The following is a 57,671-nucleotide window of genomic DNA, read 5'->3' on the forward strand; positions in this document are numbered from 1 at the left end:
CGTTTCTGATGTAACCAGCGAGGCCACCTACATAGTTTTGGCCTTTAATATCTACATATTCTAGATTAACATTCTGAAGTTGACTGTACTGTGCGTAGCCAAATAAACCGACATATTCTTCTTCAGGACGGTTTACCGTGAGACCTTTTATGGTATAGCCGTTGCCATCTAAGCTTCCTGTGAATGGTTTAACTGCTGTCCCTATAGGTTCCCAGTTTTCATAACCACTGAGATCAATATCTCCTGCTAAAACGTAGTTACCATTTAAACTATTTCTAATTTGATCTAAGTCCTCAGGACTTGATATTTGTTGTTCTTCTACGGTTAAGGCTTCTCGCTCTGGTACTGTTTGTAACTGAGGATATTGTCCTGGCTCCATGACCCATACGTTTTCAAAATCCCATTCTGTGAAGGTAGACTGGGTTTGCATTTCTTCGGTGGTTTTTGGGGTAGCGCCGGTGGTGCTCGTACTCCTTGATGTGTCTTTATCGTAGAAGTTGTTAGAGTAGCTAGAACCAGAACCGTAGTTGTAGCCTACAAGACCACCATTACCCACCCCCACTGAATATGAGTTTGCTATAGTGGCCTTATATACTCGACCTATAAATCCGCCATTACTTGCATTACCTCTTGTGTCTCCAGTCGCATAGCTGTTCCTTAGGATTGAATTCGCATATATATAACCAATGAAGCCACCCACTCTTTGATCACCGGTTACATTTCCCTTCGCATAACTTCTAGCTATGGTCCCGTTAGAGCTAGATCCTACAGCACCTCCAATATGATTACCTGTCGCATTGACATCTACCACAGCATAACTATCTGCTATATTTGATTGATAAATTCTACCTACGAGACCGCCGCTGTGCCCGACGCCTTCCACTTCTCCTACAGCACCACTACTCTTAATCTCGGCACCGTTTCTGATATAACCAACGAGGCCGCCTACGTAGTTTTGGCCCTTAACATCTACGTATTCTAGATTAATATTCTGAAGCTTACTGTACTGTACGTAGCCAAATAAACCGACATAATCTTCCAGAGGGCGGTTCACTGTGAGGCCTGTTATGGTATAGCCGTTCCCATCTAAGCTTCCTGTGAATGGTTTATCTGCCGTACCAATCGGCTGCCACCCTGCACCTTCCTGATAGTCACTCAAATCTATGTCAGCCACTTGAAAGTACTTGCCATTTAGTGAGTAGTCAGGGTCTTGTCCAATCTTCGCTAGTTCTTCGGCGGAATCAATACAGATCCATTCTTCGGTCGGACGATCACTACAGATAAGCCCACCTTCAAATGTTGATGATAGATGAATGATGATTTTCTCTCTATTCTCATCATTGAAAAGCTCGGCCCCTGATTCTAGACCGGCGACAACGTTATTAGGTTCAACGGCATGCCACTCTAGATCGTCGGCCCATTGGTTTAACACCTGTGTATCATTCGTTAGATCGAGAGGTTCTTCCGCCTCATTATGATAAGGCACAATACCGATACGATAGTTCACGCTGCCCATCTCTTCTACGAATTTACGTAGGAGGTCAATGCGTTTATGGGCGGCATCTTGCACACTCGTGTCAATGGACTGATCAATGACAAAGACGAAGTCAACGTCGTTCATCTCAAACATCATATTCTCATCTCCAAGGATATACATACTAAAGTGATCGGTAACCCCAGAGACGGTCTTGTTTTCTTTGTCTATTTGAATGTCATCTATTTCTTCTAATCTATTATCTTCCGTATTCACATAATAGATGGTCAGGTCGTTCTCATCGATGTCTCCTAGTTCCTCTTCTGTATAGGACATGGTGATCGTCGCTTGCTTGATCGGGTGATCGCCTGCGTGAATTTCAATGGCTTTTCCAACGATACCAGGTAAGCCGTTCACGACTTCGTTATCCGAGAATTTTAACTCATACGGAGCGAAAGCGAACTCTAAATCACCTTCGGTCACCACGCGCACTTTCGGTTTCCCTTGCTTACTTGGGCGATGCTCCCGCAATTCTTGTCCGGGAATAATGTCCGGTCCTAACCCTATTCCTTGATTACGATCATTGCGACCAGTGAGGTCATCCGTGTGTTCATTCCCTTGACGCTCTTGAAGCTTTTGGCGTCCGGGAGGTCCAGGAGTCTCTTCTTCACTTTCTCCATCCTCAAAAAGCTCAAGGCTACGTGTGATGAGACCCTCTTCACGGTCAAGGTAGTTGAGCCCCATGTCCTCTACATCTTGGTTCGTAATAGGAATGTCGATAGCGACAGTGTTAGAAAAGTCTGACGTACCGCTATCGTTATGGGCCCGAATCCGATACGCGTACGTGCTTCCCACTTCTACCTCTGTGTCTGTGAATTCGGATGCGGTCACATCCGTGGCTAGTGGACGATAGGCCTCTTCACTTCCTGTTTCTTTTCTATAAATGGTGTAGGTGTCGATATCGTCTAATGATTGCCATCGTAAATAAGCCACGTGTGCACTGTCTTGTGGCGTAACGTATCCCACCAAGTGTGGTTCTTCAGGTGGGGTTAAGTAGTCATGAACCTCTGACGTGGTTTCATCCCCTAACCGATTGACTGCCTTCACACGGTAGTAGTAGGTGGTACTGCCATTCAGAAATGACTCGTCTATATATTGTGTCTCCTCGATATAGTCTAATTGCACGAAGGAGTCGATGACAGTGCTTCGTTCAACGATGTAAGCGTCGGCTCCTTCAACCTCTTCCCACGATAGATGAGCTTGTCCTCCGAGGATAGCCATCTCGACGACAGGTGGATCAGTCAGTGGGACTAATACTTCCATTTCGATCGGGGGAAGTTGGATCTTGTGCGTCTCTTGATGACGATCTTGGTAGCTAAAGGTCGCTTGTGGAAAGCGCACGATCCCTTCCGCTTCGGTAAATACAAACGGCAGGCTCACCTCTAGCGGTTCGATGACGCCGTCCTCTACGTGTATATCTTCAAGGTCCACGATCACTTCGTTGTCCTCGACGACTCCAACGTCCGCATCGGCAGCAAGCGTGACACCGTCCGGTACGGGAATACTCAGTTGAAGTTGACTGAAGTCTAGATCTGTCAAGAGCTCTCCTATGATAGTGCCTGTGATGTCGTTGAAAAGGCTAGGGAGGGTCGCTATGTCCTGCACGTCATAATGATGACTTGCCTTATGATCAGGATCAGTATCATCCCCTTGTCCCTCTTCATCTCCAGGTGTATAGACATCGTCGCTAACAGATTCTTCTTGCTCACCGTAGACATCCTCATGTACAGACGTTTCTTCCTCACCGTACACATCATCGATGACGGTTTGTTCATCATGGAGGGTGATGGAGTATAGCTCAATCTCCTCGAGCGTGAAGACGTCCCTCGCTTCAGCCGATAGATGGACGATGTAAGTATGCGTATACGCTGACGACGCCATCAGCTGTTCGGCTAGATCAATGCCTGAAACCCCTTCATTATTTTCCTGGGGTAGGGATTGACCCCCATTCCCGTCCATATAGTCGGCGAATGTTTCTAATAGATGTGGATAGTCATGGGTTAGAGGGGTCACCCATGGTTGATTGTCGTTGAAGCTCACGAACCCGACTTCAACATCCTGACCCCTTGCTTCAATGTGCTCAATGACACCCATGGTGCTCTCTTTGATCGCTGCTTTTTTATCCGGATCCTGATTCAGATGTTGGATATCTAGTGTGCGGTCAAAGGTAAACACCACGGCCGCGTTCTGATCTTCCTCATCTTCATCGAGAGGGTCATCAGGTAAATGTGGCAACACTGATATTTGCATCTCGGCTGTATCACCGGCCACAACATAAGGCTGATTCCAGCTACGTTCAACGAAAAATGTCTCATCTTCCGCAGCGCTTTCCCTGCTGTTTATAGTATCTAGGATGCCGCCTTGGGCAAAGGCACTATGAGGAAAAAGCAAACTAATGATTAGCGTATAAATGAGTGTTAAGTGCCCGACTCTTTTTGCTACTTTTTGAATATTGCGTTTTTTTGACATGAAAAATAAAAACCCCTTTCTTCTCATTTTGTCACCCCTACAATCATCGTCTGATGAGCGTCGCGTCTAGTGTGGAGTCTCGACTGAAACGCGCATAGATCGGTAAGGCCCTGGGCCGTTAAGCTTCGACATATCGGTTATCGAGACGACACCCAGATGATCCTTTTGTACACATTCACCCTTCCTTTTACTTTTTTAGACAATATTAAGCATAACAAAATCATAGAGGAAATAAATGAGAGAGAATGCCTAATCTTGGCGTCACTTTTTCCCGTCACTGTAAGTCCATGTGCCCAAAAAAATGCAGGAAAATAGAACTAGTGTTCGTGTGTTGTTTGCTTTTCTAAACACTGATTGCAAATTAATATAAACTGTAAAACTTTTGATATATTTTATATGTTTTGGATTTTTTTAGGCCAGAAAAACAAATACAAGCTCAAAAAAAATTTAGACTCAGAAAACAAAAAAAGCCGCCGAATATAATTCGGACAGCTCGAAGTTAAAAATGTGCTAAATCTTTTTTAAAGCATCTTCAATCGGGTCGTCTCCACCAATGATTTCAAAGACCTTATTTCTTGCTTGGGCAAGGTCTAAACAGGAGACGATGATGTGGGCTACATCAGCCCGAGAAACCGGATGATCCCTCACATCCTGAAGCCCTTCCCCAATCGTGACGGTACCTGCAGGGTCATCGAAGCTTAAAGGGCCCGGACGGACAATCGTATAGGCTAGACCGCTCTCCTGTAAGTAGCGATCAGCGACTCCCTTCGCTTCAAGGTAGTTCGCGATAGGGCCTTGGGGGTTGTCGGCACCATAAGTGCTTAACATCACGAAGCGTTCGATGTTTTCCTGTTTCGCTGCATCCACCAGTCTTTTGGCGCCTTCTTGGTCTACGGCGATCGTTTTTTCTGGTCCTGTCTTAGAACCTGATCCAGCAGCAAAGATAACCGCATCCATCCCCTTCACGGCATGAGAGAGGTCCTGCTCAAGATCCGCAACGATCGTTTCCTTTGCTCCCAACGCCTTCGACTCATCCGCTTGTGACTCATCTCTTATCATGGCAAAGGCCTCATGGTTAGGGGCCTTTCCCAATAACTGCACAATGATTCGACCTGTATGGCCGTTAGCACCTGCTACGAGTACATTCATGGTCGCTAACTCACTCCTACTTCCTGATGATGTTTATTCTTTCATATGTAAAAAAATGGCCTATAGAGACCCTAGTACTGTGGTTGATATTATCAACCTAGTCAATCTAATTAATAACCTTCCCTTTTTATGCCCCTAGCAAACGTTATGCTCATTTAAAATGCAGTCTGGTTACCAGTTGATGCAGTCGGACGAGGCGAAAAAGCAAAACCGAGCAACGACTAGACGACTATATAAAGAAAGGAAACCCTCAATCGCATCGTTGGATCGGGCTTCCTTTTGTGAATCCATCATTTTTTAATCGATCATCTTCTTGCATCATCTTCTAGTGTTTAGTCAAACCAAGACAGAAACCAAGTCATCATCTGTTGGAACACACCTTGTGTCTGCTTCTCCATTGGCATTGGTACCGCTTCTTTTGGTAACTCAGCTTCAAGTCCTCCGCCGGCTGAAGCCTCAGCTACACCTTCCGCAGCATCAAAAGGCGTTAATGCGTGTCCCTCCACAACGTTAATCATCTCATCCCCGAACCTGTCATAAACCACTTGTGCCGTTTCTTCATTAAAAGGTCTGATCCCTATCTCAACGACATTATTGATCATATCAACGCCGGCGTGGTCCATTTTAATATCTTCTGTAATATACCCGTCATCGTTGATAAAAACCTTGTTAATCTCCTCCTGCTTAGCCATTAAATCTTGCTCGGTATAATCCACAATTCTTATTTGTAGACGAGCATTCTCGCTGAGCAGCGCTTCCATGTCTTGTTTCGTTTCCTCAGACACTTCTTCTGTAAAAGACAGTACGATGGTTCCTAGCAGCCTTTCATCTCGATCAATGTGCAAACCCGCAAAAGTGCCGGGGTCGATGTTAGCATCAATATACGCTCGAAGGTTTTCAATCGTTGCAGTGTGGTTAGCGTCGATGCCGGCTGCTTCCCATTCCATTAATTGTTCGGTGAAATCCGCCTCTTCTTCGGCCTGTACTGCACCGCCTAGACACGTCCCGAAGAGCAGGGCTGTCGTTAAGACGGTCTTACCAAGAATCTGGCGTGCTTGGTCCCCTATGAATCTCATCATTTTATTGCCTCCCTTTTATTTAAGTGGTTACCAACCTTCAGTGGTACCAATGGTGTGTTTCGGCGATTCGTGTTGCGCTCTTATACTCCTAAACGGAAGCGCATACCAAAATGTTGCAAATAAAAAAACTTATCACCCTTAAACGGCAATAAGTTTCTTCAAGCGTTCAAACTCTAATTCATCGAACAAGCCAAGCACTTTGTCTGTTTTCATCGTCCAGGTACAATCATCTAGGACACACGTCATCGGAACATCACATCGTATACGTGCCAGATCACGCGATAGGTGAAGCATGTCTATATCTTGTTCAATCTTTTTACGGATGCCAGGGGCTAAATGTTCTATATTTTCTAATATCCCCTCTATTGAGCCATACTGGTGTAGCAGTTTCAATGCTGTTTTCTCACCAATGCCTTTGACGCCTGGATAATTGTCACTACTATCCCCCATCAGCCCTTTGAGATCGATGAATTGGGCTGGTGTTAGTCCTTTTTCTTCTAACAGCGTTAGGGGTGTATGCACCGCGTAGTTGGATTGGCCACGCTTCATGAGGATAACATCAATACGTTCATCGACTAACTGGAGCTGATCGTGATCACCTGTTAGAATCTTTACTCTCATGTCCTGTGCATAGCGCTTGGCCAAGGTACCAATACAATCATCAGCCTCGTAGCCCGTTACCCCTACGTTAGGCACATCAAAGCTTTCGACCGCTTTTTTGACGAGATCAAATTGCGGGACAAGTGCCTCTGGTGGCTCCTGACGATTGGCCTTATACTCAGTATACTGTTCATTACGAAACGTATGACTGCCCATATCCCAGCAACACACAACATGGGTCGGTTGGAAAGTTTGAATCGCGTCCCAAAAATATTTAATAAAGCCGTAAACGGCATTTGTCGGCATGCCAGTGGATGTTTTCATAATATACCCAGAATAGGACGTGGCGTAGTAAGCGCGAAAAAGAAGCGCCATGCCATCGACTATCATGATGGATCGTTCGTTTGTCACATACATCTCCTCCATGGACGGCTTGCGTCTTTTACTCTCGTTTAAGTAGCTTATCCTATTCTGGTAAACACGTCAAATGTGAGCGGTGTCTGTCCAATTATAACGTACTTAACCTCACGATTGACAAAATAAAAGGGCTTAAACGATTAAGCCAGCAACGTTTAAACCCCTTTACGCTGTACCGTGTTGGTATTGTTGTAGCCATTGTTGCAGATTAAGAGGATAACTTAGAGCTACTTGTTCACCCTCTTGCCCTTCCGTCAGTATAGGATAGTGCCGTATTGTGTAGCCACTGTCCTCCAGTTCAGTGATCAGTTGGGGTGGTAAATCTTCTACAATGAGCCCGATGGCAGCCGTTGAGTCAATCTGTTGTCTCTTTGACTTCGTCAGTCCCTTCCCTGTCAATGCCTTCCCTGTTGGCCCCTTTCCCGCCGATCCCTTCTCAGCAGTGATGGTAGCTTCGCCTTCCTGATGTCCATTCCGTTCATCGGTTGCAGGATACGTTTCAAATTGAAGGAGATTAATCCCCTTCTGATCAAAGCGCTGTAATACATCAAAAGAGAGTGTGAGTGTGTCTTGCTGACCTTCTATTAACAGGAAGCTAACATAGTGCGTCCCTTCCTCTCTCAGCTGATCTGGCGACACACGCCATAGCGGCTGATCTGTATCGGGTTGTTGCAGGAGATAGGCCAAGTCTTCTATGATGGCACTGGCCGTTGGAAATCTTCCAGCCCCCTTACCTGTGAAGAGAAGTGGACCCGCTATATCTGTATCTAGTTGGACCCCATTCACCTCATTCTTCACTGCGTAGAGAGGATGGTCTTGATGGATGAGCACAGGCCCTACTTTCACATCAATACCCGTATGAGTCCGTTTCGATGTACTCACCAAGCGAATACCATACCCTAATTGACGCGCAAGTTGTAGCGCCTTGTCACTCACAGTGCTGATCCCTGTTCGCTCGATGGTGTGCAGAGAGGGGGCTTCACCATAACATAGCTGGGAAAGGATGAATGACTTATATAACGCATCATAGCCTTCCACATCTGAGGTGGGATCTGCCTCAGCAAAACCGAGGTCCTGTGCTTCGCGAAGGGCTGTCTCATAGGAGAGCTGCTTCTCTTCCATTTGGTGAAGGATATAATTGCACGTGCCGTTTAATATACCATGAAAGGACTGGACGTTGTTCACACGGTTCAATTGCCGGACATGCTGTAGGATAGGGATCGCCCCGGCTACACTCGCCTCATAATAAAACTGAACGCCCCTCTGGTTCGCGAGGTAAACGAGTTCCTCCCCTTTTTCTGCTAGCAAAGCTTTATTCGCCGTTACAACATGTATCCCTCTACTAAAGGCCTCTTTGATATACAGATAAGCCGTCTCTATACCACCGATGCACTCGATGAGAACATCTAGATTCTGGTCCCATACATCGGAGATCTCTGTTGTTAAAAGCGTAGCGGGGACGTCATGGCCACGATCCTTGTGCTGATCTCTTACCAGAATCTTGACGACGTCTACAGAGCGACCTATTTGTCTTGCGATGTTATCTTGGTGTGACTGTATGGTCTCATATACGCCTATACCGACCGTCCCTAACCCTAGCAAGCCCACACGGACTGGGGACTGATCTTGTCTGCTGTGCTGTTGGGTTGGGTGTGTGTGGTGCTGTTGCCATTCATCGCTTTGTGTCTGTGCTTGGGTTTCACGCTTAACCACATGAACCGACCTCCTTCATCTATTCACTCTCTTTTTTTTCTATCTGAAGCGCGGTGAGGTCTCCTGGGTCTTCATTTAACTCCCACGCTTTTAAAACGCGACGCATGATCTTTCCGCTGATTCGGGTCTTAGGCAGTTCTTTTATCACTTCGATTTCTCGAGGTGCTGCGTGTGCGGCTAACTTTGTTTTGACGAAGTGACGTATATCTGCTAATAACGATTCGGAGTGTGTGTAGCCCTCCCGTAGGACGATAAAGGCTTTAACGATTTCTCCTCTCGTCGGGTCCGGCTTACCGATCACCCCCGCCTCCGCGACAGCAGGGTGTTCAATGAGCTTGCTTTCCACTTCAAACGGGCCGATGCGTTCACCCGAAGCGTTAATCATGTCATCGCCTCTGCCTTGGAAAAAGACGTAGCCCTCATTATCCTTATAGGCGAGATCACCCGATACATACCATTCGTCATAAGGAAAGTACGACTGGTATTTCTCCTCGTTGTTCCAGATCGTTTTCATTAATCCGGGCCAGCCTTTTCGAACGGCGAGTTGCCCAACGTGTTTCGCTGGTAGAGCCCGACCCTCTTCATCTAATATGGCGACTTCAATGCCTGGAAACGCTCTGCCCATAGAGCCTGGTTTAATCTCCTCACTAGGCAGATTGACGATCAAGAGCCCACCCGTTTCGGTCATCCACCATGTGTCATGGACACGCTTCTGCCAAACACGTTGAGCCCATTCCACGACTTCTGGGTTCAGCGGTTCACCCACGCTTAAGATATGCCGTAAATGATGAAGATTGTACCTGTGAGCAACTTCATCACCGAGGGACATGATCATTCTGAAAGCCGTCGGCGCACTGTACCACACTGTGACTTTTAATTCTTCCAAGGTGCGATACCACTCATGGGCATCGAAACGACCCGTATTCACAACAATGGGAGCACGGTTTAACCACGGCGCAAAAATCCCGTAGGAGCTACCCGTGACCCATCCGGGATGAGACGTACACCAATAGATATCATCCTCTTTGAGATCCAGCACCCATTTTCCTGTAATATGATGATGGATCATGGCTCTGTGAGCATGCAGAACGCCTTTCGGTTTCCCCGTTGATCCGGACGTATAGTGAATAATCATACCGTCTTCTAGATCGAGCCATTCTATAGGCTCATCGTTCACTTCAACTTCAGCCAACGCTTGGTTTAAAGCATAGGTGTGAGGCAAACGAGCATCATCTGGCCCCAACACAAACACTTTTTCTAGGTGAGGAAGCTCAGCGTAAGGGACACGATGCTGCAAGTCTGTATCGGTAATCAGGAACCTTGCTTCACAATCTTGCATGCGGTCCTTAACAGCTGCCTCCATAAACGCTTCAAACAACGGACCGACAATGGCGCCCGCCTTAATCGCACCTAAAATTGCAAAGTAGCATTCAGGGGTTTTTGGTAAAAAGACAAAAACGCGATCCCCTTTCTGCATGCCATGCTTTTTGAGTACAGTTGCGTATCGATCCGTCTCTCTCTTAAGGTCTGCAAAAGTAAAGGACACTGTCTGCAGACGATCTTGTTCATCTTCGGTATGCTCTGGTAGATAAATCAGGGCCGTTTTGTCCCCGTAGCCTTCCTGTACATGGCGATCGATACACTCATAGGCCATGTTAACCTGCCCCGTTTGGGCCCATGTAAAATGAGACTCGGCGTCTTTCCAATTGAATGTACGTCTACGCTCTAGGTAATCCCCGATATTAGACTCTGCTCTACTGATAAGTGTCATGTTTCTCTCCGCTCCTATCCATACACTGTGTCTATCTCTCTCTCGTTTGGCTATCACTTGTCTCTCTTTTGTACTTTTTATAGTTGTGTGGTGTTAAACCAATGTTCGTTCTAAGTCCAACCAGCCTAATATTTGTTCTTTTTGCTGAGCTAAGGCCTGGTCTCCTCTCTGACGTGGGCGAGGGCCTGAGACTTGAACATCTCGGATGAGTGCGCCAGGTTGACCATTAAAAATCAGTAATCGATCACACAGATATAACGCTTCGTCAATATCATGCGTCACTAACAGCATCGTCGAGTTGACGGATTGCCAAATCTGGAGTAGCAAGTCTTGCAGCTGCATCTTTGTAAATGCATCTAACGCACTGAAGGGTTCATCGAGCAAAAGCAGGTCTGGTGTTGTCACCAACGCTCGTGCAATGGCCACTCTTTGGGCCATCCCTCCCGAAAGTTCTTTTGGATAGTGCTTTTCAAACCCTTTTAACCCTACCAACTGTAGTATTTCGGTTGCTTGACTGACTTGTGTTTGACTGTTGCCATGCAGCCCGAATGTCACGTTGTCTAGCACGTTTAACCATGGAAGCAAGCGTGGTTCTTGAAAGATGACCCCTACTTTTTCATGCACACCATCGATGTCTTCTTGATCGATCTGAATCGCACCTGATGATGCTGGATCTAGTCCCGCTATCACTCTGAGTAGACTGCTTTTTCCACAACCACTCGTTCCTAATATGCCAATAATCTCGCCTTCGCTAGCCTTAAACGTAATGTCTGAGAAGGCTTGTGTTCCACTCTCAAACGTCCTTGTCACCTTATCTACGCTTAGCACGCGTCGTCCCCCCTTTTACATTCGTTTCAATCCAGTTCATAATTTTGACAGACCGACCCTCATAGCAACATACGCTGATCTTGCCCTCAATCCAACTGACCGATCCACACCTCAACACCCTATCCCACGTCATGTCATATGACACATATCACTTTAAGGGGATTTTCCATTACGCATGCTGATTAGAAAGATTGTCTTGCCAGTGTAACGCCTTTTTCTCGACGCGTTTGATGATGGCGTCTGTACCTTTGCCTAGGGCTGCAAATAAAACGATGCTGGCAATAATGAGTTCTGGCTTAGACGAGTTCTGCCCTAAGACTAACAAGTACCCTAAACCTTGGCTCGCCCCGAGCAGTTCAGCTGCGACAACGAACATCCAGCCTAAACCGAGGCCGCTTCTTAAGCCGACGAGGAGCGACGGTAAACAAGCGGGCAATATAATTCTTCTCAGAAGTGCTGTGGCGTTTAAACCATACACTTGACCGACTTCGATCAGCTTCCGATCCACACTCAAAATGCCACTCAGCAGATTAAGGTAAACGGGGAAAAAGACACCGACGCCAATGAGGGCGATCTTAGAATTTTCTCCGATACCGATCCATAAGAGGAACAGTGGGACCCAAGCCAATGAAGGGACAGAACGAAAGGCTTGTATGAGAGGGTCAAAAAACCATAGGGCTGGACGATATAAGCCACATATAGCGCCTAGGATGACGGCCGCTAACGCACCGACAATAAACCCTACGGCTATCCTGTACACGGTGATACCGATATGGCCCCATAGACTACCGTCACTCACCATACCTAGGGTAGCTGTGGCCACGACACTCGGTGCAGGAAGTTGGTGAGGCGCCACCCACCCAAGCTGGCACACCGACTCCCATACGATGATGAGGAGGAGTGGAAGGATGCTACCGATCACAGCCACCTTCGCCTTGCTATCCTTTCGTTGCTTGACCTGTTTCGCACCCGCCTCGGCGTCTTGACCTGAGCGTTGATACCCACTTAGTGGATTAAAAACACTTGATTTCAGACTCATCTCCACTCCCTCCTAGTGCTCTTCATCTGCAGCTGTATCGGTTGTTTCGGCTGTTTCCTGTGATGCTTCATCGTCTTCATGATCTTCACCCTCTATGACGCGTTCAGCGTAAGCGGGTTGAATCAAATTTTCGATGCTCTGATCGATGTCTGCGTCTGCTCTGATCGTTTCATCTAACTGCAGGACTTCCGCAGCGGCCACCAACGCTTCACGATGAACGTCACCTGGAATCGGTTGGGAAAAATCATTTCGTGTTTGCAGTTGATGTGTGGCAACCTCAAGATCTAACGAAGCTTCTTGTGCTAATATTTCAGCCGCTTCATCTGGATTGTCGATGGTCCATTTTCTAGCACGCTCATATAGTGCAATGACCTTATCAACGTACGCCGGATACGCTTCGGCAAAAGCTGAACGGACATTAAGGAATCCGTATGTATTGAAGTCAGGGTTTCTATAAAACAATGCTGCATCCGCTTCAAGCTCGACTCTGGCCATATGAGGATCGAGACCTGCCCAAGCATCTACTTGCTCTGAGGTTAGCGCCATCGCCCCATCTCCATGCTGTAGGGGAACAAGTTCAATATCTTCTTGGGATAAGCCCACTTCATTCAAAGCTCGTAATAAGAAAATAAATGGATCAGTGCCGAGTGTGGCTGCGACTCGTTTCCCACTGAGGTCTTCTACGCTCTGTATACCAGAATCGGCATTCGTGACGAGTGCGGTCCATTCAGGCTTAGAATAAATATATACCGCTTCGATCGGTGCATTGGTGTTAGCCTTAGAGATCAGGGCGGCTGCACCTGCTGTCGAACCAAAATCCACACTATCGCTATTGAGTAATTCAAGGGCTTTGTTACTTCCTTGACTTAGGACGAACTCTACTTCAATCCCTTCTTCGGCAAACGCTTCTTCCGCCCAGCCAAACTCTTTTAACACGAGGCTTGTCGGTGAATAGTAGGCATAATCCAATACAATCTTTTCAGGTTTATCGCTACTCGTTTGTTGCGCACACCCGGTGGCTATGACCACCAGGCATGCGACCAAAAGAAGGAACAAACGAGCACTTATGATATTTTTTTTCATGGCTCTCCACTCCTATTTGTATGTCTGTCTCCAATGTCTAGAGCTCACACGCATACGTCACAATCGTGCCTCTTAAACGTTGGGCTTCCTTATACGTGCATCGGTTGTGTACCACTTCTAAACCAGCATCTCTCGCAATTTGGGCCGCCTCTTCAGAAATGACACCCTCTTGTAGCCAAAATACTTTCGGTCTGACTTCGGCGGCCTCTTTTGCTAGTTCCACTGCGGCTGCTGGGCTTCTGAAGATTTGACACACATCGATTTTTTCGGGAACGGAACGCAGATCGGGATACGCTTGCTCACCTAGAACCTCTGTTTCTCTCGGGTTCACAGGGATGATTTTATACCCCAATCGTTGCATTTTCCTCGCTAGTCGATGACTCGGTCGGGCTGGATTACTTGATAAGCCCACAATCGCCAGCGTCTTCGGACGTTGCACCTCTTGACCGTCCACCGTTTCCCTCACGAGTGATGAATCTAAAGCCCAGCGGATCACGCCTTCATCGTTAATTAGACTGTGTTTTTTTTTTCGGCGCTGAGCCCTGTGGCCGCGAGTAAAGCTTTATCTAAGGATTGTTTTAAATCTTCAACGGATTCAATCCCAACGGACAACCTTACAAGATCTTCCGTCACCCCTGTGGCTTCTAAGTCTTCCGCACTTAACTGCTGGTGTGTCGTACTCGCAGGGTGAATCACGAGTGACTTGGCGTCTCCCACGTTAGCCAGATGTGACCATAGAGAAACGGAATCTATGAACTGGCGCCCTGTTTCTCGACCCCCTTTTATTCCGAAGTTCACGATGGCCCCGAAATGACCGTTAAGATACTTTTTCGCCAGATCGTGGGATGGGTGATCTTCTAGCCCCGGGTAGGAAACCCAATCTACAGCAGGATGCTCTTGTAGGAAGGAAGCGATCTCCTTAGCGTTATTGGCATGCTCTCTGACACGGAGATGGAGAGTTTCCAGCCCTTGAAGTAATAAGAATGAGTTAAATGGACTTAAAGCCGGTCCCATATCTCTCAGTAATTGCACCCGTACCTTAGTGATGAAGGCGAGTGTGCCGAAGTCGACAGCATAGCGTACACCATGGTAACTATGATCCGGTTCTGTGAATCCTGGGAACTTCTCACTATTCCAATCGAAGCGTCCCCCATCGACGATCAAACCACCGATTGATGTCCCGTGTCCGCCAATCCATTTGGTCGCTGAGTGAACCACGATGTCTGCTCCCCAGCTAATTGGACGGCATTGATACGGTGTGGCAAACGTGTTATCAACAATGAGAGGGATACCCGCTTCATGCGCAATATCGGCTACTTGCTCTACGTCTAACACGTTCAAACTTGGGTTCCCGATAATTTCGGAGAAGATCGCCTTTGTTTGTGGTGTAATCGCCTTGCGTACGTTCTCTGGGTCACGATCATCGACAAAAGTGACCTTGATTCCGTATTTGGGCAACGTATTGGCAAATAGGTTGTATGTACCCCCGTACAAGTTAGTGGTTGAGATGATCTCATCGCCAGCATGTGCAATATTTAAAATAGCCAGCGTAATTGCCGATTGACCTGATGCGACAGCGAGAGCTCCTACGCCATCCTCTAGTAACGCTATACGCTTTTCTAGCACGTCTGAGGTTGGATTCGTGATTCTCGTATAGATGTTGCCCGGCTCTTCAAGTGCGAACAAGCTTTGCGCGTGGTCCGTGTCATGGAAAACATAAGAACTCGTTTGATAAATCGGTACGGCTCTAGATCCTGTCGTAGGGTCCGGTGCTTGCCCTCCGTGTAAAGCTAAAGTCTCTATTCCGTAAGTTTCGTTGTTTTCTTCACTCATGATAAAATCCTCCTTTGGAATTTTAAAAAATGTAAATCTTCTTCATAGTGGAAATGGGCCTCGACTATCCTTATCTTCTGAATCTTGGAAATGTTCTGTGTTCAATTTGTATGGTATGTTCTCCCGTTCTCCGTTCTCCCCACCTCCTAAAATATAAAAAGCCCTTCACTCAAATGAGAGAAGGGCTAGTATTCATGACTAGATAAAATCTAGTTATCAATGCTACCGTTCATCTCATCTTCGGAGTGGATCAAATCATCCATCACTCTGAAATTGGCACCGGGCATTAATCGTTAATGCTGGTTGCCGAGGTTTCATAGGGTCAGTCCCTCCACCTCTCTGGATAAGATATAGCGTGTATGAAGTTGTTCACAATGTAAAGTTGGTCTTGATGTTTAATCGTTTGTGTTTTGAAATGTTGATACTAATCATATATTGAATTAAATTGGGTGTCAATACTTTTTACAAAAAATATTGACAGTCATCTTCCTCTCCCTGTAACAGGCCCGCAGGTCACAGGGTCTAAGGTGTCCTTTATCTAAGAAAACGGTGGTTTGCTATATCAGCCACCACTTCCCGTGAGCGGAAAAATGCGTTATCGGCGAGTCTAGGGTTATAGAAATACAACGCATCTCCAACATATTCTGTACCAGCAAACACTTCCCGAGCGGCGAGATAAGCTGTTTCACTCGGTACTGCAGAGTGAAATCTGCCGTTTCTTACAGGGGTGAATTGATTCGGCTGGTAGATCACGTCTCGAATACTATTAGGAAAATAGGCACTCTCTACACGGTTCATGACGACGTTACCAACAGCAACTTGTCCCTTAAAGGGTTCATAGCCTGCCTCAACGTAGATGATGCGTGCTAGGAGTTCAAGCTCTTTCTCATCAAGTTTATTTTCCGTGACTTGAGGAATCACGACTCTCAGTTCTTGCCCCGCTTTGAGGATCTTACCATTTTCATAATCCTCTAGCGCTTGCAATAATTCTTCTTCTGTTAGCTTGTCCTCTTCAGCGCTCTGTTCATCCTCGGACGCCTGGTTCTCTTCAGATTCTTGATCCTCTTCTGTTCTCGGTTCTTCTTCTGATCCTTGGTTATCTTGTGATGTTTGGTCCTCATCTGTTTCTTGTCCATCTTCAGACGTTTGGTCCTCGTCTGTTTCTTGTCCATCTTCGGACGTTTGGTCCTCATCTGTTTCTCCATCTTCAGACGTTTGGTCTTCATCTGTTTCTTGTCCATCTTCAGACGTTTGGTCTTCGTCTATTGCTTGTCCATCTTCAGACGTGCCGTCGCTCTCTTCTGTCCCATCACTCTCTTGGTATGACGGCTCACCATTCACCGTTGTATCATCTTCTTCTGTGGTATCCTCAGCAGCGATTTCTTGCTCTTCCTCCTGGTTCTGATCTAAGTTAACGGCGGCCACAGACGCTTGAACATCATGTATATCGTTCCGTTCTCTCAGTTCATCGATGGGGATATCAACCGCTTCACTAATCTCTTGTAATGTCTCCCCTTCTTGCACAACGTGTAACGGTTTATCTATGATGTGTACCCGCTTTTTGTCTCTTTCCCAATAGACTTTTGCGTGTAACAGTTCAGCCACATGTCTCACAGGAAGGTATGTTCTTCCGTCATGAAGAAACGGAGCCGCATCGAGAATGTACTCTTCACCGTTGAATTTAATGATCTTACTATCCAGTGTGAATGTCATTTGGTCATCTGCCTGAGAAGTAATATGTAACGAAGAGGTCGCTTGTTCCCACTCCATTACAGCCCCTAATGACTGCGAGACAAAGCGGACGGGGACAAACAATCGGCCATCTCTCAGCATGATCGGATCGTCTGCAGCCACCTCCTCACCGTCGACAACAAACATTGTCTCCGCCAGTTCATCAGTTTGAGCAAGCACCAGTGTTAAACCACTAATCCCAGCTCCAATTAACAATATTAATAATAAAACACGTGTATGATGGTTCATGTTATCCTCCTAAATTGTACATAAAAATTATTTTATAAATGAATCGAAGACATTGTACCACAACCATTCGAAACTCTTAAATTCCTTTTGTTGGTCTTTTCTATAATAGTGTCTAAACTCCCGGATAAATAGAAATTATTAGCATTATTGCCAACAAAAAAAGGAAAGAAAACATGCCTTCTCTCCTTTTTACTTCACTTTACTTTTTTATTCATATATTGGTCTGTCCCCCATATACATGGATGATAAAGGGGGAACTTATATGACGATGGGAACCAGTTATGTTGAATTTTTTGGATTTTTTATCTTTTTCTTGATCGTGTGTGGTCTTGTGGCTCTCACTATGGCGCGAGGAATTCGTCAAGATTTTGCCATGAAGTACGATTATTATTACTTGTGGTATGAGTATGCCGATAGTGAAGAGGAACTTCTCAGAAAGATCAAAAAGACATACTAATGCGGTGATGTGGCTATATCCGTGTCACTCATGTCGATCGACCATAGGGTTCGTCAACCATGGACACGGACAAGCCTTAGTACTAAGGTTTTAATGGTGCTGCGGTTTTAGTTTTGTTGACGTCTTTGCTTTTTTAACCGTTCGTTCACTTGTTGTTGAATGCGTTTTCTTTTCCCTTTTTGTTCCTGTTTCTTCTTTTCCATGGCGATCTTCTTTTTATAACCCGGTTTAACTTTTTTGGGTTTGTGCTTTTGCTTCGGGTTAGCAGATGAAGGTTTTGACGCTACTCCCTTTTTCGCTGAGCCCTCTCTTCCACTTTGTTGATGTTCGGATGGGTCCTTGTCCGTCGTTCGAACGTTTTTAGATCGTGTGGGTGCATGCTTATGTCTTTTTCGGGGCTGATGACCTTCTTGTTTTCTTTCCGGAAGGTCGAATACACCCTGCTCTGATGATAGTATTCGCTCTTCTATCGGTTGGCCAATAGCAGATTCAATTTTACGCATAATACTTTTTTGTTTTGGAGAGACGAAGGAGATGGCCACCCCTTCTTCATTCGCACGACCCGTTCTCCCCACACGATGTATATAGCTCTCTGTGTCTGAAGGGAGATCAAAGTTGATGACATGTGTCACGCCTTCGACATCGAGTCCTCTTGCGGCGATATCCGTACACACTAAATATTGAAACTTCATGTCCCGGAAGTCCTTCATAATTCTCTCTCGTTTATTTTGGGAAAATCCGCCGTGTAAGGCCTTAGCCTCTAATCCTAAAGATTGCAGATCATGGGTGATCAGCTCTACCCTTTTCTGTGTATTAACGAAAACAATGCACAAGAAAGGCGTTATTTTCTCCACCAGGTATTTGAGATGATCCGCTTTCTCACTTTGATTAATGACATAATAATACTGACGGACTTGCTCTGACGTTTGTTGTGTCCCTATACGGATGTGAGGGGGCTGATGCATAAACCGATGAGCGAGTTGTTTGACCCGGTCAGGCATGGTGGCTGAGAACAACAGCGTTTGTTTCTGAGTCGCCGTATTGGCTATGATCAGCTCGACTTCTTCTTGGAATCCCATTTCCAACATTTTATCCGCTTCATCTAGAACAAGTGTGTGAATTCGACCAAAGTGCAGTGTCTCCCGTTGCAAGTGATCTAAAATACGACCAGGCGTCCCCACGACGATATGTACATTTTGTTTAAATTTATTGATTTGAGCTTGGATATCTCTACCCCCGTGTAGGCAGACGGTATGAACGTCCATATAGCGGCTCAAATCTCTAATATCTTCGGTGATCTGAATGGCCAACTCCCTGGTTGGCGTCATGATGAGGGCTTGTATATCCTTCATCTCAGGGTCTATCTTCTCAAGAATGGGGATGACAAACGCCGCCGTCTTCCCTGTCCCCGTTTGTGCCTGTCCAATTAAGTCCTTCCCCTCTAAGGCAAGTGGCACCGTCTTCTCTTGAATAGGCGTTGGCTCCTTAAAATATAAATCTTTTATCGCTTTTAAAACTTCTTGTTTCAAACCAAAAGTATGGAATGTATTCATGATTAACATCCTCCCTAAACCTAAGCAAACCAGCAGAAAACAGTCACGCGAACTGTTCTCCCATGTGAATACCTTTTCTATGATTTGTCCGTTTCTTCTGTGCGTATGATCCCTAGCGCTCTCTCCTCAGCAGGGATACGAATGAATCGTAAAACGAAAGCGTTAAGGATCGTAAACACAATCAGTGTAAAATAAGCTTGAAAAATGAATGGTAAGGCCAATATCTCCGTCGCTACAACCACATAATTAGGATGCTTGAGGTAACGATAAGGCCCCTTTTTCACTAGTGAATGGTCCGGTAAAACCATGATTTTGGTATTCCAAAACCTTCCGAGTGACGTTAAACTCCACACCCGTAAACCTTGGGCCACAATAAAAAGGATAAAGGGTAAAACCCACCATGACGCTAATTCACGTTGATGATACTGCACCTCAGTAATGAGCGATACAAAAAATAACAGATGCATGGCCACAATGAGTTTATAGTGCGCTTCTCCCACCTCATATCCACCTTGTGACCGAATCCATTTTTCATTTCCTTTGGCCACTTGAAGTTCCACACAGCGCTGCAACACAACGATGGCGATGAGTATACTGAAAAACATGATGTTCCTCCTTCCTTCTCAACTTGTCCACTCGACGAGCAATAATTCGGAACTGAAACCTGGCCCTAGGGCGGTTATGAGTCCCAAATCTCGTTCACGACGTACACTCTCCATAAATTGTTGGAGCACGTATAAGACTGTTGCAGAGGACATGTTGCCGTACTTTTTTAGAATGTCGGAGGAGGTATCAATCATCCATGGTTCAAAGCCTAACGCATGCTGGTACGCTTCTAGTACTTTTCTTCCACCCGGATGGGCCACGAAGTGTCGGATAAAAGAGACGTCTAGCCCGAACTGCTGCAAAAATTCTTCTATATTAGGTTTTAACCATTGTCTAACGATATGAGGAATGTCTCTGGAGAATACGACTTGCAACCCTTCGTTGGTCACATTCCAACCCATGACCCCCTCTGAATGAGGCATTAGGGTGCTTTCCGCTCCTCTAATATAAGGATAAGGACGGGACTGTAACATCTTCATATCCGTATCGTCACCCACGATAAGGGCACAAGCGACTCCGTCTGAAAATAAAGAACTCCCCACAAGGTTACTCTTAGATTTATCATGATGTAAAAACGTTAAACTACACAGCTCTGTTGTCAATACGAGCACTTTCGCTTTGGGATAAGCGAGACAGTATTCATAAGCTCGGGCTAAACCTGCTGCGCCACCCGCGCACCCGAGACCCCAAATTGGGATACGCTTCGTATGTGGATGGAATTGAAGTTCATTCATGATTTTTGCTTCAATACTTGGCGTGGACAGTCCTGTACTAGAGATATAGATGATCGCGTCTATATCCTGTACATCAACTGCCGTTTTCAGAAATGTGTCATGCGTTAAGCAGGACCGAATGGCGTCACATCCGAAACGTGTGGCTAGTTCTATGTACATATCATTTTTGGCTTGCCAATCGTGCGTTTCTTTTAACCAGCTTAACGGGACCGCTAATGAACGGGTGTGAATCTGACCGTTCTCAAAAACGGTAAGTAAGCGATTAATATCATCAAAGTGATCTTCAAATAGCTCTCGGGCCAGATCTAGTACATCCTCTTGTTTCGTCAGGAACGGTGATTGGTACGTTCCGACGGAGACGATTCGTGGCATGGTGAACCTCCCAATGAACGATCAGTCTATACGTTGCTTCGTTTTCATAAACGTGATTGTATAAACTTTAGCTTACCCTATGTGAGGGCGCTTCACTCATGACCACAGATGATCTTTCACTCTTTATAACATACTGTTATCGTTGAGAGCCCTTCTGTTGAACGGCATCCTTCACCATTTCGGTCGTGACAAACTGACGGTGCGGTACAACCTCTTTTTGAGCCAATGTCTGTATCTCTCGGGTCACCCGATTAATATGTTCAACGGTAAACGATTCCCCTCGACTACAGCGGTCAATCGCTTCCTGAATATAACGTTCCCGCTCTTCATCTAATGCTAAGAAGCGTTGCAAGGCTTCGTTCTGTCTTCTAGAATGTGCGGATATAGCACGATGTACACTCATTTTCATTCCTCCTAATATATATAAATGAGGGAGGTGGTTAAATGCCTAAAATGAACGGTACGTCCCAGTCACCAGACCCTCAGACACGTTTCAAACTCACACATCTATCTAAACATATAGCATACACCATGAAAGAGAAAATAGGAAGTCTTGCCCATCAAACGCTCAGTGTGTTAGGGGGCGATCATCAGGCATTAAAAATCGATCCTCAAGCGATTCAGCACATCGAGCAGGGATTGACGAGCCAACTGAACCATACGAAGAACGCTTCAGACCTACATTTGGCGCAGACAAACGCGTTCAGTGAACAGGACAATCTTGTTATCGCGAGGATTAACGAGCAGGTCCGCACATATAACCGTAACAACGTCACACGCACAGCAGCTTACCTTGATTTTTATAAGCAGCACCCCGAAGTGCACTGGGCTTTTTTGGCTCATATGGTTTCTAGGAATGGCGGTTGGAGCATGACCGATTTAAAAGGCGCGTTGTTGTTTCGTATTTTATCTCAACAAAAACAAAAGGATTTCTTCTCTTTCCTAGAACGGTGCAACGCCTATATCTTTCAGGATGCCTTTCCACAATTGTTACTCTATGCTGAGAGTAAAAAGCGTCAGAGGCCTATGTTTCATTTGTTACCATCGTTCCACGTATCAGCATTCATGCGACCGATTTGGGCCTACTTTTATGAAAAACGGTCCTCCGCACTCCTGACAGTGGCCATGATTATGAATGAACAACAATACATTGAAAAAAGAGTGGTACAGCACCCTTATTACAAAGAAACGGTACTAGACACACTCGCTTTTCACCTGCAGGGCTTGTTACAATTGACGAACGTCGTGTTTCCTTATCATACGTCACTCTTCTCCTCCTCTACGTTCACGCGTTTAGGAGGTCAGACGATTCAGGATTTCAGTCAGGTGTCAGAACGTATTGACGTAGGGAAGCGTTTGTATGGTTTACTATTCGGGCCACAGGTGGTAAGAGAAGGTGCGATCTCATTCGCAACCCAAACACCACACACGGGCTCTCGCATGGATTTTTGGTCTGAGGTGTTCACGTCACGTCGGGTGTCTTCCCCTTCTGAGCCCTATGGTGAAGAAAGGCTGATCGGCTGTAAACTGAAACCACAGGCACCCCCACTCTATAGTCCTGCGCTCACCGACGTTTGGCCCGATATACGGCTCTCTCCGCCATCACGAGAGGATTGGTTTGATGCACTAGATGTAACGGATGTGACCCAGCACTTAAGAACAGTCAAGCCAGTGAGCGGTTACGATATGACAAGCGGTTTTTGCAGAGGGTTGAAGCGATTGGAGTGGGCTGTTCTAGCTCAACAGTTTGTCAACTGACGCGTGAACGGCGTATACTTTTATAAAAAAGGAGAATGAGTATGCACATTTATGTTGATGCGGACGCATGTCCCGTAAAAGATGAGATTATTGACGAAGCAAAAAAAGCGAACATACCCGTGACACTCGTGCGCAGTTTTGCTCACTACAGTCCCACCAATCCAGAAGGCGTTCATACCATTTATGTAGATACAGGGGCTGATGCTGCCGATTATCGCATCATGAAAGAAGCGAGGCAAGGTGACCTCATTATCACCCAAGATTATGGGCTTGCCGCATTGGCTTTAGCTAGAGGGTGTTGCGCTCTACACCATCTCGGTTTCCAATATACAGAAGAAAACATCTCCTCTCTACTCGATACGCGTTATTCGCAGGCAAAGGCGAGAAAAAGCGGTCAAAAAACAAAAGGACCTAAACCCTTCACTAAAGCGGATCGTGAAAGATTTAGGTCAGCGTTACGCGCATTGCTTTAACGGTATCTGTCATATTCCTCTTCAACGACTTTTTGTACGATTTTCGTTTCTTCTTCTATCGGGTCCTGCTCGGCTTCCTGACGGGATTCGTACTTTGGCAGTAAGGCATCTACGGCCCGCTCTTCTGGTTCTTCGCCAGACAGGTGCCCGTCTGTTAGTAGCGCTTCTAGGTCCTTTGCCATCCTTTTTCTTCTTTTTCTCCTTAACCACATATCGCATGCCCCTCCACTGATCAGTCCATCTGTATTTTTCCCTCTTCGCTCAAAATCATGCTTTTTCCTTCCTCGAGTATGACGACACGCTCTCGTTGCTTAAGGTCGGAAAGAAGATCAAAGAGTACCTCAACCGATTCAACATAATGGGAAAAAGTGTGGTGGTGTATAGGAATGAGAAAGTGCGGGTTAAACCATTGCATCATTTTCACTGTATCAGACGCATTCAGGGTTAAGCGCCCAAGCGGACCAGCCTCTCCCTCTGCCCCCATATGAGGGACTAAAACATCCGGTTTACCCAACTTATGACTAATATTCCTCATACCCTCAAACCATACGGTGTCTCCTGTCCAGTAAATGTTGTGCGTGTACGGGGTACTACGATTGGTACATGAGAGCCAGTAGCCATTAACGACGCCCAAATCCCGATTCAGATGGTCTGAGTGGGCATGGCGTGCAGGGACAGCGGTCAGCGTCACTTCAGCACCGTTCTTATAAAGCGGGCATGCTTGCCACCAGTCCAAGACCTGTACTTTTTCATACCCTCTGGCCTTTAACTTTGGTGCGTCATAAGAGGAAACGATCATGGGGATGGTTTGTGGCAATTGAGACTCTGCAGCAAGGTCAAAGTGATCACTATGTAGATGACTAAGCAGGACCAGATCTACCTCCTCAATGTTAACCTTCTTGAAGGGGACATGGCGCTTGACTGGCGCGAGTGCTTCCCCTGTAGCAGGATCATCTGTCATAATAAAGGCCAAATCTCCTTCGCCAAACACCGGGTCCGTTAAAATCCGTAAGTCTCCTACCTCTAATAAAAAAGTAGGCCCTCCAACCCAAGTGAACTTCACCATTTCATTCCTCTCCCTTAGTCACTTTTTATGGTTACGCCTACTACACAGTATATGAGGGTTTGAGACCCTATGATGAACCTTTTCGTTTTACTCCAGTTCCCGCCATTTCAATATCACTTTAGACATGCTTTGTGTTTTAGCACAATTGAAGCACTTATGTATCACCCTTAAGTAGGGTGTTAACATACTGAATCTCATCCTTATGCGTGTAAGTATCTGACTTGGGTGTTTCTAGCACGCACGGTATGGTTTGCATCACATTGGCGTTTAACATTGCACGAAAGGCAGCTTCACCGATCTCACCCTTTCCTACATTGGCATGTCGATCCCGATACGATTGTGTTGGATATCGGGAATCATTGAGGTGGACCACTTTTAAATCTTCAAAAAACCCGAGTTCAGAGCCTTTCTCTACTACCTCTTCCCAATTTTCACCGTTCCAAATCCCGCTGGCAAAAGCGTGGCAAGTATCTAGACAAAAACCGATCTTAGAAGGATATTGACACAGCTCTCTCACCTGTACCAGTTCTTCTAGTGTGGTTCCCATTTTTAGGCCTTGTCCTGCATTATTTTCTAGTAGTAATAAGGTGTCGCCTTCCCATGGTTCAAGGATGTCATCTAGCATGCTGATCATCATTTGGTACCCTTCTAAGGGATCATCACTATGGTGTTTGCCAAAGTGAACAACGATACCGATCGACCCGCAAGCGTCAGCGATATCTAAATCATTGCGGATGGAGTCGATCATGCCTTGTCTATCTTCCTCTCTGTCTACACACAGACTGGTTGGGTACGGGGTATGTGCAACGGACACTAATCCTTTCTCTTGGCAAAAAGCGGCGCAACGCTCAGCATCCTCCCGGTTAAAGTCTTTGATTTGTATACTTCGAGGATTTTTAGGAAAGTATTGAAAAGCGGTGGCGCCAATGTCAAACGCATGTGACGCGGCACCATAATAGCCATGACGTATGCTCACATGTGAACCTATCTTCATTGCGGGCCCTCCGTAACACTCTGTCTTCTGTAAATGCTTTACCTCTACTCAGTTTATTTTTAATAGACCCCATGCAAAGGTAAGCCTTTGTGGTTAGCGTTGTTACGTTATAATATGTTTAGCAATAACCCCTTTTATGCAATGCGAGATTCAATGTGGGATCCCTTTAGTGTCCCTTGACCTTTCTTTTGAGTTCTTTCGGTCCTATTCCGTTCTATTGGTTCATTGATTCTGTAATAAATGCGATTGTAAGTGCTCTTTTAGTTGGTCCTTATATGTGTTGATTGAAAAAGTTAGATTCATTGCTGAATGTATAGAAAATGTAGGTAATTGCTTAAACCCACAATACTCGAAAGTTTTGTGGATGGGAAACAGGACTTGATCTTCGTTATACCCATCCAAAAAATCACTTGATGAAGCACTAAATTCTTTCTGTTTGGCTCCCCATGAAACCGATAGCATATATGCTTTCTCTGTTAATAACCCCCCACGCCCGAACTGATTCGATTTCGTAAAAAACACCTCTGGAATAAAGACATGGTCCATGTATGTCTTTAAAACCCCAGGTACATTGAACCAATAGATAGGCGTTTGTAGCACGACGATGTCAGCCCATTTGAATTTTTCAATTTCCTCTTTCACTTGGTACCCTTTAACAACATGGGTCATTTTAATATTAAACTCTCGACAACATACATCTCTTATCGTGTTAATCATCGTTGTATTTAGCCTTCCTGGCGCTCTTTCAAATGGTTCATGTCCATTAATGAGTAAAAGATTTCTCATCTTTTTTTTCCTCCTCCTAGTTGAATATGTTATACCATTACTTTAAACTCTTTATTATCATCGTTAAAGATGATATTTGCGATCGTTTCAATCGAAAATAATGATCAATTGGAGGTCAAGCATGGATATTAAACATTTGAAGACATTTTTAGTGGCATGTGAAACCATGAACTTTACTAAGACCGCCGACAAACTTCAATATGCACAGTCTAGCGTGACGGCTCAAATAAAAAGCCTCGAACAACAACTCAATCTCCCCTTATTCGAACGTTTAGGAAAAAAAATCGTGCTCACACAGGCCGGCCACCGATTAAGACCATACGCCTCACAAATTGTGCACTTAACGGAGGAGGCACAAACGATGGTACAAGCAGAACAAAAAACAGGGACGATTAAAATTGGCGCTCAAGAAAGTCAATGTACGTATCGTTTACCGCGTTTGTTGAAGGATTTTAAAGCCAAATATCCAGCTGTGAATTTAATCTTCAAGCCTGCTCATTCTGATGAAACGGCCACAAAAAGCCTATTAGAAGGAGAGACTGATCTAGCTTTTATTATGGATACCCCTAAACCGAATCCGTATCTCAAAACAAAACCATTGCTGCAAGAACGATTAATATTAGTCGCTTCCCCTTCCAACCCCCTTGCTCAAAACGAAACCATACTACAGGATGATTTACGAAATGAAACGATACTGTTTACAGAGGTGGGTTGTTCGTATCGCAATATATTTGAAAACGTCCTGTACACAAATCAAATGGCACCAAAAAACACCTTAGAATTTGTAAGCCTTGAAGCGATTAAAAAATGTGTCACAGCGAACTTAGGGATCGCGATGCTACCTGAAATGATCATAGAAAATGAGTTAAGAGAAGGGCTTATGGTTGAACTAAATTGGGATATACAACTGCCACATTTAACCACACAAATGGCGTTACACAAAAACAAGTGGTTATCACCACAATTAGAAGATTTTATTATTATGACGGAGAATCATTTTGCAACACTCCGTTCAGCTTCGGCTCAGCCATGGAAGTGAAAGTGGCCCTGACGAGGATGATGACACGACATGCTCATCAAACTTTTGGTATGTTAACATAAAGATGAAATCTATACTTAGCATGACCATAAACACTTGAGGAGGATCATGAATGAATGATGAGTTTAAGGATGCTTTTGATGCATTCGTACAAAAGTACGCTGAATTATTAACGGGACACCACGATGAGGAAACGATTGAAAAGGTGAAGTTATTCGCTCTGTATTCACACATCAACAAAACGATGCCAGCGCTTGCCAAGCATTGGGTATCTGATAATCCTGCGGCCAAGGAGGAAGTGAAGAAGATTTTTGCAGACATTCAAAAGATGAATCAAGAACACAAAAGCACCCCTTAGGTACCCTCATGAGGGTACCTGGGTCTTGGGGCAAATCCCTGGTGTCTTTTATTTGTTCTTGACTCATTTCTTATTAATTTGAGACTAATTCAAAGCGCTCCGTTATCTCTATACTGTCCTTAACAGATTGAACCATCGAACAGTTTTTACGTGTGACATTGAGCGCCTTTTCTAATTGCTGTTCCGATAAACCTGCGCATGCGACCCGGAAGTGAAGATGGATTTTTTGAATCTCTTGGGCGCCTTGTTCGTTTCGAGTAACCTCAGCCTCCACACTGATATCATCAACCGTGTATCTTTTTTTCTCTAATACTTTACGCAATACACCACCACTGCAAACAGCGATGGAGGATACCATAAGCTGATAGGGACGGTAGCCGTAAGTCTCGTCCCCAGATATATGTAACTCCCCGTATTCTAACTGTGTTGTGAAGCCATTCGGTTCTTTCATTTTAAAATGCATTTATGAGTCCTCCTTTTGCATGAGCTTTCTGACCTCTGGTTTGGGATGCCAACAGTTAAATTGGTAATGAGGTTTTGTTTCATAGCCTAGTCGTTCACAATACATCCGTCTCTGATCACGCTCTTTTTTGGTTCTATAATGAACGCAAGAAGCACAGCAATGATATTGTCGCCCCATACAACCCCTCCCCACTATTATAGGTGTATCATAACATAACGGCTCACTTCATGTCGCTTCTCAACGTCGCTTCCTAACCAATAGAAAAAGCATGCCCCTCGTGGACATGCTTACTTTTCTGATTATTCGTCTGTGGCTGGGACGTTAATACTAAACGTTTCTTCTACTCCGTAAGGCTCGTGATTGTTATGTGCCAACTCAACTTTGACTTCATGATGCCCTGGTTCTAAACCTTCCCAGGTATATGTTGTCTCAAATATCTTGGATACCTTTTCGCCATCAATGTATAAGTGGATATGACCTTGGCCCATTTGATCGTCTTGGTCCATCTGCTCGAGGCTTAAGTCGACATTCTGAAGTTGAAATTGAAGATTTAACGTGTCATCCACAACTTCGTACGCCACATTCATGCCGATATTCTCCTCTTGGGCTGCCATATCGGAAGCTTCAATTGACTCCATTTCATCCTGCCCCGTCAGTTGATCCGTATTTTGCACAATATAGTTAATCGCTAAGAGTACAAGTAGAATGGTTAAATAACGGGAGACAAACCCCTTCCATCCTCTTGCTAGTAGCATTTTTAGCATGAAATCACCTCGATGTACTCGTTTAGCCACAGTATAGGTTATCAATGTTTGATTTATACACGAATAAGCAGACTAAAAGGACATCGAGATGATGACTGACTATCACAAGGGTTATCGATCTTGAATGGTTTGCACACCTGCCGGGAGCTGCGGTGGAACATATTCGATTGGCTCCTCAAATTCAACATAATCTAAGTTGACCATGAGAAGCAAATAGTGTCGACCTGTTTCAGGATTTGATAGGATGATATGATCTCTTCCTGCCGCCTCAATCACGCCTGTAAATACCCGTGCAGGCCATTCCGGGTTATACTCAAATGTTTGATATACTCTTGCCATCTTGCCCCGGTTGAAGCGTAGAATATTTTCAACATAGGACTGTTCAACGGGAAGCATCCCGTCAGGTCCGACTTGTGGCGCTTGAGTCCCTTGCACTTGACTTGGTGTTTGACCGCCCATTTGGCCTTGCATCTGACCCATTTGCCCCGGCATCTGGCCCATCATTTCACCGGGCATTTGGCCCATCATCCCACCGGGCATTTGGCCCATCATCCCACCGGGCATTTGACCCATCATTTCACCGGGCATTTGGCCCATCATTTCACCGGGCATTTGGCCCATCATTTCACCGGGCATTTGGCCCATCATCTGGTCCATTCCGGGTCCCATTTGCTCCCCGAACGGTCCTGAAGCACCACTCGGAGTGGGCACCTGTAATTGAGTTGGGAATTGTGGCGCAATCATAGATCCTTGATCACCCATTTGTGGTTGATTCATCTGTCTCTCATTTTCTTTTTCACTCATGATGTACCTCCTCCAAAAGCATCAAACTTCAACTTAATACACGTTATACACGTCTGCGCATTCTGCTTCATCTGGTTGGTAGAAGCAATGTGCTTTGAATCTACCTACATTCCACTGTCCAAACCATTGGTCAGGACAGGGGCCGTCGGGACGAAAGAACCATAGTGAGAATTCCGCTGGTCTAAAACGTTCACCATTAATGACCCTCTCAGCTAATCTTATTTCTTTTTGTCTCGCCTTTTGGTAGAAATAAGGTTTCTGTACAGCCTCATAACCACCTGGCGTTTGGAAAACCATACGTTCGACACTATTAATATCTTCGAAATCCAGACAACGGACCCGAACGCGGTTGACACCAACATTGGCCACCAATAACATTCCGAGTTTTCCTTCTCCCTCTGCTTCGGCACGTATAAGTCTTGCTAGTAACTTTCTATCATCAGCATTTGCCTTTATCACTGCCATGGCCTCACCTCAAAGATGGTTTCACTACAATATATTCCACCTGCCCAGATTCGTTAATGTTTTTTACTCATTTTTATAAACAAAGCTCAACACCATTGCTAAACAAAAAGCCCTTCATGATATGGCCACTTGCCCCGGCTCTTATCATGAAGGGATGTTGTGTTCTTCAATTACCTTTGGTCATTAAGCTTTAGGCACAATGAGTTGATTTAATTCCGTCCCCAGTTCTTTTGAACGTGCTGTGGCACGACGAATACATGCTCGAACAGCTTGATCGAAATCATACTCTCGTAACGTGTCTAACCCTGCTTGTGTCGTGCCATTGGGACTCGTCACCTGTTCTCTAAGGTAGGCGGGGTCCTGTTTCGTTTCGAGTAACATGTTCGCTGCCCCAATAAGCGTTTGTAGAATCATTTCCTTGGCTTGCTGCTCACTTAAGCCCACATCCCGACTACCTGCCATCATGGCTTCCACTAAGTAGTAGATGTAAGCAGGTCCACTACCTGATACCCCTGTAATCGCATCTAACTGCTCTTCCTCTGTAACAATGACGATACCGATGGATTCGAAAATCTGACGAGCTATTTCTACGTGTGCTTCTGTCGCATACTGGCCACGGCATAGCCCTGTAGATGATAATCCTACGATGGCAGACGTGTTAGGCATCGTGCGAATGACCGGCGCCTCATGCCCCAGAAGGGCAGATATGATACTCGTTTGGACACCTGCAACCACCGATATGACGAGTTGATGCGGACTGGTATAGGGACGTATATCGTTAAGAGCGGACGCGATATCCTTTGGTTTCATCGCGAGGATTAATATGTCTGCTCCTTGTATCGATTGGTGTTTTTGTTCGTTATCGCCAATGATACCAAAATTATAAACGAGCTCATCTAGGCGAAAACGGTCTTCTTTGTTTGTTACCGCAATCTGGCCTGGCTTGACGATCTTCTGGTTGAGTAACCCGCTGACAATCGCCTCAGCCATCGCGCCTGCGCCAACAAAACATATCTTTTTATCCATGCCTCGTTTCCCTCCACATGTCATTTATTTATTGACTCTAATGTGATATAAGTATACTGTCAACTATTATTTTATTCTTGCGCATTATTTATCCTAGGAGAGGACGGTATCAAGATGTCTATATTACAGAAAAAAGGCATTGACTTGTCATTTCGTACATATTTTGTGACAGCTTTATCTTATATGGCTCTCGGATTATTCAGTTCATTGATTATAGGTCTTATCATTCGTACTCTCGGAGAGCAGCTTGGGAACGACACTTTATATGACATGGGTAGCTTAGCAATGTCCATGATGGGACCGGCTATAGGCGTTGCAGTAGCATACGCTCTCAAAGCCCCGCCTTTGGTTTTGTTCGCTGCGGTGGTGACTGGGATCGCTGGTGCTGATGTTGGCGGGCCGGCTGGTGCTTATATTGCCACTATTGTATCTACCGAGATTGGCAAATTGATATCTAAATCGACCCGAATTGATATTATTCTTACGCCCTTAGTCACCATCGCTGTGGGCTATTTTGCTGCCATTTACGTGGGCCAAGGAATCGGTCAGCTTCTTGTTCAATTCGGTCATATCATCAATTGGTCCGTTGAACAGCACCCCTTTATTATGGGGATCTTAGTGGCCACTTTGATGGGCATCGCCCTTACAGCACCAATCTCAAGTGCAGCACTGGGCTTTATGCTAGGGTTAGATGGGTTAGCGGCAGGCGCGGCAACAATAGGGTGTGCGGCGCAAATGATCGGCTTTGCGACCAGTAGCTACCGTGAAAATGGGGTCGGCGGCTTAGTGGCACAAGGCATCGGGACGTCTATGCTGCAAATCTCAAATATTGTTAAAAATCCACTTATTCTTATCCCGCCAACGTTAGCGGGTGCGCTCATTGCTCCGATAGGAACTGTGATATGGGAAATGAAGAACGTCGATGCTGGCTCAGGTATGGGGACAAGTGGTTTTGTCGGACAAATCTTTACTTTTACAACAATGGGGTTTACCGTCGATGTATTCTACAAAGTGGCCCTGCTGCATTTTATTGCCCCTGCTCTCCTCAGCCTTATGTTAAGCGAGTATATGAGAATGAAAGGCTGGATTAAATTGGGCGATATGAAAATAGAAAGTTAAACATTAGTTACTTACACAAACGCATTCTCATTATGAAATGCATTACACCAAAATATAATCCAACACGCCAAAGCCCCTCACAGCTTGTTCAGTGCATGAACGCTAAGAGGGGCTTTTTGTTGTGCTTGATCTACAACCGTCTTATTTTAACTATTGACCCGTATTAAAGGATTGGATCAACTGACGAATCAGTCTATCTATCCAGTTATCCTGCGTGTGTGTTGGGTCCTGCAGCTGAGCATCATCTTGGTCTCCATTTTCTTGTTGATCGCCTTGATTCTGATCAAATTGGCCATTGGTGAAGGTGATATCTTCGTTGTTGGCGATCAGTTCTAGTGCCCGCTCAACATTAATGATCCCGTTTCCATAGTAAGGATCATGTCCAGGATCCCCTAAGTCATCTGCTGTATAGCGTATGACATCTAAGACCTCATCATTCGTTAAATCGGGTCTTAGCGAGCGAATCAGACCGGCCATGCCTGTAACGTGCGGTGCGGCCATTGATGTCCCGGACATAAAGACGTATTGATGATCTGGAAACGTACTCGGAATGTTTTCTCCGGGTGCTGTGACATCGATATGCTCTCCGTAGTTAGAGAAGACGGCTTTCTCATTTTGTTGGTTAACAGCTGCTACAGCGAGTACTTCTTCATATCCTGCAGGATACATCGGTTGGCCAACGTTGTCATTCCCTGCTGCGGCAATTAAGGCCACATCATTCTCATAGGCGTATCGAACAGCGTCCCTTAAAATTTGTGAGGATTCTGTATCCCCTAGACTAAGATTAATCACCCGCGCGCCGTGATCTGTGGCCCATATGATACCGCTAGCGACCTCAAAGAGACTCCCCTCGCCTTGGTCATTAAGGACTTTGACAGGCATGATCGGATTGTTCCATGAGACGCCTGCGATGCCAGTTTCGTTATTCGTCATAGCCCCGATCACCCCTGCGACGTGTGTACCATGCCCATGATAATCATAAACTTCATCCGTTTCATCAAAGGCATTAAATCCCTCAGCCACTCTTTCTGCTAGATCTTGATGTTGTGTATCAATCCCTGTATCTAAATAAGCAATCGGGACTTCTTCTGAACCATTAGAATAATCCCACCCTAACTCAGCTTGAATAAGAGATAAATTCCATTGATACTGTTCAAAAAACTCGTCATTAGGCAAAACGGAGGATTGTTGTTTGATAAACGTATGATTAGGCTCAACTTGAACCACTTGCTCTTCGTCCCGAAGCAAGTTTAACATGTCCTCTGTCCCCATATTGTCATGGGCAATAAGCATGAGTACACCAGACTTCTTTTTCAACGTAAATTCAGGATGACGTTGTAACCACGTTTCACCAGCATCGACATCGTTGAACTGTACGATCACTTCACCGTCTGGATAGTGGGTACGCTCCTTCTCATTCTCCTGGGTCCGCATCACGATGGTCCAGTCTAATTCAGGTACCTTTTGTTCAACGTACCCCTCTTTCTGATCTTTGGAATCCCATTCTACTTCTTTCTCTCCTGCTGACGAAATGAAGAAATGACCATTCGCATCAGCAACCGATGCCATTTCGCCCACAAACCCTTTGACGAAGGATAAGTCTACCTGTCCCACTACCCAGTTCTGGTTCTCAGTCTGAGTGGCCATCAACATTCGTTGACGCTCTCCCTTAGTGAAGGGGGAAGAAAAAGTTTGATTAGACGTCACACGCTGAAGCCGTTCTAAGAAGGCCTGTAATTGCTGATCATCTAAATCCCCCTTAATGAGAGAGACTTCTTGATTATTTATGTAAGCAAACCCTTCAAAGTGAGGATGCTCCTCTAGTTCTTGTTCAAACTCATGAACAAGCTCTGTTTGGGTAAAATCTAGCTCAGCCCACTTTTCAAGCTTACTTTGTAATTGTCCGATAAAGAAAGACGTTGTTAAGGATAGATCTTTCGTCAATACTTGATCTCTCGTCTTCGTATCGATCTTGCCTTCAGTCGGTTGATCTTTCTCCTGTTGATTCGTTTGATATATGGAAGGACTTCTATCCCGCTGATCAGGCTGAGCTTGACCATCGTCACGCCTGATGTCTTGTTCTTGATACCCCATCCATATCGGGACGAACACAAGCCCTATAATGGCGATGGCCATAATCCATCTTGCCACATCTTTTTTCATCCTACGACAGCTCCTAATTCTTAGTTTCTACTGTTAGGATGACCCAGTCGCAAAAAAAACTTACATTCACACACCGTGAGAGGACAAAAAAACGTGCCGGTATTTGACCGGCACGCCTGATACTTTACTGACACGCTCTATTTCATAATAGGTTAGTTAACAAGGACAATCATACTCGTAAACAAGAGTACGAGATACACCAAGGAGTAAATAAAATATTTCTTAGCCCAATCGATAGTCTCTTCATGCCCTTTTGTAAAGAAACCTTTTACAGAAAGTACTAACCATGCAATCCCCAGAATCAGCGCTAACCAAACATAAGCCGAGGACATGGAAACGGACAGAGGTAGTAATAACGAAACGGGAATGAGACCGGCCGTATAATTAAGCATTTGCCATTTCGTATCCCTAAAGCCCCTTACGACTGGTAACATGGGGATGCCTGCATTCTTATAATCCTCATAACGTCTAATGGCAATCGCTAGAAAATGAGGGATTTGCCAAACAAACATAATAGAAAAGAGGACCCATGCGCCAGGGTCTAAAGACTTCGCAACGGCTGCCCAGCCGATCATAGGCGGTACTGCCCCAGCTACACTGCCGACAACGGTGTTAAGCTCGTGCGTACGCTTGAGCCATAACGTGTACAACACGACGTAACCGAAAAGGCCAAACAAGGCTACGAGCGTGGCTAAATACCCCATGGGCAGTAACAACGTTGTACCTAAAATGGCAAATACAAAACCCATTGTCAAAACGCTTTTAGAGTCTAGTCGCCCTTGTGCTAACGCACGTTTCTTAGTGCGTTGCATTTTTTGGTCAATATCCCGGTCTAGATAATTATTTAAACATGTGCCAGAGGCGATGATGAGTGCAGCACCAAGCAGTGTGCACAGTATAGTTACACCATCAAGACTGTGACCTGTCGCTGCGGATGCGAGCCACATACCAGTAAATACAGTGAGTAGATTCCCGATGATAATACCTAATTTTGTTACTGTGACGTAATCTTTCCATGTTCCCGTTAGCTTTCGGTCTGCGAGTGGACCTGGTTCCATCACATGATGAGAGACGTATTCCTGTTGTGTATCTACCTCAGTAGACGCTTTGTTCATGGTATTACACTCCTTTTTTCACCTTACCATCAATAAATAACCTTTTTTATATTGTTATCATGTCATGACAAAATAGATCTTAAGTTTGTGACATCATAAAGTTGTGACAAATTGTCGACATAGATTATTCCTACTATCATAAGTCCCTAGAGTCATCTATAATGTTACGTGGGACCTTTCCTCTAGTTAGTCTACACGAAAATGAGCGGAAGGTAAACCTAGTACTCGCGCCCTTTATAAAAGTTACATAAATTGTGACATTTGTTCTGTTACGATCGTTGTATCCATTTATGATAGATTTAGATATATAGGAAGTGATCTACGTCAGTCATGATGACATGATAGATTGATGTGACGTGGTCTGCTATAGGAGTAGGTGTATTTATGACTAAGTTATTAAAGACCATAGCGGTATTAGCCACGATTTGGATATTGCTCACCGTCATTGCTGGTGCTCTGGTGACCAAAACAGGGTCGGGAGAAGGATGTGGAGAGAGTTGGCCTTTATGTCATGGACAACTGATCCCCGATGACATCACCGTTGAAACACTGATTGAATATACACATCGATTAGTGACGGGTGTCGCTGGTATACTCATTCTATTATTATCCGTTGGTGTGGGTATCACTTATCGCAAGCACAAAGAAGTGGTTTGGGTTGCAGTACTGGCCATGGTATTTTTACTATTACAGTCCGCACTAGGGGCTTTAGCAGTATTAAATATTGGCCGAGCTGACGCCACGCTTGCCTTACATTTTGGTATTTCTCTTTTATCGTTTGCGACCGTTGCCATGTTATGTGTGTACACTTTCCAGCTTGACAAACGGGATGCTTTACCCGTATCTCAAGCGTCTTCTAAGATGAAGTACGGGATTATGTGGTTATTTGTTTATCTGTATGGCGTTGTTTACACTGGGGCGTACGTTCGTCATACCGGATCGACGATGGCTTGTCAGGGCTGGCCGTTATGTAATGGGCAGGTCATACCTGAGCTCAGTGGCCAAACAGGCATCATGTTTGGTCATCGGGTCGCTGCCTTGTTAATGATTGTTGGGCTCACTGTCCTGCTATATCAATCGTTGAAGCATTATCAACATGATCGCACGATTTTCTACTCTAGTATCGCTTTATTTATACTTGTCCTCCTACAAGCTGTTAGCGGTGGGCTTGTTGTTCTAACTTATATGGCCTTGTTTCCTTCTATGTTACATGCACTTTTCATTTCCATGCTCTTTGCGGTTTACTTCCACTTGTTATTGTACGTTTGTAGAAAAAAATAAAGGGCCAACACATAACGCGATATCAGCATCATGATAACAAACCTAAAGGAGAGCCAACCGTCTCGTATCTAAGTATAGAGATGAGATTGGTTCTCCTTTTTTATTTCTGAAATGATTCAATCATATTTTTCATCTTCTACTCGCTGTTTGCCTTCAAATATGTACTCTAACTCTGTTTCAAACGGGATAAGTAAAGGGGGAGGGAGTTCCTCCATAATAGACTGGATTGGTTCGGTTTCCATTAACTTTTCAAAGCTTGAAGGTGGGTCTTCTAACGTGCTGAACCACTCTTCAATCGTTTGTGTGAAGTGGTAGAAGTTAGCTTCAAACCGTTCAGCGTTATCTTCATTCAGGTCTTGATTCTCCATCGTCCCTGATTGCATCTTCGTCCAGTCTTGCATCATGGTATCAAAATGCTGCTGAACCATGTCGCCCTTAGACATCTTCCTCACCTCCTCTGGTCTTCTTTTTGTCGTATTGAATCTTTGACGCATTGAATCTTTGACATATTGAGTTTTTGACGTATGGACGCTACGTTCTTACACTATTATGGTCCTCTAACATCTTTTTCAGACGCTGAGCCGCCTCTTCTAATCGGTCGACGTCATGGACAAGCGCCATTCGTACGTAACCTTCTCCTTGTGCACCAAAAGCTTGTCCCGGTGTCACCACAACCCCATACTCCAAAGCCTCAAGTGCAAAATCTAATGAAGTCCATCCAGCGGGTATACGGCCCCACACAAACATGCCCCCTTGTGGCTTTTGAACATGCCAGCCCGCTTGTTTTAGCGCATCCATAAACATATCTCGTCTCGTTTGATATGTATGACGGTGTTCCTCTAAAAATGTGTCGCCTTTAGTCAATGCTAATGTGGCTGCTTTTTGGATCGGGTAAAAAACACCATAGTCAATATGAGACTTCAAGACAGCCAAAGGTTCTATCAGTGATGTATGCCCCACTAAATATCCGATGCGGCACCCTGCCATGTTGAAGCTTTTTGATAGAGAATTAAACTCTATAGCCACATCCTCCGCCCCGGGTATGGAGAGTATACTTAATGGCTCTACCTGATCAAAAATAAGCTCTGAATAAGCAAAATCATGTACAATCAGAATATCATGTTTGCGTGCAAAATCAATGAGTGACTCAAAAAAGGTTGCCGTCGGTAATGCGGGGATAGGATTGCCCGGGTAATTGAGCACGATCATCTTTGCTCTTTGACATATCTCTTCTGGAATATCCTCCAGCTTGGGCAGGAAGTCATTCTCCTCTAATAGAGGCACCGTATACACTTCTGCCCCTGCAATTTGTACACTAGCAGCGTAAATAGGATAGCCTGGGTCTGGCACGATGACGACATCTTCTGGATCTAAGTAAGCAAATGCTAAATGAGAGAGTCCCTCTTGAGATCCCATGAGTTGCAGAACTTCACGCTCTGAGACGTCAACATGATACCGTCTGCCATAAAAAGCACTCACCGCTTCCTTGAACTCATCCGTTCCTGTCAACGGATAACCGTACTCCCCATCTTTTTGGACCTCTTCAGACAGACAATCCTTCACAAAAGTGGGAGGAGGGAGATCCGGACTCCCTATACTGAGATCGACCATATCTTGCCCTTGTTTTAGCTTTTCCTTTTTCTTTAATGACATTTGACTGAAAACGCTCGTTGTAAGTGACTGTAACGTTCTAGACGGTTTCACACTCTCCACCCTACTTTCCTTAACTTAATCTTTTTTTCTTTTTTTAGCTATTTTTTAGCTAGCGTATTTATGCTATTTGCAATGATTTTTATATCTATACATCTTAATACTTTATGGATTTCTTCTCAAGGGTTAATAAAAGAGGTTCTACGTCAAATGTTGGGGTAAGGAGCACAAGCTCCGTACCGATGATGCTAACATATAAATATTTTTTTGTTTTAATGCGCTGCAGGGACGTGCTTACGGCCGCTCTTACTCACTTCATAAAGGCGGTAGATAAACCCTCCAGACATCCTTCATGACGCATGCCTTCGAATAGTTAAAAGCAAAGTTATTTAAAATTACGACCTGCCAATTCTTCAGCGTTTGAATCGCTGAACCGAGTAGGTTGTAGAGCGTAAAAAAAGTAACGATGTAAAGGACGATCATCCTTTTATCCATCGTTACTCTCTGTTTGAGTATGTCATGTTTGGTGTTTCAAATGTCATCCGGCCTAGCTTACCTGATCGAAGCTCACGTAAAAGGAGTTCACTTACTTTCTCATAATTAATGATGCCTCCACGCATAAGGGCGCCTCTTTTTTCTCCGATCATATCTAAAACTGTGACGCTATCATCGGGTATAGACTCCAAGTCATACCGTGCCATGAGTCGTTCGGGATAATGTTCCCTTAAAAACCCAACGGTATGAAAGGCAATTTCCTCTATATCCAGAATGTCATCCTTTATCGCGCCACTTGCGGCCAGTCGAAAACCGACAGCCTGATCTTCAAATTTAGGCCATAAAATACCGGGCGTGTCTAAGAGTTCCATTTCTTTGCCTACTTTAATCCACTGTTGCGCTGTTGTGATCCCTGGACGGTCTCCCGTCTTAGCAATATGACGGTTAGCGAGACGGTTAATGAGAGAAGACTTTCCAACGTTGGGAATACCGACAATGAGTGCTCTTACAGATCGTGGTTTCATCCCTTTGGCCTTTCGCTTCTCTTGGATGTCCTGCACGAGTGACTGGCAGGCGGCTGGAATTTTCTTTATACCTGCCCCAGATTGCGCGTCAACGGGTAATGCGTTGACACCTTCTTCTTCTCTAAAATATTGGACCCACTCATCTGTTCGTTCCGGGTCTGCGAGGTCCGCTTTGTTTAGTAAAACAACCCTAGGCTTCTGTGCGATGATATCACTCATCATCGGATTATGAGAAGAGTAGGGTAATCTGGCATCAAGTAATTCTATGACCACATCAATAAGCTTAAGTTTCTCACTTACTTGACGTCTAGCCTTGGCCATATGTCCGGGAAACCATTGTATACTCATACTGTCACCTGCTTTGATTCCTTTGATCTATTCATGCCCCTGATATAGGTTTGTGCAGTTTTATGTTTGCTTCGTCTGTGCTCTACTGTCTATCTCAGGGTTTCACTTGTTTCACATCAGTTTTGTTCAACATCATCTCTCTGTTAAACATCGCTTCTCATGAACTATATTTATATATTCCATTATTGCACTAATCGTATGGCATCAAACGGCCAAAAAACAACATCTGCTCTTCCGACAACATCGTCTATGGGGATTGCACCTATGCTACGGCTATCACGGCTGTTTTGTCTGTTATCTCCCATAACGAAGATGTGGCCTTCAGGAACCGTTGTCTGAAAATCATGGGTTAGTATGCCCGACGTTTGTAGAAGTTTATCTTCTAAGTATCGTTCTTCTATCGGCTCGCCATTAATATAGAGCTGATCATCACGCACTTCTACTGTGTCTCCAGGCTCCCCTATGACTCTTTTAATCCAGTCTTTGCCGTGTTCTGCATGAAAGACAAGAATATCCCCTCTTTGTGGTTCATCGAGGTGATACATCACTTTATTCACCAGTATTTTCTCCCCATCCTCTAGCGTCGGTAACATCGACGTACCATCAACGACGATCGGAGCAAACAGGAAGATGCGAATCCCTAAAGCAATGGCAACAGCGATACTTAAAGCTTTGAACCACTCTAATGTTTCACTTTTACCCTTGCCTCTCGTTTTTTCGTCGTCCTCATCATCTTCATTACCTTCTACACTGGTGTGACTGTTATCGCCATCAATATTTTCTGAATCATACAAATGTATGTTCTCTTCTTGTTGCAATGGCGTTTCCTTTGTTTCTTCATGTGGCTCAGCTGATAAAGTTTCTGCTGAGCTATCTTCCTCACGAGGAGCTTGTTGCGGATGTTGATCTTCTCTCCGTTGATCCATCTCCCTCATCCCCTTTTATTTGGTCGTCCACGACACTGTCATGGTTAATATTAGTACAGTATAGTATCATGATGATCAAATATGACCGGCTTCATTCGTTTAGCAGGTCATCATCACAAGTGAAAAAAGGAGCTTGTGTTTGTCCAAGCCCCTTCTTTCCGTTACGGTATTATCTACGTATCTCTTTAATACGAGCGGCTTTACCGCGAAGATTACGTAGGTAGTAAATTTTAGATCTACGTACTTTCCCGTGACGTACCACTTCAATTTTGTCAACCTTTGGAGAGTGAAGTGGGAACGTACGCTCAACTCCAACACCGTTAGAGATCTTACGTACGACAAACGTCTCACTAATACCAGTTCCGCGGCGACGAATCACAGTACCTTCGAACACCTGGATACGCTCGCGTTGTCCCTCGATAACTTTTACGTGCACACGTAAAGTATCACCTGCGCGAAACTCAGGTACTTCAGCTTTTAATTGTTCTTTTTCAATCTCACGAATCACGTCGTTCATCGATATGACCCTCCTTCCACAACAGACGCTCATACTGTCCCTTTTATCGTAACAATAGCGGAACGCCCTAAATCAAGGGCAGTTCGTCCCAAGACAAAATGCCACAACTAGTATAATACCATATCCTACTATAAATCTCAATTGTTTTCCTCAGATTTGATATCTTCTAACCACGCTTGCTCTTGCTCTGTTAGCGTACGGTGTTCAAGCAGATCAGGACGTCGTTTCCAGGTCCGCCTGAGTGATTCTTTCATTCGCCATTCCTCTATATGTTGGTGATGCCCAGACAACAAGACGTCCGGAACCTTCATTCCCTTATACTCAGCGGGTCGAGTGTAATGGGGATACTCTAACAATCCGGTGCTATAAGAGTCCGTTTGGGCGGACGTCTCGTTGCCTAACGCCCCCTCTCTCAGCCGTACCACACTATCAATGATCACCATTGCGGCTAATTCCCCACCCGTTAATACATAATCTCCAATTGAAAGCTCATCAGTGACAAGATGCTCTCTAATTCGTTCATCGTATCCTTCGTAATGGCCACAAATAAAGATAAGATGGGAGGATTCAGCTAACTCCTCTGCTTTCTTCTGCGTATAGCGTTCACCTTGAGGGCACATTAAAATGACCCTTGGCTTATGATCAGTGTCAGCCTTCTGGACAAGGTCAGATACAGCGGAAAAGATGGGTTCAGGTTTGAGTACCATGCCCCCGCCACCACCGTATGGATAGTCATCAACTTGTTGATGCTTATGAGTGGAGTATGAACGAAAATTGGTCACCCGATATTCCACGAGCGCTTTCTCTGCTGCTTTTGCTAATATACTAGAACCTAAGACGCCATTAAACATTTCCGGAAAGAGTGAAAGGACGTCAATGGTGAGTTTATTCTTCATCCACCAAGCCCTCAATCAGTGTGACGACGATTTGCTTATGCTCTACGTCTATCGACTTAACCACATCATCTATATAAGGGATGAGAACGTCCTTCCCTCTTTCTTTGCGTTTGATCACCCAGACGTCATTTGCCCCTGGTGAAAGGATTTCTTTTACGGTCCCTAGTATATCTCCCTCTTCTGTCAGCACATCGCAGCCAATGATCTGATCATAGTAATACTCGCCTTCTTCAAGTGTTTCACGATCATCCTCTGCAACCTTGAGAAAGCCTCCTTTATATCCTTCCACGTCATTGATGGAAGGATGGTCTTCAAAAGATAAAAGATCGAAACTCTTATGCTGACGATAACTTTTAATGACGAGTGGTACGCCTTCTTGATCTTGGTTTTGGCCACCAGTGAAGTAAAATAATCTTTTTCCAGGCTGATAGCGTTCTTCTGCAAAGTCCGACGTTGTCACCACCCTCACTTCCCCTCGTACGCCATGTGTGTTTACGATTTTCCCGACTTTATAAAACTTTGTCATGATCTTCCCTACTTTCTCTAATCTCATGAACGATACCGTCTTTGATGATGATCTCTGCCCCTTTCATGAGATCTTCCCATACATCCCCGACCTTCACTTCTACCTCACTATCCACAGTACTATGTAAAATTTCAGTTCCTATTGAAACCATGGAGAGTTGCTCAAGTTGAAATTCGACCTTCTCTATGTTCTCTTGCTTTTTTTGTTCCTCTTGTTTTAATTTCTCTTGCATTTGTCTGATGTAGTCAGGGTTTTTCTTCGATTCGTGGAGAATCTTTTTGCCTTGAAAGCGCAGTTGCTCCATCTCTAGTTTTAATTGATTGAGCTGGTTTTGGTATTCTTCCTGTAATTCCTGTTTTGATTGCTGTGTTAATACGACTTTAACTTGCACCGGTCGAATTATTTTCATTCGCTTCGCCCCTATTTCTTCCCCTTATTCTAGACAAACATACCACATTTGATATGTACATAGCGTTTCACTCGTTAACCGCGTTGTATTGAGCGTTTTAATAGGATATAAAATGGTACGGAAAAAGGACGAAGTAACCTCCGCCCTCTTTCTAATCAATGTCTACGTATACCTTTTTGCCACCCTTCGTAGCAGAGGCATAGACAACTGTGCGTAAAGCATTAGCAATACGCCCTTGTTTTCCAATAACCTTACCTACGTCATCAGGGTGAACGTTAAGTTGGAACGTGATGCTTCGTTCGTTTTCCTTGGAGGAAACACGAACGTCCTCTGGATGATCGACGAGAGCCTTAGCAACGGTCTCTATAAGTTCTTTCATCCTTTAGCCTCCAGATTTAGATTTTTGACGAAATCCAATCTCATGAAGTGGCTCTATAATCAAAAACTTACTTTTGTTTGGATTCGTGGAACTTCTCCATAATCCCTGCATTGCTGAATAGATTTCTAACGGTATCAGAAGGTTTTGCACCGTTTTGTAACCATTCTAGGGCCTTCTCTTCATCAATTTTCACTTCAGTTGGCTCTGCTACAGGGTTATAAGTCCCAATTTCCTCGATGAAACGACCATCACGTGGAGAACGAGAATCCGCTACAACCACACGGTAGAAAGGTTTTTTATTAGCTCCCATACGCTTTAGACGAATTTTTACTGACATTTTATATTTCCTCCTTCAAATGATCCAATAAATTTTTAATAGCCTCTAAGTAGAGGGGGTGATCTTGTTTTTGTCCCCACTTTTTGCTGTACCAGCTTTCAATACTGTATAAGCGGGGCTAAGACATGATAAGCGTGTTAAGACATGAAAGGAAATTTCATTCCCTTTTTCTTTTTCTTAGATTGCATTTGTGTCATCTGTTTCATCATCTTTTTCATGTCTTGGAATTGCTTCAATAGTCGATTGACTTCTTGGACGGATGTGCCACTTCCCTGAGCAATTCGCTTCTTGCGACTTGCATTAATGATCTCAGGCTTTTGCTTCTCAGCTTTGGTCATGGAGCGTACGACCGCCTCGACTTTGCCGAGCGCCTTGTCGTCCACTTTCATGTTCTTCAGGCCTTTGATCTTATTGGCTCCTGGCATCATGCCCAGTATTTCATCTAGAGGACCCATGTTTTTCACTTGGTCCAATTGTTCTAGAAAGTCATCAAGGGTAAACTCCATCGTTCGCATTTTACGTTCTAATTCAGCAGCCTTCTCTTCATTAACGGTCGTCTGCGCTTTTTCGATGAGCGTTAGAACGTCTCCCATCCCTAGTATACGTGAAGCCATGCGTTCCGGATGGAAAGGCTCTAGCGCGTCAAGCTTCTCTCCCATCCCCGCAAACTTAATCGACTTACCAGTGACGGCCTTAACAGATAATGCGGCACCCCCACGGGTGTCACCATCTAGCTTCGTTAGAACCACACCCGTTAGTTCGAGCTGTTCATTAAAGCTTTCAGCTACATTGACGGCGTCTTGACCTGTCATGGAGTCGACCACAAGTAAAATCTCGTCCGGGTTAACCGCCGATTTAACTTGGTTCAGCTCATCCATAAGCGCTTCATCGACGTGCAACCGACCTGCTGTATCAATCAGAACGTAATCATGATGCTCTTCCTTCGCTTTGGCGATCGCTTGCTTGGCAATCTCAACTGGACTGACTTGATCCCCTAAAGAAAAGACAGGTAAATCTAACTGCTCACCTAACACCTGCAATTGCTTAATCGCTGCGGGACGGTAGATGTCACCAGCGACGAGCAATGGCTTACGATTTTGACTCACAAGATGTTTGGCTAGCTTACCTGTAGATGTGGTTTTACCGGCCCCTTGAAGCCCTACCATCATCACCACTGTAGGTGGCTTGTTGGCAACGGCGATCTTGCTTTGCTCTCCACCCATCAATGCCGTTAGTTCTTCGTTAACGACCTTGATGACTTGTTGTCCAGGCGTTAAGCTCTTCAACACTTCTTGACCTACAGCGCGTTCTTTTACACGGTTAATAAAGTCCTTCACGACTTTGAAGTTAACGTCCGCTTCTAAGAGCGCGATACGCACTTCTCGCATCATCTGCTTAACGTCGTCTTCTGTGACTTTACCCTTACCACGTATCTTTTTTAATGTCTCTTGCAGTCGGTCGGCTAATCCTTCAAATGCCATGTGTTTGCCGCCTCCCTAGTCAACTTTTTTGAGCGCGTTCATCACGTTCCTTAACTGTCGTAGATCGATGCTAGATTCTTCTTGAAGCAGATTCGTAGCCTCTTGTAGTAGTTGCTCTCTCTGTTGATGCTTCGCTAATAACTGCAACTGCTCTTCAAAGTGCTCTAGCAATTGCTCCGCTCGTTTAATATTATCAAAAACCGCTTGTCTACTGACCTGACATTCTTCTGCTATCTCACTAAGAGAATAATCATCGGAATAATACAGCGCCATATAGCGTCGTTGCTTATCAGTCAGCAAGGGTTGATAAAAATCATATAAAAGATTAACGCGGGTTGTTTTTTCAAGCATGGGGCAAAACCCTTTCAACACCAAAGCTTAGAAAGCAGTGACAAGGTCATTACCTTTACACAACCCCAATCATACATGAAGGGCTAGATCGCTGTCAAGTTTATTTCTTGTCAGTTCATTTTAGGACATCAGACTCATTCCCAAAAAAAGTATTTACAATTCCATAATTTGCTTGTATCTTTGTTTTGCACTAAATACTGTGCACTGCTTATCAATAACCTAAAAGCAATTATGGTCATTTAAAGAATATAAATTACTTCTTTGACGACCAGTGCTACTTAAATGATATAGGAGGCGTGTTCATTCATGAAAAAATTTGTGGTAATTTCTCTTTTATGCTTTGCTCTTAGTGTTTCCGCTTGTTCGTCAACGGATCAAACGTCAAGCGAATTGTCAGGATCAGAATTGACCCATGATATCACCAACACCGAACAGTATGCTCTATCTATACCAGAGCAGTGGGTGGTAGCAGAGGAACCAGGGGGAGTGCTCAGGTTTAAAAAGGACGACGAAGACATTGGGGGACTTAACATTGTAGACTATCATCCAGAACAACCTCTTTCACAATTAAACCCCAACCATGCGGAGGTGACCAAAGAGAATGAACTAAGTGGCTACTTTACAACTGTGGTTCAATTTGATTATAAGATCACACCACCTGCTGCATCAGGAGATCAAACCGTTACACAGGAAGTCCATTACAACTTCTTAGTGCAAGAACAGAACATTGCTTATCAACTTTATTTTAATGCCGAAGTGGTGGAAGAAGAAACAGCCTTACAGATTATTCATACCTTCAAGCTCCGTGAATAAATGAAGATCCACCGGCTAAATAAACATATCATTCTGACCAATCTTATGTAGCCGCAAACGCGTGCGGGGAGACGCACGCGTTAGAATATTTAAGCTTCTTCCTTCTCTGCTTCTTCCTCTACGAGGTCGGCAAACAAGCCGTTAATAAATTGCTCTGGCTCGAAACGCTGCAAGTCGTCGACCTTCTCCCCAAGTCCAACAAATTTAACAGGGATATCTAACTCATTACGGATCGCCAGCACGATCCCACCTTTGGCCGTTCCATCCAGTTTAGTTAGAACGATCCCTGTCACGTTGGTAGACTCTCCAAATGTTTTTGCTTGAGAAAGGGCATTCTGTCCCGTCGTGGCATCCAACACAAGGAGTGTTTCATGTGGAGCGTCAGGGATTTCTCTGTTCACGACACGATAGACCTTCTTTAGCTCCTCCATGAGGTTGACCTTATTTTGTAGCCTTCCCGCAGTATCACAAATCAGGATATCAGCGTCTTTTGACTTAGCGGATTGAATCGCATCAAATACAACTGCAGCAGGATCGCCTCCCGCTTGGTGTTTAATGACGTCAACACCGACGCGTTCTCCCCACACTTCTAACTGTTCGATGGCACCCGCACGGAACGTATCACCTGCAGCAAGCACCACGTTTTTGCCTTCAGACTTGAACTTATGTGCCAGCTTACCGATGGTCGTCGTTTTACCTACACCGTTGACACCGACGACTAAGTATACAGTTAAACCGTCCTCATTCACATGGAGAACGCCCTCTTCTTCAGATTTAGTTAGGAGGTCTGTTAGTTTTTCGGTGATGAGTGGTTTAATGTCTTGACTGTCTTCTAGCTTACGTTTCTTCGCTTCTGTTCTAATGTCGTCGACGAGATCCATGACCGTATTAAAACCAACATCCGCTTGAATCAGAATATCCTCTAACTCTTCAAAGAACTCCTCATCAACCTTACGATATCGACTGACAAGGTCATTCACTTTCTCTGAAAAGTTGTCTCTCGTTTTGGTTAGCCCTTCTTTGAACTTATGGGTGACGGTTTCCGTTTGATTGGTAATCTTTTCTTTGATCTTCTTAAAAAAGCCCATATGTTATGCCTCCTCTAAATCCTTATGTTTCTTTATTCTTCGTTCTATGCGGTGATGGGGTCATCCTTCTCTTCTAGTTTAACTGAGACGAGGTTAGACACGCCAGACTCCTGCATGGTGATTCCATACAGCACGTCGGCGCCTTCCATTGTTCCTTTTCTGTGCGTGATAACGATGAACTGTGTTTTTTCAGAAAAAGCGCGAAGGTACTCAGAAAAGCGCGTCACGTTAGCCTCATCCAATGCTGCTTCCACTTCGTCAAGCACACAGAATGGTACAGGCTTGACTCTTAAGATAGAGAACAATAGTGCAATCGCCGTTAGGGCCTTCTCCCCACCTGAGAGTAAGGCTAAGTACTGAAGCTTTTTGCCTGGCGGTTGCGCAATAATATCGATGCCTGTGGTGAGCAGATTGTCAGGGTCTGACAGAATCAAATCAGCTCGTCCACCACCAAACAACTCCTGAAACACGTCTTGGAATTGCTCACGTACGAGGTCAAATGTTTCTTTGAAGCGCTTCGTCATCTCTTCATCCATCTCGGCGATCACTTGGTACAGCTTCTCTTTGGCTTGTACAAGATCCTCCTCCTGAGATTTCAGGAATTGATAGCGCTCCTCCAAGCGTTCAAACTCCTCTATGGCCCCTATATTGACGGCACCCAACTGTTGTATCTGTAGCTTTAAGGCGTCCACTTCTTGTTTGACCGTGTCATACTCGTCTTCTAGTGGATACTGCTCTTTCGCTAATTCAAAACTCAATTCGTATTCTTCGCGCAGCTGACTCAGGTTATTTTCCAGTTCTACATCAAGTCTATTGACCTGCACTTCAACCTGATGGGCCGCGTCTTCTAACATTCTTAGTTCTTTTTGGATTTCTTTGAGATTGATTTCAAGCTGTTCGATCAGCTGCTTATCCGTCTTTCGTTGCTGGCGCCAATCATTGATCTGCTGGGTCAGTTGATCCTTTTGTTCTTTTTTCTCTCTGAGCTGTTCGGCCATCGAGTCTTCTTCATCATCCTGCTCGTGAAGATTCCCCTCTAATCTTTGTAACTGCTCCTGAATGAAGTGCCATTCATCGTCTAGTTCCTGTTTGGTCTGTTCAAGGCGTGAAACATCCGCTTGTAGCCCTTCAAACGTCTGCATTTTACGAGCGAGATCTACCTTGAGGACCGTAATCTGCTCTCCTTTTTCCTCCTTACGCTTCTGCGATAGTTTCTTGTCTTGCTCTAGCTGTTCGATATCTTTTTCCATTGTTTGGGCCCGCGTATGGAGTTCAGCCAGTTTGTTTTGCAGGTCATTCTTTTGCTGCTGACTGTCATCGATCTCTTGTTGGAACGTATGCAGGTCTTGATCGTAGATTTCTAGCTTTTCATCAAGTCTTCTCTGAGCAAAGAGCAGCTGGTTAAAATCATCTTTCTTCTGTTGCTCAAGCGCTTTCCATTCCTCGCCCTGCGTTCTCCAGTCCTCTAACTGTTGTTCCATGGTATCGTTTTGAGCCTTTAGGTCGGTTATATGAGCCTTTTTCTTTTTGACGTGCTGGTGAATCTCTTTTAGCTCTTGTGCTAAGCGCTCTAATTCTCTTTCTCGACCTAGGAGGTTGGTCTGGTTCTTCTTAGCACTCCCCCCACTCATGGAACCCCCGGGGTTAACAATATCTCCTTCTAAGGTTACAAAACGATAACGGTAATGTGTGTTGCGTGCGAGTTCATTGGCGGCCTTCAGTTCTCTGGTCACGATCACAGTCCCTAAGAGGTTACCGACAACATCCTTGTAGGTGTCATCGTAATGGACAAGATCCGATGCGACGCCAACAAAAGCGTCGGACTGTGAGAACACCTGCTGGTCTTGGGGATTCACGGATCGAGGCCTGATGACATTACGCGGTAAAAATGTGGCTCTGCCTGACCGACGTTGCTTCAGATAACGAATGGCTTCCCGTGCTGATGCCTCATCCTGAACAACGACGTGTTGCAAAGCGCCACCTAGCGCTGTTTCTATCGCCATCTCCACCTTCTTGGGAACTTGGATGAGTTCAGCGACCGATCCATCAATACCATCCAAGTATTGTTCTCTCGCTTTAAGGACCTCTTTTACCCCTTGGAAATAGCCGGTAAAATCATTTTTCATTTCTGTTAATAATTGCTGTCTTGCTTCCTTTTTTTCATAATCGTTGACCGTTTGACGTAGCTGCTCCTCTTCCTGCTCTATTTGATGTATGAGGGCTTTTCGCTCATTGGCCGTCTCTTGATAACGGCTGCGTAGCTGCTCAATCTGCTGTTGTAATCGGTCGATATCATCCTGCTTGTCCTTTATTTGTTCAACAATATCCGCGCGTTCATCGATATATTGCTGGTGATCTGTGTCGAGCTTCTGTATTTTCTCTTTGTTTTGTTCAATGTTCTGCTCTGCATAACGCAAATCATTTTTGGCAGACGCCTGCTCGTTGAGGACGTTGATATAGTCCGACTTTAAGCTTTCCAATTTTTCATCCAAATCGTAGACTAATTCCTTCAGAGATTGCTCTTCATCGTTCAGCGCCGCTTTCGCCTGAGACACTTCCCCTTCTACGACTTCTAGTTCCTGTTTGCGCTGCTCGAGCTCCTCTAGATGTGTTTGGCGTCTTTCTTTGAGCGCATTCAGTTTTTCAATCACGTCCTGTTTATTAGTAGAGAAGTTTTTCTTTCTTTCTCTGAGAACCTCTCTCTGTCCTTCAAGCTTTTCGACTTCTTCAGTAATATCAAGAAGCTGCTGGTGGGATTCTTCTAGTTTCTGTTCTAGCTGTGCGGTTTTCCAACGGTGTTCTTGCAGTTTGGCGTCCTCTTGACTGACCTCGACGGATAACTGTTGCTGTGTTTCCCTTAACTCACTCAGTTTCGATGATGCTTCTTCCCACTGTTTGTGGGTCGTTTCAATGGCATAAACTAACGTACTGATCTCTTTTTTGGTCAAAGAGGCTTTTAGCTCTTTGTATCTTTTGGCTTTTTCGGCCTGAATACGTAAGGGCTCCAGCTGTCCTTCTAATTCATAGATAATATCTTGTATGCGTATGAGATTCGCTTCCGTCTCGTCCAAACGACGTTCCGCTTCCCGCTTGCGATTTTTATACTTGACGACCCCAGCCGCTTCTTCAAAAATACCACGTCGGTCTTCAGCTTTTGAGCTCAAAATCTCTTCTATACGCCCCTGCCCGATAATAGAATACGCTTCTTTACCTAATCCGGTATCCATGAATAACTCGGCAATATCCTTCAATCGACAGCTTTGTTTGTTCAGAAAGTATTCACTGTCTCCTGAACGATACACACGCCGTGTAATGGCCACTTCTGCGTATTCAATAGGCAGTGCTTCATCACCGTTGTCTAGTACTAAGGTCACTTCCCCGTAGTTCAGCGGCCGTCGAGTGTCACTACCGGCGAAAATAATGTCTTCCATTTTGGACCCACGTAAGGATTTGGCCGACTGTTCGCCCAATACCCAACGTATGGCGTCAGAGACATTACTTTTACCTGACCCGTTAGGCCCAACGACGGCGGTCACACCGGGTACAAATTCCAGTTCCGTCCGGTCTGCAAATGATTTGAATCCATATAACTCCAGCTTCTTGAGGTACATATAAATCATGACTCCCCTCAAACGTAATCCTAAAACGATTCTTTATGTTCGTTCTATGTAAACAGGTCTTTGATGACGCACGTGTCTTAACTTATTTATTTTACCAATCTACGTGTGTCTTTTCAATGAGCCCCTTTAACATCAAAAGAGGCAGCGTTCATGTCGCTGCCCGATGGAAATGTATTTTGTTATTCTCTTGTGGCCTGGAGATCCCATTTCTTCAGGTCTATTTGAGCTTCGCCTCTAACGGCAAATACGATCGATTCTTCTTCAGGGTAAGGGAAGATACGAGAGGTAAAAACCTCTTCACCGCCATTAACAAAGACCTCTAAGCAGGAGGTGTCTAGGAATAGATGGAGAGACTTAAGCTCTGATAATCTACAGCTTCTCGATTCTGTCCGACCATGCGCAAAGCTGTGACGTTCTAATGTAAGCCTACGTTCTTTGGACTGATAGATGAAGCGAGCATGCTGGCGGATGTTCATCTCAAAAATAGCGTCATCACTTAATGCCTCTATGTTGAGCAGTAACTCTATGGCTTGACCCTTAACGTCCTCCCACTGTTTACGTTCATGAGCCAGACGTACGTGCGGTATATGGACGTTGTGTTGACGCAGACGTTTCATCTCTTCCACGGGTGTTTGTACTAATTGACCATCGACCACGTGTAGCTGACGAGGGATACTCATGTTGTGAATCCACTGGTAAGCACGCGTCGGATGGCTTTCCTCGTTTTGGTCGGGGACACCTACCCAGCCAAAAAGTATACGCCGCCCTTTGTCATCTAGCGTTGTTTGAGGGGCATAGAATTCAAACCCACGATCTAACTCTTGAAAATCCCCATGCTCAAAATGGACTTGATCGAGATGCACCTTACCTAGCATATAGCCCGTTTGGTACACGTTGTGGTACTTCATGCCCTGAGGTTCTAAACCTTGAGGAGAAAAGAGAAGGATATCCTTTCCATCTAAGTGAAACAAGTCAGGGCATTCCCACATATAGCCTAGGTCACCGACAGAATCGCTACCCGATGCTGCCAGCTCACCTAAGAACGTCCACTCTGACAAATCCGTTGATTGGCATAATACGGCACACCCTTTATACGTTCCTTCCTGTTCTTTCTGTGCGCCGATGACCATATACCAATGATCATCGTGCTTCCATACCTTCGGATCACGGAAGTGTGGGGTGTACCCCTGTGGGAGTTCAAAGACGACCCCTTTTTTAGAAAAATGCACACCGTCCTGTGAAGTCGCCAGGCATTGATACGTTTCACGTTCACCTTGCTCATTCTTTACATTCCCAGTATAAAGGAGCTTCAATTGACCTTCATCCTCTACAGCACTGCCCGAATAGCAACCGTCTTTGTCATACCAATCACTCGGTGTAAGCGCAATCGGTTCCCACTTCCAATGGATCAGATCCTCCGACGTATAATGTCCCCAAAACTTTGCGCCATGTCCTGTACGAAACGGCATCCACTGGAAGAATAGATGGTAAGTGCCGTTCCAGTGAATCAACCCGTTCGGATCATTCAGCAACCCCACGGGCGGCATCACGTGGTAGTGAAGCCTGTACGGGTCGCTTTCAACTACGTTTTGATATTCTTGTATGGCTCGATCCGCTCGCGCTCTCAGTTCTTGGTCCTTGTGTTGCATGGCCCTCTCCTCCCTTAAACGGTTCCTTCGTTCATCTTTTGTTGTACATCGTGCACCTCATGCAACGTTGGTAAAGCGGTCATAGCCCCTTTGGCAGAAGCGGCTAAACCACCTGAAACAGCTGCAAATGTCGCCATCCGTACCGCTTGCTCTAGCGTGATGCTAGACACGTCTCCCTGTAATTCATTCAGCTGATAAAGGATACCGGAGACGAAAGCGTCCCCCGCCCCTGTGGTATCTACCGCTTTTACTTTCATGGCCGGTACTTTTTGTACATCATTTTCAGCGAAGACGAAAGAGCCTTCAGCCCCTAACGTAACGAAGATAAGCGGAATGTTATATTGCGCCTTCAACACCGCTGCACCCGAATGTAAATCCTTTTCCCCCGTTAAAAAGGTCAGTTCTTCCTCTGATAACTTCAGGACATCAACCTGATCCAGTACGGAGCTGATATGCTCTTTGGCTTGTTGCTCATCGTCCCAAAGGGGCAGCCGGAGATTAGGGTCATAGGACACAATCATATCGTTCTCTCGCGCCAACTGGATGGCCCTCTTGGTGGCCCCCATGGCAGGCTCTTGAATGAGGGTGATGGAACCAAAATGAAAGACACGATGTGCCTTAAAAAGCCTTTCGTCAATCTCTTCTGCTCTTAACAACTGATCGGCACTCGGCGTGACGTAAAATTCAAAGCTACGATCACCCTCGTCATCTAATGTGACAAAAACGATGTTCGTTTTAGCCTCTTCACTCAGTTTTACATGGTTCGTATCGACCTTGAATTCATCTAGTGTTTGCTTTAAGAAATGACCTAGGACGTCATCTCCCACCTTGCTCACAAAGGTTGATTTGGCCCCGAGTCGGGCAACGCCTACTGCTACGTTTGCGGGTGCCCCACCTGGATTTTTCTGATAAATCATATTCGTTGAATCGTGGGGAATAAAATCTATGAGTGCCTCCCCTAATGTCATGATACCTTGGCTCAATGGTTTCAGCCTCCCTATTCCTTGTCGATAGCACGACAGTACTGTAGCACCGTTGTACTGTAGTACTATATCAATGTAGTACAGTCATATAGTGAATGTATGAGTTATATGAATTTTATGGCTATGTTATCGCAGTGTCTATAGTATATCATCACTTGTTGTCTAGCACCTTGTCACTATAACCGAATAACCAGGTCAAAATGAACGCCACCACAACGGATATCACGTTCACAAGTAAATATGTGAACAGTTGACCGTTGAGATATAAAAGGGTACCCGGTAAGACGGTAATGGCCATGCCGGTTCCTTTCAGTCCGAATAATGAAGCGAAAAATCCTCCGGTGGCTCCTCCAATCAGGCCCATAACGAACGGTTTCATAAAACGCAAATTAACCCCGAAAATAGCGGGTTCCGTAATCCCCAAGAAGGCTGAAAAAGATGATGGCAGAGCCAACGCTTTAAGTTTCTTTGATTGAGTTTTTAGCCCTACAGCCAACGCAGCGCCTCCTTGAGCAGCGATAGAGCAGGTAATAATGGCGTTGAACGGATTCTCGCCAAGCCTTTCTAGTAACTGAATTTCTAAGAAGTTAAAGACATGGTGCACACCGGTGATGACAATGATTTGGTGTGCAAACCCTAGTAACAGGCCACTCAAAGCAAACGGCAGGTTAAGTATCGTCAGTGTCAAATCAAGTATGGCATCTTCCACAGCGTGGAAAACCGGACCGATGAGAAACAAGGATAGTGTAATCATCGTCAGTAAGGTGAAAAACGGTGTGATGATAAGGTCCAACGATTCCGGTACAAGCTTTCTGATTCTCTGTTCTAGTTTGGCTCCTATTAAACCAGCGATAAAGGCGGGTATGACAGATCCCTGATAACCGATCACCGGTATAAAATCTAAAAAGTATAACGGTTCCACATCTCCATCTGCGACGGCCCAAGCGTTCGGCAAGGCCGGAGAAACAAGCATTAGACCTAGTATGAGACCCGTCGTCGGACTTCCTCCAAAAACCCTAAATGTAGACCAAGCGACAAGCGCCGGTAGAAAAATAAAAGCGGTGTCCGTGAGCACCTCAGTAAAGAGTAGTAAATGATCAGAGATATCGTTTGGCGTCAAACCAAACCAGCTTAGAACTTCCTCCTGCATGAGCAGTCCACGTAATCCCATGAACAACCCTGTGGCTACCAAAGCGGGTATGATAGGGACAAAAACATCGCCGAACGAACGTATCATTCTTTGTAATAAACTGCCTTGTTCTGTGGCGTCTTCCTTTTGTTCAGATTTTGATTTTCCCGTTATGCCAAGCTGTGTCATCTGTTCATAAATCTTGTTAACGGTTCCTGTTCCAAGAATGATTTGATACTGACCCGAGTTGTAAAAGGCGCCTTTCACCTTATCGATATCCTCGACGGTGCTCTGATCTATTTTTTCTTTGTCATGTACCATGATTCTAAGTCTTGTGGCACAATGGGCAATTGATTCCACATTGTCTTCCCCACCTATTGCTTCAATAATGGCTTGGGCAATCTGTTTGTTCTCAGCCATTCTACCTCTCCTCCTATCTGTTGTATCTGTCTGTTTTGTGGATTTTATGGAATCGATTCCATATTGCCCAAAAAAGTGAGAACGTTTTCACACCGTGCAAACGTTTATTACTTTCTTTTTATATGTGGTATCGATTCCATATCGAATTAAAAAAATAGTATAATAGCATAATCCATACTATAAACTATTTCGTTCGATTAGTCCATGATTTATCATTAATTTCTTTTCTAAGAAGTCCTTTTCATGACCGATGGGTTTATTTAACGTCTCCAATATAGTCTGAGCTGCTTTTTGCCCGGCTTTGTGGTTGTCATAGTTAACCGTTGTGAGTGCAGGAGAGACATACTGAGACATGTCAGAATTTCCGATACCAGCTACGCCTATATCATGGGGTATACTGACCCCTCTTTCCTTTAAGTACTGCATGCCTCCAATGGCCATTCGGTCCGTCACGGCTAAGACGGCTGTAGGCCACCCCTGACCTTCAGTGACAATCTTTTTCATCGCTAGGTAGCCCGAATCTATACTAAAGTCTCCGTACGCCATCCAATCTTTTTGGACATCTAAATGATATTGCCGTAGGGTGTCTACAAATCCCTTTTTCCTTAGCATTCCTACAGCGTGATCCCTTTCATTGACGCCGATAAAAGCTAAACGTTTATGCCCTTTCTCTATCATGAACTTTGTTAACTCGACTGCAGCATTGTAGTCATCATAAATGACGCTGTTCACTCCTGGTATAGCCTGTCCAATGACCACGATAGGCACCTTCAGCTCCTTAATCACGTTCTGTAGCGTTTTGCTGACATTTGTCGCAAGTAAAATGATGCCATCGACCTGCCTGGCTTGTAAAAGCTTCATATATTCTACTTCTTTGTCGGCATCTAACTGCGTATTCGCTAATAAAATCTGATAATCGTATTCAGAAAGATACTCGTCGATCCCGTTGACCACCCGACTGGCCGCTTCAGTGTTAATTCTCGGTATAATAACGCCAATGACTTTCGATTGTTTGGTTCTCAGTGATTTAGCATGTGCACTAGGTACATAGCCTGTTTGTTCTACCGCTCTTAATACCCTCTGGCGTACATCCTCGCTCACATATCCATTACGGTTTAAAACGCGCGACACTGTCGTGCGGGAGACTTCTGCTAACTTAGCGATATCATTAATGGTTGTCATGACCGCCCTCCACATGCATTTGATCATATTTAATCATAATAAAAGCAGACTTAAAAGTCGAGTTCACAATGCGTTCACTATTTACCTTTTGACCATCAATTGGCTTGAGACAATAAAAAGAAGGTACCATAGTACCCTCTTTCATACCACTATTATGGTTAAAGTCCTTGGCAGCTTTGACGCATCATTCGTCTATCTCACCTAGAAGATGTTTTGCTGTTCTAGACGTGTTCTGCGGCCGGCTACGTCGCCTTTAAAACCTTTAAGGCTTGTTCGGCTGCATGTTGTTCAGCTTCTTTCTTAGAACGCCCTACTCCAATTCCCAAGGACTCGTCATTGAGAAACACTTCAGACACGAACTCTCGATTATGCGCTGGACCCTTTTCCTGAACTATGGCATAGGAGATGTCTCCACGGCTGTCATGCTGGACGTACTCTTGAAGCTGGCTTTTATAGTCGATGACTTGTGAAAATTCACCATCCGTGACCTTAGGAAAGACGTGAATAGATAGAAAACGGTAAACGATATCCAAGCCTTGGTCTAGGTACAAGGCCCCGATAAATGATTCAAACACATCGGCTAATAAAGCAGGACGTTCTCTCCCCCCTGTCATTTCTTCGCCCTTTCCTAACAGGATGAGCTCGCCGAAGTGTAAGTCTTCGGCAAACTTGACGAGGGAAGGTTCGCATACAATCGCAGCTCGAAGCTTGGTCATTTCACCTTCACTCATTTTAGGGTAATGGGTATAGAGGTATTTTGATACGGTCAACTCTAAAACGGCATCCCCTAAAAATTCAAGGCGCTCATTGTCTTCAAAAGGCTGGCCGCGGTGCTCATTGACGTAAGATGAGTGAGTAAAGGCCTGTATCAGTATTTTATCATTGTTGAATTTGATATTAATTTTTTCCTGGAGTTTATCAAACTTCATACGCATTTCGCCTAATCTTGGTCCCCTTTGTGTCCTCTTATGAGATCTACGAGGTCGATATTTATTTCTCTTCGTATTTTCTGAGGATGATCGTTGCATTGTGACCTCCAAAACCAAGTGAATTAGAT

53 protein-coding genes, 1 pseudogene and 1 riboswitch (1 of these 55 running past the window's edge) are annotated in these 57,671 nt (G+C 44.9%); of the genes and pseudogenes, 8 read left to right on the forward strand and 46 right to left on the reverse strand.

The annotated features are described in order from the left end of the window. The 11 genes and pseudogenes from JKM87_RS08085 to JKM87_RS08135 all read right to left on the reverse strand — a co-directional run. A partial coding sequence (locus tag JKM87_RS08085) for a GLUG motif-containing protein (protein ID WP_202079839.1) occupies positions 1–4,003 on the reverse strand: 4,003 nt, incomplete at its 3' end. Between the two features lie 510 nt (positions 4,004–4,513). Further along, on the reverse strand, positions 4,514–5,152 hold the full coding sequence (locus tag JKM87_RS08090; RefSeq protein WP_202079840.1) for an SDR family oxidoreductase: 639 nt from the start codon (positions 5,150–5,152) through the stop codon (positions 4,514–4,516). A 332-nt stretch (positions 5,153–5,484) separates the two neighbouring features. Next, the gene (locus tag JKM87_RS08095; protein ID WP_202079841.1) at positions 5,485–6,231 is read right to left on the reverse strand and encodes a hypothetical protein; all 747 of its coding nucleotides are present in this window, start codon (positions 6,229–6,231) and stop codon (positions 5,485–5,487) included. A gap of 138 nt (positions 6,232–6,369) precedes the next feature. After that, complete coding sequence (locus tag JKM87_RS08100; protein WP_202080084.1) at positions 6,370–7,248, reverse strand: 5'-3' exonuclease; 879 nt, start codon at positions 7,246–7,248, stop codon at positions 6,370–6,372. A gap of 165 nt (positions 7,249–7,413) precedes the next feature. Further along, positions 7,414–8,961 (reverse strand): homoserine dehydrogenase, encoded by a 1,548-nt coding sequence (locus JKM87_RS08105; RefSeq protein ID WP_202079842.1) that lies wholly within the window; start codon positions 8,959–8,961, stop codon positions 7,414–7,416. Between the two features lie 19 nt (positions 8,962–8,980). After that, the gene (acsA, locus tag JKM87_RS08110; protein ID WP_202079843.1) at positions 8,981–10,732 is read right to left on the reverse strand and encodes an acetate--CoA ligase; all 1,752 of its coding nucleotides are present in this window, start codon (positions 10,730–10,732) and stop codon (positions 8,981–8,983) included. 93 nt (positions 10,733–10,825) lie between these two features. Further along, positions 10,826–11,560: an ATP-binding cassette domain-containing protein gene (locus JKM87_RS08115; protein ID WP_202079844.1), complete on the reverse strand. Its 735-nt coding sequence runs from the start codon at positions 11,558–11,560 to the stop codon at positions 10,826–10,828. A 169-nt stretch (positions 11,561–11,729) separates the two neighbouring features. Next, entirely contained in the window at positions 11,730–12,599 is an 870-nt protein-coding gene (locus tag JKM87_RS08120; RefSeq protein ID WP_202079845.1) for an ABC transporter permease, read from the reverse strand. A 12-nt stretch (positions 12,600–12,611) separates the two neighbouring features. Continuing rightward, positions 12,612–13,682: an aliphatic sulfonate ABC transporter substrate-binding protein gene (locus tag JKM87_RS08125; protein WP_202079846.1), complete on the reverse strand. Its 1,071-nt coding sequence runs from the start codon at positions 13,680–13,682 to the stop codon at positions 12,612–12,614. A gap of 37 nt (positions 13,683–13,719) precedes the next feature. After that, positions 13,720–15,515, reverse strand: a pseudogene (locus JKM87_RS08130) (PLP-dependent aspartate aminotransferase family protein). 231 nt (positions 15,516–15,746) lie between these two features. Next, positions 15,747–15,865, reverse strand: a riboswitch (SAM riboswitch). A gap of 184 nt (positions 15,866–16,049) precedes the next feature. Then, positions 16,050–17,495, reverse strand: coding sequence for a cell wall hydrolase (locus tag JKM87_RS08135; RefSeq protein WP_202079847.1), 1,446 nt, complete (start codon positions 17,493–17,495; stop codon positions 16,050–16,052). A gap of 262 nt (positions 17,496–17,757) precedes the next feature. Between JKM87_RS08135 and JKM87_RS08140 the strand changes: the two genes are divergently transcribed. After that, positions 17,758–17,952 carry a hypothetical protein gene (locus JKM87_RS08140; RefSeq protein WP_202079848.1) on the forward strand — a complete coding sequence of 65 codons (195 nt, stop codon included), beginning with the start codon at positions 17,758–17,760 and terminating at the stop codon, positions 17,950–17,952. Positions 17,953–18,059: 107 nt separating this feature from the next. On the opposite strand, the gene JKM87_RS08145 is transcribed toward JKM87_RS08140, so the two are convergent. The 4 genes from JKM87_RS08145 to JKM87_RS08160 form a co-directional block, all read right to left on the reverse strand. Then, positions 18,060–19,505: a DEAD/DEAH box helicase gene (locus JKM87_RS08145; RefSeq protein ID WP_236838698.1), complete on the reverse strand. Its 1,446-nt coding sequence runs from the start codon at positions 19,503–19,505 to the stop codon at positions 18,060–18,062. A gap of 77 nt (positions 19,506–19,582) precedes the next feature. Then, positions 19,583–20,110: an isoprenylcysteine carboxyl methyltransferase family protein gene (locus JKM87_RS08150; protein ID WP_202079849.1), complete on the reverse strand. Its 528-nt coding sequence runs from the start codon at positions 20,108–20,110 to the stop codon at positions 19,583–19,585. 18 nt (positions 20,111–20,128) lie between these two features. After that, entirely contained in the window at positions 20,129–21,217 is a 1,089-nt protein-coding gene (locus tag JKM87_RS08155) for a type III polyketide synthase (protein ID WP_202079850.1), read from the reverse strand. 136 nt (positions 21,218–21,353) lie between these two features. Then, positions 21,354–21,620, reverse strand: coding sequence for a DUF2533 family protein (locus JKM87_RS08160; protein WP_202079851.1), 267 nt, complete (start codon positions 21,618–21,620; stop codon positions 21,354–21,356). Positions 21,621–21,661: 41 nt separating this feature from the next. On the opposite strand from JKM87_RS08160, the gene JKM87_RS08165 reads away from it, so the two are divergent. Both JKM87_RS08165 and JKM87_RS08170 read left to right on the forward strand, forming a co-directional pair. Next, positions 21,662–22,975 carry a DUF2515 domain-containing protein gene (locus tag JKM87_RS08165; protein ID WP_202079852.1) on the forward strand — a complete coding sequence of 438 codons (1,314 nt, stop codon included), beginning with the start codon at positions 21,662–21,664 and terminating at the stop codon, positions 22,973–22,975. 41 nt (positions 22,976–23,016) lie between these two features. Continuing rightward, positions 23,017–23,448: a YaiI/YqxD family protein gene (locus JKM87_RS08170; RefSeq protein ID WP_202079853.1), complete on the forward strand. Its 432-nt coding sequence runs from the start codon at positions 23,017–23,019 to the stop codon at positions 23,446–23,448. Here the strand turns inward: JKM87_RS08170 and JKM87_RS08175 are convergent. The 4 genes from JKM87_RS08175 to JKM87_RS08190 form a co-directional block, all read right to left on the reverse strand. After that, entirely contained in the window at positions 23,445–23,660 is a 216-nt protein-coding gene (locus JKM87_RS08175; RefSeq protein ID WP_202079854.1) for a hypothetical protein, read from the reverse strand. The genes JKM87_RS08170 and JKM87_RS08175 overlap by 4 nt on opposite strands. A 20-nt stretch (positions 23,661–23,680) precedes the next feature. Then, entirely contained in the window at positions 23,681–24,514 is an 834-nt protein-coding gene (locus JKM87_RS08180; protein ID WP_202079855.1) for an MBL fold metallo-hydrolase, read from the reverse strand. A gap of 154 nt (positions 24,515–24,668) precedes the next feature. After that, positions 24,669–25,508, reverse strand: coding sequence for a deoxyribonuclease IV (locus JKM87_RS08185; RefSeq protein ID WP_202079856.1), 840 nt, complete (start codon positions 25,506–25,508; stop codon positions 24,669–24,671). Between the two features lie 222 nt (positions 25,509–25,730). Then, positions 25,731–26,294 (reverse strand): NAD(P)H-dependent oxidoreductase, encoded by a 564-nt coding sequence (locus tag JKM87_RS08190; RefSeq protein ID WP_202079857.1) that lies wholly within the window; start codon positions 26,292–26,294, stop codon positions 25,731–25,733. A gap of 121 nt (positions 26,295–26,415) precedes the next feature. Here JKM87_RS08190 and JKM87_RS08195 point away from each other — a divergent pair, with 121 nt between their 5' ends. Further along, positions 26,416–27,333: a LysR family transcriptional regulator gene (locus JKM87_RS08195; protein ID WP_202079858.1), complete on the forward strand. Its 918-nt coding sequence runs from the start codon at positions 26,416–26,418 to the stop codon at positions 27,331–27,333. Between the two features lie 112 nt (positions 27,334–27,445). Then, on the forward strand, positions 27,446–27,691 hold the full coding sequence (locus JKM87_RS08200; RefSeq protein WP_202079859.1) for a DUF2573 family protein: 246 nt from the start codon (positions 27,446–27,448) through the stop codon (positions 27,689–27,691). Positions 27,692–27,764: 73 nt separating this feature from the next. Here JKM87_RS08200 and JKM87_RS08205 read toward each other — a convergent pair whose 3' ends face one another. From JKM87_RS08205 to proC, 5 genes are all read right to left on the reverse strand, one after another. Beyond that, on the reverse strand, positions 27,765–28,154 hold the full coding sequence (locus tag JKM87_RS08205; protein WP_202079860.1) for an OsmC family protein: 390 nt from the start codon (positions 28,152–28,154) through the stop codon (positions 27,765–27,767). 299 nt (positions 28,155–28,453) lie between these two features. After that, positions 28,454–28,918: a hypothetical protein gene (locus JKM87_RS08210; protein ID WP_202079861.1), complete on the reverse strand. Its 465-nt coding sequence runs from the start codon at positions 28,916–28,918 to the stop codon at positions 28,454–28,456. Between the two features lie 111 nt (positions 28,919–29,029). Further along, complete coding sequence (gene gerQ / locus JKM87_RS18200; RefSeq protein WP_419761848.1) at positions 29,030–29,575, reverse strand: spore coat protein GerQ; 546 nt, start codon at positions 29,573–29,575, stop codon at positions 29,030–29,032. A gap of 180 nt (positions 29,576–29,755) precedes the next feature. Then, positions 29,756–30,187 carry a cell wall hydrolase gene (locus tag JKM87_RS08220; protein ID WP_202079862.1) on the reverse strand — a complete coding sequence of 144 codons (432 nt, stop codon included), beginning with the start codon at positions 30,185–30,187 and terminating at the stop codon, positions 29,756–29,758. Between the two features lie 183 nt (positions 30,188–30,370). Further along, positions 30,371–31,213: a pyrroline-5-carboxylate reductase gene (gene proC / locus JKM87_RS08225; protein ID WP_202079863.1), complete on the reverse strand. Its 843-nt coding sequence runs from the start codon at positions 31,211–31,213 to the stop codon at positions 30,371–30,373. Between the two features lie 114 nt (positions 31,214–31,327). Between proC and JKM87_RS08230 the strand changes: the two genes are divergently transcribed. Beyond that, entirely contained in the window at positions 31,328–32,332 is a 1,005-nt protein-coding gene (locus JKM87_RS08230) for a PTS sugar transporter subunit IIC (RefSeq protein ID WP_202079864.1), read from the forward strand. A 150-nt stretch (positions 32,333–32,482) separates the two neighbouring features. Here JKM87_RS08230 and JKM87_RS08235 read toward each other — a convergent pair whose 3' ends face one another. Both JKM87_RS08235 and cyoE read right to left on the reverse strand, forming a co-directional pair. Further along, positions 32,483–34,495: a S8 family peptidase gene (locus JKM87_RS08235; protein WP_202079865.1), complete on the reverse strand. Its 2,013-nt coding sequence runs from the start codon at positions 34,493–34,495 to the stop codon at positions 32,483–32,485. Between the two features lie 152 nt (positions 34,496–34,647). Continuing rightward, entirely contained in the window at positions 34,648–35,610 is a 963-nt protein-coding gene (gene cyoE / locus JKM87_RS08240; protein ID WP_202079866.1) for a heme o synthase, read from the reverse strand. 384 nt (positions 35,611–35,994) lie between these two features. Between cyoE and JKM87_RS08245 the strand changes: the two genes are divergently transcribed. After that, positions 35,995–36,891: a COX15/CtaA family protein gene (locus JKM87_RS08245; protein ID WP_202079867.1), complete on the forward strand. Its 897-nt coding sequence runs from the start codon at positions 35,995–35,997 to the stop codon at positions 36,889–36,891. Positions 36,892–37,007: 116 nt separating this feature from the next. On the opposite strand, the gene JKM87_RS08250 is transcribed toward JKM87_RS08245, so the two are convergent. The 12 genes from JKM87_RS08250 to JKM87_RS08305 form a co-directional block, all read right to left on the reverse strand. Beyond that, positions 37,008–37,334: a hypothetical protein gene (locus JKM87_RS08250; RefSeq protein ID WP_202079868.1), complete on the reverse strand. Its 327-nt coding sequence runs from the start codon at positions 37,332–37,334 to the stop codon at positions 37,008–37,010. A gap of 88 nt (positions 37,335–37,422) precedes the next feature. Beyond that, positions 37,423–38,595 (reverse strand): LL-diaminopimelate aminotransferase, encoded by a 1,173-nt coding sequence (locus tag JKM87_RS08255; RefSeq protein ID WP_202079869.1) that lies wholly within the window; start codon positions 38,593–38,595, stop codon positions 37,423–37,425. A gap of 443 nt (positions 38,596–39,038) precedes the next feature. Next, entirely contained in the window at positions 39,039–39,908 is an 870-nt protein-coding gene (gene ylqF, locus JKM87_RS08260; RefSeq protein WP_202079870.1) for a ribosome biogenesis GTPase YlqF, read from the reverse strand. Positions 39,909–40,090: 182 nt separating this feature from the next. After that, positions 40,091–40,684, reverse strand: a complete 594-nt coding sequence (gene lepB, locus JKM87_RS08265) for a signal peptidase I (protein ID WP_336885154.1) — start codon at positions 40,682–40,684, stop codon at positions 40,091–40,093. 319 nt (positions 40,685–41,003) lie between these two features. Further along, entirely contained in the window at positions 41,004–41,351 is a 348-nt protein-coding gene (gene rplS, locus JKM87_RS08270) for a 50S ribosomal protein L19 (protein WP_202079872.1), read from the reverse strand. Between the two features lie 137 nt (positions 41,352–41,488). Next, on the reverse strand, positions 41,489–42,247 hold the full coding sequence (gene trmD / locus JKM87_RS08275; RefSeq protein ID WP_202079873.1) for a tRNA (guanosine(37)-N1)-methyltransferase TrmD: 759 nt from the start codon (positions 42,245–42,247) through the stop codon (positions 41,489–41,491). After that, positions 42,237–42,773: a ribosome maturation factor RimM gene (rimM, locus tag JKM87_RS08280; RefSeq protein WP_202080087.1), complete on the reverse strand. Its 537-nt coding sequence runs from the start codon at positions 42,771–42,773 to the stop codon at positions 42,237–42,239. The genes trmD and rimM overlap by 11 nt, the downstream gene beginning before the upstream one ends. Continuing rightward, positions 42,757–43,182, reverse strand: coding sequence for a YlqD family protein (locus JKM87_RS08285; RefSeq protein ID WP_202079874.1), 426 nt, complete (start codon positions 43,180–43,182; stop codon positions 42,757–42,759). The genes rimM and JKM87_RS08285 overlap by 17 nt, the downstream gene beginning before the upstream one ends. A 151-nt stretch (positions 43,183–43,333) precedes the next feature. Beyond that, a complete protein-coding gene (locus JKM87_RS08290; protein WP_202079875.1) occupies positions 43,334–43,561 on the reverse strand; it encodes a KH domain-containing protein in 228 nt (75 codons plus the stop codon). Positions 43,562–43,628: 67 nt separating this feature from the next. Next, positions 43,629–43,898: a 30S ribosomal protein S16 gene (gene rpsP, locus JKM87_RS08295; protein ID WP_202079876.1), complete on the reverse strand. Its 270-nt coding sequence runs from the start codon at positions 43,896–43,898 to the stop codon at positions 43,629–43,631. Between the two features lie 137 nt (positions 43,899–44,035). Continuing rightward, on the reverse strand, positions 44,036–45,379 hold the full coding sequence (gene ffh / locus JKM87_RS08300; protein WP_202079877.1) for a signal recognition particle protein: 1,344 nt from the start codon (positions 45,377–45,379) through the stop codon (positions 44,036–44,038). A gap of 15 nt (positions 45,380–45,394) precedes the next feature. Next, a complete protein-coding gene (locus tag JKM87_RS08305; protein WP_202079878.1) occupies positions 45,395–45,730 on the reverse strand; it encodes a putative DNA-binding protein in 336 nt (111 codons plus the stop codon). Positions 45,731–46,036: 306 nt separating this feature from the next. Here JKM87_RS08305 and JKM87_RS08310 point away from each other — a divergent pair, with 306 nt between their 5' ends. Continuing rightward, complete coding sequence (locus tag JKM87_RS08310) at positions 46,037–46,543, forward strand: hypothetical protein (RefSeq protein WP_202079879.1); 507 nt, start codon at positions 46,037–46,039, stop codon at positions 46,541–46,543. 89 nt (positions 46,544–46,632) lie between these two features. Here JKM87_RS08310 and ftsY read toward each other — a convergent pair whose 3' ends face one another. From ftsY to fabF, 8 genes are all read right to left on the reverse strand, one after another. Continuing rightward, a complete protein-coding gene (gene ftsY / locus JKM87_RS08315; RefSeq protein WP_202079880.1) occupies positions 46,633–47,631 on the reverse strand; it encodes a signal recognition particle-docking protein FtsY in 999 nt (332 codons plus the stop codon). 44 nt (positions 47,632–47,675) lie between these two features. Beyond that, positions 47,676–51,242, reverse strand: a complete 3,567-nt coding sequence (gene smc / locus JKM87_RS08320; RefSeq protein ID WP_202079881.1) for a chromosome segregation protein SMC — start codon at positions 51,240–51,242, stop codon at positions 47,676–47,678. A gap of 188 nt (positions 51,243–51,430) precedes the next feature. Then, positions 51,431–52,900: a glycoside hydrolase family 32 protein gene (locus JKM87_RS08325; RefSeq protein WP_202079882.1), complete on the reverse strand. Its 1,470-nt coding sequence runs from the start codon at positions 52,898–52,900 to the stop codon at positions 51,431–51,433. 14 nt (positions 52,901–52,914) lie between these two features. Then, positions 52,915–53,883, reverse strand: coding sequence for an aminoimidazole riboside kinase (locus JKM87_RS08330; protein WP_236838699.1), 969 nt, complete (start codon positions 53,881–53,883; stop codon positions 52,915–52,917). 151 nt (positions 53,884–54,034) lie between these two features. Continuing rightward, positions 54,035–55,432: a sucrose-specific PTS transporter subunit IIBC gene (locus JKM87_RS08335; protein ID WP_202079883.1), complete on the reverse strand. Its 1,398-nt coding sequence runs from the start codon at positions 55,430–55,432 to the stop codon at positions 54,035–54,037. Between the two features lie 177 nt (positions 55,433–55,609). Next, positions 55,610–56,614 (reverse strand): LacI family DNA-binding transcriptional regulator, encoded by a 1,005-nt coding sequence (locus JKM87_RS08340; protein ID WP_202079884.1) that lies wholly within the window; start codon positions 56,612–56,614, stop codon positions 55,610–55,612. Between the two features lie 242 nt (positions 56,615–56,856). Continuing rightward, on the reverse strand, positions 56,857–57,549 hold the full coding sequence (rnc, locus tag JKM87_RS08345; protein WP_236838700.1) for a ribonuclease III: 693 nt from the start codon (positions 57,547–57,549) through the stop codon (positions 56,857–56,859). Between the two features lie 55 nt (positions 57,550–57,604). Next, positions 57,605–57,671 carry the 3' portion of a beta-ketoacyl-ACP synthase II gene (fabF, locus tag JKM87_RS08350; protein WP_202079886.1) on the reverse strand. 1,178 nt of this gene lie beyond the right edge of the window, so 67 of the gene's 1,245 nt are visible here — the last part of the coding sequence; its start codon lies beyond the right edge, outside the window — the gene reads right to left on this strand; its stop codon occupies positions 57,605–57,607.

Source organism: Caldalkalibacillus salinus (genome assembly GCF_016745835.1).
Classification (GTDB): Bacteria; Bacillota; Bacilli; order Caldalkalibacillales; family JCM-10596; genus Caldalkalibacillus_A; species Caldalkalibacillus_A salinus.

Coding starts and splice junctions, on each gene's coding strand:
- JKM87_RS08090 (WP_202079840.1), bottom strand. CDS start 5,152: ATGAATGTACTCGTAGCAGGTGCTAACGGCCATACAGGTCGAATCATT.
- JKM87_RS08095 (WP_202079841.1), bottom strand. CDS start 6,231: ATGATGAGATTCATAGGGGACCAAGCACGCCAGATTCTTGGTAAGACC.
- JKM87_RS08100 (WP_202080084.1), bottom strand. CDS start 7,248: ATGTATGTGACAAACGAACGATCCATCATGATAGTCGATGGCATGGCG.
- acsA (WP_202079843.1), bottom strand. CDS start 10,732: ATGACACTTATCAGTAGAGCAGAGTCTAATATCGGGGATTACCTAGAG.
- JKM87_RS08120 (WP_202079845.1), bottom strand. CDS start 12,599: ATGAGTCTGAAATCAAGTGTTTTTAATCCACTAAGTGGGTATCAACGC.
- JKM87_RS08125 (WP_202079846.1), bottom strand. CDS start 13,682: ATGAAAAAAAATATCATAAGTGCTCGTTTGTTCCTTCTTTTGGTCGCA.
- JKM87_RS08135 (WP_202079847.1), bottom strand. CDS start 17,495: ATGAACCATCATACACGTGTTTTATTATTAATATTGTTAATTGGAGCT.
- JKM87_RS08140 (WP_202079848.1), top strand. CDS start 17,758: ATGACGATGGGAACCAGTTATGTTGAATTTTTTGGATTTTTTATCTTT.
- JKM87_RS08145 (WP_236838698.1), bottom strand. CDS start 19,505: ATGAATACATTCCATACTTTTGGTTTGAAACAAGAAGTTTTAAAAGCG.
- JKM87_RS08150 (WP_202079849.1), bottom strand. CDS start 20,110: ATGTTTTTCAGTATACTCATCGCCATCGTTGTGTTGCAGCGCTGTGTG.
- JKM87_RS08155 (WP_202079850.1), bottom strand. CDS start 21,217: ATGCCACGAATCGTCTCCGTCGGAACGTACCAATCACCGTTCCTGACG.
- JKM87_RS08160 (WP_202079851.1), bottom strand. CDS start 21,620: ATGAGTGTACATCGTGCTATATCCGCACATTCTAGAAGACAGAACGAA.
- JKM87_RS08165 (WP_202079852.1), top strand. CDS start 21,662: ATGCCTAAAATGAACGGTACGTCCCAGTCACCAGACCCTCAGACACGT.
- JKM87_RS08170 (WP_202079853.1), top strand. CDS start 23,017: ATGCACATTTATGTTGATGCGGACGCATGTCCCGTAAAAGATGAGATT.
- JKM87_RS08175 (WP_202079854.1), bottom strand. CDS start 23,660: ATGTGGTTAAGGAGAAAAAGAAGAAAAAGGATGGCAAAGGACCTAGAA.
- JKM87_RS08180 (WP_202079855.1), bottom strand. CDS start 24,514: ATGGTGAAGTTCACTTGGGTTGGAGGGCCTACTTTTTTATTAGAGGTA.
- JKM87_RS08185 (WP_202079856.1), bottom strand. CDS start 25,508: ATGAAGATAGGTTCACATGTGAGCATACGTCATGGCTATTATGGTGCC.
- JKM87_RS08190 (WP_202079857.1), bottom strand. CDS start 26,294: ATGAGAAATCTTTTACTCATTAATGGACATGAACCATTTGAAAGAGCG.
- JKM87_RS08195 (WP_202079858.1), top strand. CDS start 26,416: ATGGATATTAAACATTTGAAGACATTTTTAGTGGCATGTGAAACCATG.
- JKM87_RS08200 (WP_202079859.1), top strand. CDS start 27,446: ATGAATGATGAGTTTAAGGATGCTTTTGATGCATTCGTACAAAAGTAC.
- JKM87_RS08205 (WP_202079860.1), bottom strand. CDS start 28,154: ATGCATTTTAAAATGAAAGAACCGAATGGCTTCACAACACAGTTAGAA.
- JKM87_RS08210 (WP_202079861.1), bottom strand. CDS start 28,918: ATGCTAAAAATGCTACTAGCAAGAGGATGGAAGGGGTTTGTCTCCCGT.
- gerQ (WP_419761848.1), bottom strand. CDS start 29,575: ATGGACCAGATGATGGGCCAAATGCCCGGTGAAATGATGGGCCAAATG.
- JKM87_RS08220 (WP_202079862.1), bottom strand. CDS start 30,187: ATGGCAGTGATAAAGGCAAATGCTGATGATAGAAAGTTACTAGCAAGA.
- proC (WP_202079863.1), bottom strand. CDS start 31,213: ATGGATAAAAAGATATGTTTTGTTGGCGCAGGCGCGATGGCTGAGGCG.
- JKM87_RS08230 (WP_202079864.1), top strand. CDS start 31,328: ATGTCTATATTACAGAAAAAAGGCATTGACTTGTCATTTCGTACATAT.
- JKM87_RS08235 (WP_202079865.1), bottom strand. CDS start 34,495: ATGAAAAAAGATGTGGCAAGATGGATTATGGCCATCGCCATTATAGGG.
- cyoE (WP_202079866.1), bottom strand. CDS start 35,610: ATGAACAAAGCGTCTACTGAGGTAGATACACAACAGGAATACGTCTCT.
- JKM87_RS08245 (WP_202079867.1), top strand. CDS start 35,995: ATGACTAAGTTATTAAAGACCATAGCGGTATTAGCCACGATTTGGATA.
- JKM87_RS08250 (WP_202079868.1), bottom strand. CDS start 37,334: ATGTCTAAGGGCGACATGGTTCAGCAGCATTTTGATACCATGATGCAA.
- ylqF (WP_202079870.1), bottom strand. CDS start 39,908: ATGAGTATACAATGGTTTCCCGGACATATGGCCAAGGCTAGACGTCAA.
- rplS (WP_202079872.1), bottom strand. CDS start 41,351: ATGAACGACGTGATTCGTGAGATTGAAAAAGAACAATTAAAAGCTGAA.
- trmD (WP_202079873.1), bottom strand. CDS start 42,247: ATGAAGAATAAACTCACCATTGACGTCCTTTCACTCTTTCCGGAAATG.
- rimM (WP_202080087.1), bottom strand. CDS start 42,773: ATGACAAAGTTTTATAAAGTCGGGAAAATCGTAAACACACATGGCGTA.
- JKM87_RS08285 (WP_202079874.1), bottom strand. CDS start 43,182: ATGAAAATAATTCGACCGGTGCAAGTTAAAGTCGTATTAACACAGCAA.
- JKM87_RS08290 (WP_202079875.1), bottom strand. CDS start 43,561: ATGAAAGAACTTATAGAGACCGTTGCTAAGGCTCTCGTCGATCATCCA.
- rpsP (WP_202079876.1), bottom strand. CDS start 43,898: ATGTCAGTAAAAATTCGTCTAAAGCGTATGGGAGCTAATAAAAAACCT.
- ffh (WP_202079877.1), bottom strand. CDS start 45,379: ATGGCATTTGAAGGATTAGCCGACCGACTGCAAGAGACATTAAAAAAG.
- JKM87_RS08305 (WP_202079878.1), bottom strand. CDS start 45,730: ATGCTTGAAAAAACAACCCGCGTTAATCTTTTATATGATTTTTATCAA.
- JKM87_RS08310 (WP_202079879.1), top strand. CDS start 46,037: ATGAAAAAATTTGTGGTAATTTCTCTTTTATGCTTTGCTCTTAGTGTT.
- ftsY (WP_202079880.1), bottom strand. CDS start 47,631: ATGGGCTTTTTTAAGAAGATCAAAGAAAAGATTACCAATCAAACGGAA.
- smc (WP_202079881.1), bottom strand. CDS start 51,242: ATGTACCTCAAGAAGCTGGAGTTATATGGATTCAAATCATTTGCAGAC.
- JKM87_RS08325 (WP_202079882.1), bottom strand. CDS start 52,900: ATGCAACACAAGGACCAAGAACTGAGAGCGCGAGCGGATCGAGCCATA.
- JKM87_RS08335 (WP_202079883.1), bottom strand. CDS start 55,432: ATGGCTGAGAACAAACAGATTGCCCAAGCCATTATTGAAGCAATAGGT.
- JKM87_RS08340 (WP_202079884.1), bottom strand. CDS start 56,614: ATGACAACCATTAATGATATCGCTAAGTTAGCAGAAGTCTCCCGCACG.
- rnc (WP_236838700.1), bottom strand. CDS start 57,549: ATGCGTATGAAGTTTGATAAACTCCAGGAAAAAATTAATATCAAATTC.